The organism is Acidimicrobiales bacterium (assembly GCA_036270875.1).
Taxonomy (GTDB): Bacteria; Actinomycetota; Acidimicrobiia; order Acidimicrobiales; family AC-9; genus AC-9.
On sequence record DATBBR010000074.1, the window covers coordinates 1 to 57,671 of the forward strand.

Genomic DNA, 57,671 nt, shown 5'->3' on the forward strand with positions numbered 1-57,671 from the left:
CACGTCGATACCGGCCTCCCGCACGGCCGGGACGGCCTGGATGTGGTCCCAGTGACCGTGGGTCTCGAGGACCTTGACCACGTTGAGGCGCCGACACAGGTCGAGGAGGCGGTCGTGCTCATTGGCGGCGTCGATCAGCACGGCCTGCCCCGTCTCCTTGCACCGCAGGACGTAGACGTTGTTGTCCATGGGGCCTACCACCACGTGGTGGATCTCGGCCCTGCTGTCTTGGAATTTCATCTTGACCACCCGGTCTAGTAGAACAGGATCATTCTCGCCGCCCGATCATGGGGGAGGCCAGCAGTGAACTTCGCGTTCAGCGAGGAGCAGGAAGAGCTCAGGAGCTCGGTGCGCCGGTTCCTCGACGACAAGTCTCCGATGACCGAGGTACGCCGGCTCATGGAGACCACCGACGGCTACGATCCGGCCGTCTGGGCCCAGATGGGCACCCAACTGGGGCTCCAGGGGCTCGCCATCCCCGAGGAGTACGGCGGGTCGGGCTTCACGTACGTGGAGCTGATCGTCGTGCTCGAGGAGATGGGTCGATCCCTGCTGTGTGCGCCGTACTTCGCCACCATAGCCCTGGCTGCCAACACGATCCTCGCCTCTGGGGACGACGCGGCAAAGAAGGAGCTGCTCCCAGGCATCGCCACCGGGGACACCATCGCCACCCTGGCCTTCACCGAGGACAACGGGCGCTGGGACGAAGGTGGCATCACCACCACTGCGACGAGGGCCGGGGACGGCTGGACCCTCGACGGGCACAAGATGTTCGTGCTCGACGGCCACGTGGCCAACCTCCTGGTCGTGGCGGCCCGTACCCCTGCGGGCCTGAGCCTGTTCGCGGTCGAGGGCGACGCACCAGGCCTGACCCGCACGCCCCTCGCCACCATGGACCAGACCCGCAAGCAGGCTCGTCTCGAGTTGGCGGGCACGCCAGGGCGGCTCATCGGGGCCGATGGCGGGGCCTCGGCCGGCCTCTCGCGGACCCTGGACCTCGCCGCCGTGGCCCTCGCCGCCGAACAGGTCGGTGGCGCCCAACGGTGTCTCGACATGAGCGTCGAGTACGCCAAGGAGCGGGTGCAGTTCGGCCGCCCCATCGGCAGCTTTCAGGCCATCAAGCACAAGTGCGCCGACATGCTTCTCGAGGTCGAGTCGGCCAAGTCAGCGGCCTACTACGCCGGATGGGCCGCGGCCGAGAGCTCTGACGAGCTGCCCGTGGTGGCCAGCCTGGCCAAGGCCTACTGCTCTGACGCCTACTTCCACGCCGCCGCCGAGAACATCCAGATCCACGGCGGCATCGGGTTCACCTGGGAGCACGACGCCCATCTGTACTTCAAGCGGGCCAAGTCCTCCGAGCTGCTCCTCGGCGATCCGACCTACCACCGGGAGCTGCTCGCCCAGCGCATCGGCCTCTGAGCCAGCCTCGCCCGACGCCGGGCGGCGTCGGCGCGTGACTAACCTGGCTCGGTCATGGTCACTGTCGTGCTGGTGATCGTGGCCGCGGTGCTCGTGGCGGCTCTGGTGGCGACGGCGGCCACCGTCACCAGGCAGACCGAGCGGCGACGGCCCTCAACGCGGCGGCGCGCACAAGGGCGGCGGGCCGTCGATCAGGATGTGGTGGCGTCGTGGGTGACGCGTCACCTGCCGTTCGAGGTCAGCGAGCGGCTCAGCCCCCAGGACGTACGCCAGATCATCGACTGGAACCTCGAGTTCTTCCGCTCCCGCACCACCTCGGGTAACGGCCACTCGGCCAGCGCCGAAGCACCGATCGTGGTCGCCGGGGCCGAGACCGTCGACTACGTCCTGGGGCGGGCCGACGCGGTGGGGACCTCGTACACACCCGCCCAGGTGCACGCCGTCCTGGCCGCCCAGATGAGCTACCTGCAGTCCATCGGGGCCATCGGCGAGGATCCGCCGGAGTCTCGTTGAGCGGGCCTGGCGCGATACTGAATCGGTGGCGTCGACACCAGATCGGGGCTCGGGAGAGGGTCGGCTGCGGGCCTCGGACGCCGATCGGGACCGGGTGGCCGCCGTGCTGCGGCAGCACTGCTCCGCCGGACGGCTGACTTTCGAGGAGCTCTCCGAACGGCTGGGGCAGGTCTACCAGGCTCGTACCCTCGACCAGCTGTTCTCCCTCACCAACGACCTGCCAGATCCGGAGCCCCACCCGCACGTGGGTGAGTACCTCCCCCAGCCACGATCGGTCGTTCCGGCGAGACGGCGCGCCGTGGCCGTCGACGCGGTGACGTACGCCGTGATCAGCGCCGTGCTGGTGGCCGTGTGGGCCGTGGCGGGAGGGGGCTACTTCTGGCCGATCTGGCCGATCGTCATCTGGGGGGTAGCCCTCGCCGTGCACGCGGTCAGCGTGTTTCGGCGACCAGGTGGCGACAGCGGCAGCGCGTGACGGATATCGGCGTGGAAATGCCTCCGCTGTGCCCGTCCGTCCGTATAGCCTGTTGCCACCAGAGAAAGGAGGTGGTCCAACTGAACTGTCAAACCGCAGGGACCCTGGAGGTGGCTGGCCGCTAGGGCGGCCGCTGGACCACCTGGTGAATCTCAGCCAGACACCGCTCGGCGAGGCGGTCGGGAGCCGGTCCCACCTGATGTCGTAGGTCCTCGTCGGGTCCTTTCCAGCAGTTTCGTCCCGGGGGGCGCTTCGGCGCCCCCCGGAACTCTGTCCGGGCCAGGTTGGCTCCCGATTGCCAGGGGTAGGTGCGAGTCGTGCAGTTGGACATACGCAGCGGTGGGCTCACGCTGCGTGGGTATCTGGTGCGACCCGACCTCGAGCCGGATCAGTCCTGCGGGTTGCTCGTCGTGTGCCACGGCTTTCCGGCCGGTCCGAAGGGAGCGGCGGGCGCCGGTCACACCTACCCCCAGCTCGCCGACCGGTTGACGGCGGAGGCCGGGTGGGCGGTCCTGACGTTCAACTTCCGGGGTACGGGGGAGTCCGAGGGCGACTTCTCCCTCGGTGGCTGGATGGACGATCTCAGGGCCGTGGTCGACCACGCCCTCGGTCTGGCCCATATCCGTGGCGTGTGGCTGGCCGGGTTCAGCACGGGCGGTTCGCTCGCCCTGTGCGGGGCGGGCGAAGACGAGCGGGTCCGCGGCGTCGCCGCCCTGGCCGCTCCGTCTGACTTCTCGCATTGGGCCGCCGCTCCCGATCGCCTCCTGGCTGAAGCCGGTGACCTCGGGGTGGTGCGTAGCGCTGGTTTCCCCGACGACCCCGATGCCTGGGCGAGAGAGCTCGACGAGCTTCGGCCGCTCGCGCTGGTGGGGAAGGTGCCGCCCCGGCCTCTGCTGATCGTGCACGGCGGGGACGACACGGTCGTTCCCCTGGTGGAGGCGCGGGCCCTCGACGATGCCGCCGACGGTCGGGGAGAGCTGCGGGTGCTCTCCGGAGCGGGTCACCGCCTGCGCCACGATCCTCGGGCCATCGCCGTCCTGCTGGGGTGGCTCGAGCGCCAGGGCGAGGGGGCCTGAGCCTCACCCGTCGTGGCGTCCGACGCCGGCCAGTGCGTCCTCCAGCGCGCCGCGCAGAGCCCGGGCCCGGCCCTCGGGATCGGCGGCCTCGGTCAGGAAGCGAACGACCACGAAGCGGCGACCGCCAGCCTCCACCATTGGCCCCACCGTCTCCGGCGAGACGCCGCCGGTGACGAAGAAGGGTAGGCCGGTGCTGGCCGCCACATGGGACACGTACCCCAGCCCGGTGCCGGCCCGCCCCGGCTTGGTCGGTGTGGGCGTGACGGGCCCGGCCGACAGGTAGTCGACCGGCTCGCGGTCGGCGGCCTCGAGCTGGGCGGGACCGTGCGTCGACAGCCCGACGAGGGCGTCGGGACCCATGATCCGTCGGGCGAGGGTGGGCGGGGCGTCCTCCTGGCCCACGTGGACACCGTCGGCTCCGAGCTCGACGGCGAGGTCCGGCCGGTCGTTGAGCACGAAGGGAACGTTGTGGTCGCGGCACACCTCGAGGGCGAGGCGGGCGCGCGCCATCAGCGGTCGCGCCTCGAGCGACTTCTCCCGCAGCTGGACGAGGTCGACGCCGCCGCGGATGCAGGCGGCCAGGAAGCTGGTGAGGTCTGGGCGATCGGGGCAGCACAGATAGAGGCGGCGTCCGTCGAGGCGTTGGCGCGCCGTTGCGGTGATGACGCCCGTCAGGCGCTGGCCGAGGGCTCGGCCCGCGCCTGCGCCTTCATGGCTCGCTTGTGCTCGCGCACCTTCCCGAGCGCGTCGGGACCATCGATGTCGGCGACCGACATGAAGCTGTCCGGCCGGCCGAAGGGACCCGCCGCTTCTTCCCAGCCCGGTGGCCGCACGTCCATGCGCTTGCCCAGGAGGGCGACGAAGATCTTGGCTTTCCGGTCGCCGAACCCGGGCAAGGACCTGACCGTCTTCAGCAGCTCCTGGCCGCTCGCCGCCGAGCGCCAGATGCCGGATGCGTCCCCGCCGTAGTCGTCGACGACGACCCGGCACAGCTCGTGGACGCGTCGGGCCATGGAGGCGGGGAAGCGGTGCAGGGCAGGCGGGCCGGTGAAGACCTTGACAAGATCCTCGGGGTCCATCGCCGCCATCGCTCCCGGGTCGAGGCGTCCACCCAACCGTTCGCGCAGCTCGAGGGGGCTCCGAAACGCCCATTCCAAAGGGACCTGCTGGTCCAGCACCATGCCGATCAGCAGCGCCAGCGGTTCTCTGCTCAGGAGCTCGTCAGCGGCATCATCGCCCGACAGGGCCAGAGAATGGGCAGCCACGGGCTCGATTCTGTCACGCGTCCCGAGGGTCCGGCCTGTCGGCATCGATGCCGTAGCGGGAGATCGCGTCGGCGACCTCCTCGGCCTTGGCCTCGCCCAGCTCCACGAGGGCGGTGAGCACGGCGACGACCACGTGGGCGGCGTCGGTCTCGAAATGTCGGCGAAGAGCGGCGCGGGTGTCGGAGCGCCCGAAGCCGTCGGTGCCGAGCGCGGTGAAGTGAGCCGGCACCCACCTGGCCACCTGGTCGGGCACGGCCTTCATGAAGTCGGTGACCGCCACCACGGGGCCCTCGTTCTGCGAGAGGACCTCGGTGACGTACGGCGTCCGGGCCTCCTGCCCGGGGTGGAGCCGGTTCCAGCGCTCGGCGGACAGGGCGTCCTCCCGGAGCGCCTTGTAGGAGGTCACCGACCACGCCTCAGCCGCCACGTCCCAGTCGCGGGCCAGCAGCTCCCGCGCCTCCATCGCCGTCTGCCACGCGGGCCCCGAGAAGAAGATGGCGGCCCGACGGCGCTGGGACACCTTGCCCCGTGGCCCCTGGGGTGGGCCCGCGAAGCGGTACATCCCCCGGATGACACCCTCTCTCACCCGGTCGCGGTCCGCGCCTTCGGGCAATGCCGGCATCACGTAGTTCTCGTTGTAGAGCGTGAGGTAGTAGAAGCGATCCTCGGGCTCGTCGCCGTACATGCGGGTGATGCCCTCGGACACGATGACGGCCACCTCGTAGGCGAAGGCGGGGTCGTAGGCCGAGAGATTGGGGAACGTCGACGCCAGCACGTGTGAGTGGCCGTCCTGGTGCTGGAGGCCCTCGCCGTTCAACGCCGTGCGCCCGGCGGTGGCCCCGAGCAGGAAGCCGCGTCCCCTGGAGTCACCGAGCGACCAGGCCAGGTCGCCCACCCGCTGGAACCCGAACATCGAGTAGAAGACGTAGAAGGGGAGCATGGGCTGGCCCCAGGTGGCATACGAGGTGGCGGCGGCCGTGAAGCTGGCCATGGAGCCGGCCTCGGTGATGCCCTCCTCCAGGATCTGGCCCGACTCGCTCTCCGAGTACGACAGCAGCAGGTCGGCATCCACGGGCGTGTACCGTTGCCCGCCGGCGGCGTAGATCTTCACCTCCTTGAACAAGGCGTCAAGGCCGAACGTGCGGGCCTCGTCAGGGATGATCGGCACCACGCGGCTACCGATGGAGTCGTCACGCAGAAGGTTGCGCAAAAGCCTGGCGAACGCCATCGTCGTCGACACCGCCTGGTTCCTGGAGCCGCCCAGGAACTCCGCGAACGCCTTGGGATCCGGTGCCGGCAGCGGCCTCGCCCGCACGACCCGAGTAGGCAATGGACCGTGGAGGGCCTTGCGGCGGGTCATCAGGTAGTCGTGCGCTGGCGAGCCGGGAGCGGGCCGGTAGTAAGGCGGCAGCTCGGCGTCGAGGGCCTGGTCGGGGATCTCGTCCTCGAGGTACAGGCGCTCGCGGAGGCGCAGGAGCTGTGCCTTGCTCATCTTCTTGATCTGGTGGGTGGCGTTGCGGGCCTCGATCTCTGGCCCGAGGGTCCAGCCCTTGATCGTCTTGGCCAGGATGACGGTGGGAGTTCCCTGCTGCTCGGTGGCCGCCTTATAGGCGGCATAGAGCTTGCGGTAGTCGTGACCGCCGCGCGGCAGCGCTTGCAGCTCGGCGTCGGATAGGTGCTCGACCATCCGCCGCAGCCGCGGGTCGGGACCGAAGAAGTGCTCGCGGATGTAGGCCCCCGACTCGGTCGCGTACTTCTGGTACTCGCCATCCACCGTGGTGGTCATCTTGTTGACCAGCGCGCCGTCGACGTCGCGCATCAGCAGCTCGTCCCACTTGGAGCCCCAGATCACCTTGATCACGTTCCAGCCCGCGCCGCGGAACGTCGCCTCCAGCTCCTGGATGATCTTTCCGTTGCCTCGCACCGGCCCGTCGAGGCGCTGGAGGTTGCAGTTGACGACGAAGACGAGGTTGTCGAGCCCTTCGCGGGCCGCCAGCGACAGGCCGCCGAGGGTCTCGGGCTCGTCCACCTCGCCGTCGCCGAGGAAGCACCACACCCGTGCCGCGGTGGTGTCGGCGAGGTGCCGGTGCCGGAGGTAGCGGTTGAAGCGCGCCTGGTACACCGCGTTGATCGGGCTCAGCCCCATCGACACGGTGGGGTACTCCCAGAACTCCGGCATCAGCCGGGGATGGGGATAGCTCGAGAGTCCCTCGCCCCCGATCTCCTGGCGGAAGTTGTCCAGTTGGGTCTCGGTCAGCCGCCCCTCGAGGTAGGCGCGCGCGTAGATGCCCGGGGAGGCGTGACCCTGGAAGAAGACCTGGTCGCCGGCAGTACCGTCGTCCTTGCCCCTGAAGAAGTGGTTGAACCCGACCTCGTAGAGCGACGCCGAGCTGGCGTAGGTGGCCAGGTGCCCCCCGATGCCCTCCGAGCGGGCGTTCGCCCTCGTGACCATCACCGCCGCGTTCCACCGTATGAACGCGCGGATTCGCCGCTCCATGTGCTCGTCGCCGGGGAACCACGGCTCGTCCTCGGGCGGGATCGTGTTGATGTACGGCGTCGAGACCGTGGCTGGAAATCCCACCTGGGCCGCCCGGGCCCGCTCCAGCAGCTTCATGAGCAGAAAGCTGGCCCTGGTCCGGCCCCGGGTCTCCACGATGGAGTCGAACGAGTCGAGCCACTCGAGGGTCTCCTCGGGGTCGATGTCCGGAAGCTGATGGGAAAAACCGTCGAATATCACCAGTCCATCCTCGCGCTTTCGGTCGGTTAGGAGAGGCTCTCGGGGCATGCTGTTGGAGATGGCCACGATCGTGTACACCGACGGCGCCTGCATCGGGAACCCGGGCCCGGGCGGGTGGGCCTGGGCGGTCCCCGGCGGTCGCTTCGCCAGCGGCGCCGAGCCGACGACCACCAACCAGCGCATGGAGATCACGGCGGCCCTCGAGGCCCTCCGGGCGCTGGAGACGCCCGTGGAGGTGGTGAGCGACTCGATCTACGTGGTCAACTGCTTCCGGCAGCGGTGGTGGGAGACCTGGGTACGGAAGGGCTGGCGCAACGCGCGCGGAAAGCCCGTCGCCAACCAGGACCTGTGGAAGCCGCTCGTCGATCTGGTGCGCTCGGAGGCCGGGGTGACCTTCCGGTGGGTGAAGGGGCATTCCACCGATCCCTACAACGACCTCGTCGACGCTCTGGCGGTGGAGGCGGCTCGCACCCAGGTCGGCCGGGAGGGTGACGGCCCTCCGGTCGTTGGCTAGCGAGACGATCGTGTCGGTCGGGGTCGACACCGGGGGCACCTTCACCGACGTGGTCAGCGACGACGGGCGCGTGCTCAAGGCTCCATCGACACCGCAGGACCCGTCGCTGGCTGTTGCCGACGCGCTCCGGCGCGTGGGCCGGCCCGACCTGCTCGCTCACGGCACGACGGTGGCGACCAACGCCCTGCTGGAGCGGCGCGGCGCCCGAGTCGCCCTCGTGACCACCCTGGGCTTCGCCGACGTGATCGAGATCGCCCGCCAGGATCGGCCCGCGCTCTACGACCAGTGGATCGACCGGCCCGAACCCCTCGTTCCCCGGGAGCTGCGACTCGAGGTGGCAGGGCGGCTGGACGCCACCGGCGCACAGCTCGAACCCCTCGCTCGGGAGCTGCCGAGAGTACCGAGAGGGGTCGAGGCGCTCGCCGTCTGCCTGCTGCACTCGGACCTCGACGAGTCCCACGAACGCGAGCTGACCGAGCGTCTGGCCCCGCTGGGGTTGCCCGTGTGGCGCTCGAGTCAGGTGTCGCCGGAGTTCCGGGAGTACGAGCGGACGGTGACCACAGTGGTGAGCGCCCACCTCGGTCCCACTTGCGGCGACTACCTGGCCCGGTTGGCGACCATGGCCGACAGCGTTCTGGTGATGACATCGGCGGGAGGCCTCGTGCCGGTCGACCAGGCGGCGGCGAAGCCGGCGACGCTGCTGCTGTCGGGACCGGCCGGCGGGGTCCAGGCGGGGGCGGCAGCTGCCGCGGCCGCCGGCTACCCCGACGTGATCACCTTCGACATGGGGGGCACCAGCACCGACGTCTGCCTCGTACGTGACGGCGTCCCGGAGCCGGCCGGGCAGCGGACCATCGCCGGTCTGCCGCTGCGGCTACCCGCTCTCGACATCCACAGCATCGGCGCCGGCGGCGGGTCGATGGCGCGCATCGACCCCGGCGGCGCCCTCGTCGTGGGCCCGCAGTCGGCGGGAGCAGACCCCGGACCCGCCTGCTACGGACGCCAGGACACGGCGGCGACGGTGACCGATGCCGACCTGGTAGAGGGGCGCATCGCCGCGGGCACAGCCTTCCCTGGGATTGGCCCCCTTGACGATCGCGCCGCCCGGCGGGCGCTCGATCATGGCGGCATGCACGCCAAGGGCGTGATCGAGGTGGTGGACGCGACCATGGAACAGGCGCTGCGGGTCGTGTCGGTCCAACGCGGCGTCGATCCGCGATCGCTGGCCCTCGTCGCCTTCGGCGGTGCGGGCCCCCTCCACGCCTGTGCCCTCGCGGAAGCCCTCGATATGGCCGCGGTCGTGGTGCCGCCCCGCGCCGGGGTGCTCTCGGCCGTCGGCCTGCTGTGCTCTCCGCGCCAAGCCGACCTTGTCCGGTCGTGGCCGACGCCGGGGTCGGTCGACGGCCTGTCGCAGGCTCTCGCCGAGCTCGCTGGCCGCGCCGCCGAGCAGATGGCAGCCGAGGATCGCGAGGTCGTCGTCGAGACGGCGGTGGACTGCCGCTACGCCGGCCAGAGCCACGAGCTCACCGTGCCGTCGCCCGAAGCGTTCCCGGCGGAGCACCTGCGCCGGAACGGGTTCTCCAGACCCGGCGCGCCGGTGGAGGTCGTCGCCCTGCGGGCCCGGGCGACGGCGCCCGCTCCCCTCACGGCGGAAGACCTCGGCCCCCCGCCCGCCCGTCAGCCAGCCAGCGGACCGTGCGTGGTCTCCGAACCCGACTGCACGCTGTGGATCCCCGACGGCTGGCGGGCGGAGGTCGCTCCCGACGGCGCCTGGGTGCTCAAGAGATGACCCTCGACCCTGCCTCGCTGCAGGTGCTCGTCTCCCGGCTCACGGGTGTGGCCGAGGAGATGGGCGCCGTGCTCCGGCGCTCGGCGTTCAGCCCCAACATCAAGGAGCGGGCTGACTGCTCGGCCGCCCTGTTCACCTCCGGGGGCGAGCTGCTGGTGCAGGCCGAGCACATCCCCGTGCACCTCGGCTCGATGCCGGCGTCGGTCCGGGCCGTCATCGACGGGGCCGGCGAGCTCGATGGGCCGCTGCGGCCCGGCGACCGGCTCGTGCTCAACGACCCGTTCGCCGGCGGCACCCACCTCAACGACCTGACCCTCGTCTCCCCGTGCTTCGTCGGCGATGTCCTGTCGGGTTGGATCGCCAACCGCGCCCACCACTCCGACGTCGGAGGGATGGCGGCCGGCTCGATACCGCCCGACGCCACCGAGATCTATCAGGAAGGCTTGCGCATCCCGCCGCTGCGTCTCGTGCCCGAGATCGAAGCCCTCCTTGTGGCCAACTCGCGCACCCCCGAGGAACGGAGGGGCGACCTTGACGCCCAGATCGGCGCCAACAGCGTCGGGGTCGAGCGGATGGCCGAGATCCTCGCCGCCGGCGCGCCGGTGGACGAGGTGGTCGTCTACGGCGAGCGGCGCATGCGGGCGGCCCTCGCCGCGCTGCCCGACGGGTCCTGGTCGTTCACCGACGTCCTCGACTCGGCTGGGGGGGCGGAGATCAGCGTCCGGCTCACCGTCGCGGGCGACGAAGCGGTGTTCGACTTCACGGGTTCGTCGCCTCAGCAGCGGGGGAACGTCAACGCCGTCGAGGCCGTCACGGTGAGTGCCGTCGCCTTCGCCGTGCGGGCGGCAACGGATCCGACCATCCCCGCCAACGGCGGTGCGCTCCGGCCGGTGCGGGTCGTGGCCCCGCCCGGCACGATCGTGGCCGCCCGACCCCCGGCCGCGGTGGGCGCCGGCAACGTCGAGGTCAGCCAGCGGGTCGCCGACGTGTGCCTGCGGGTCCTCGCCGAGGCCGCCCCCGATCGGGTGGGAGCCGCCGGCCAGGGGACCATGAACAACGTCATGATCGGCGGCCGCGGCTGGGTGTATTACGAGACGATCGGGGGTGGACAGGGCGCGCGCCCGAGCCGGGCCGGCATGAGCGGGGTCCATACGGCCATGACGAACACCCGCAACACGCCGGTGGAGGCCCTCGAGCGGTCCTTCGGCCTCCGGGTGCGCCGGTACCGGCTGCGCCGGGGCAGCGGCGGACGGGGCCGCTGGCCCGGCGGGGAGGGCATCGAGCGCGATCTGGAGGCGCTGGAGCCGGTCACGGTCTCTCTGGTGACCGAGCGTCGGGTCAGTCAGCCGTGGGGATTGGCGGGAGGAGAGCCCGGTGGGCGAGGCGAGAACTGGCTGCTGCCGGCAGGAGAGGAGGGTCGGGCCCGACTGCTCCCCCCCAAGGTGACCCTCGAGCTGAGCCCGGGCGACGTTCTCCGCATGCGGACCCCGGGTGGTGGGGGCTACGGGCCTCCGACGTAGAGTTCCTGACCATGCGCATCGACGGGAGCTCGGCACTGGTCAGCGGAGGGGCGTCCGGACTCGGTGAGGCGACGGCGCGCGTGCTCGTCGGCAACGGAGCGGCGTGCACGATTGTCGACCGCAACGCCGAGCGAGGCGAGGCCCTGGCCAAGGAGCTTGGCGGCGCTACCTCGTTCGTGGCTGCCGACGTCACCGACCCGGCGCAGGTCGGAGCCGCCGTCGACCACGCTGCCCAGTCAGGCCCCCTGCGCATCGCCGTCAACTGCGCCGGCGTCGGCAGTGCGTCGCGACTGGTCGACCGCAGCGGCGCGCCCCACGACCTCGACGCCTTTCGTTTCGTCGTGAGCGTCAACCTGATCGGTACGTTCAACGTGATGCGCCTCGCCGCCGCGGCGATGGTCAAGACCGACGCCCTCGATGATGACGAGCGAGGTGTGATCGTGAACACCGCGTCGATCGCCGCCTTCGAAGGCCAGATCGGCCAGATCGCCTACTCGGCCTCCAAGGGAGGGATCGTGGGCATGACCGTTCCCGCGGCTCGCGATCTGTCGCCATCGGGGATCCGGGTGCTCACGATCGCGCCGGGCGTCATGGACACGCCCCTGCTCGGCCTGCTCCCCGACGAAGGGCGCCAGGCCCTGGCCGCCGGTGTGCCCTTCCCCAAGCGGCTAGGTACGCCCGACGACTTCGCCGCCCTCGTCGTCCATCTCTGCCAGAACCGGTACCTGAACGCCGAGGTCATCCGCCTCGACGGCGGCCTGAGGATGCAGCCCAGATAGCGCAATAAGCTGAGCCGATGCGCTACTTGGAGGTTGGTGGGGTTCGGGTGTCGGCGGTCGGGCTGGGCACCTGGCAGTTCGGATCGAGGGAGTGGGGTTACGGCTCGGCCTATGCGGAGCACGACGCCTTCGACATCGTCAGTCGCGCCCTCGACCTGGGGATCAACCTCATCGACACGGCCGAGAGCTACGCCTTCGGTCGATCGGAGCGCATCGTCGGGCGGGCGATCACCGGCCGCCGGGATGAGGTCTTCCTCGCCACCAAGATCCTTCCCGTGATGCCCATCCCCCCCGTCGTCGAGCAGCGGGCGAGGGGCAGCGTCCGTCGGTTGAACGTCGACTACCTGGACCTGTACCAGCTCCATTGGCCCAACCCCGTCGTCCCCATCGGCCCGACGATGTCGGGTATGCGCCAGCTCCGGCGCTCGGGCCTCGTGCGCCACGTGGGCGTGAGCAACTTCTCCCTCGGCGGCTGGCGAGAGGCCGAGGCCGCCCTCGGCGCACCGGTGCTGAGCAACCAGGTCAAATACAGCCTGGTGGCGCGACGCCCGGAGAAGGAATTGTTGGGGTGGGCGCAGGGGAACGACCGTCTCGTCATTGCCTACAGCCCGCTCGGTCAGGGGTTCCTCTCCGGTCGTTACAGCAGCGAGAACCGCCCCGGTGGGATGCGCGCGTTCTCCAGCCTGTTCCTCCCCGAGAACCTGGAGCGGGGAGCCCCGCTGCTCGCGGCCCTGCGGGACATCGCCAAGGTGCACGACGCCACGGCCTCTCAGGTGGCGCTGGCGTGGGTCCTCCGGCGCCCGAACGTCGTAGCCATCCCCGGCGCGAGCAGTGTCGCCCAGCTCGAGTCCAATGCCGCCGCCGCCGACCTGGAGCTCACCGACGAGGAGGACGCCCGCCTGACCGGCGCGTCGGACGCCTTCGATCCCGTCTCCGGTCCGGCTGCCCTTCCCGGCATCGTGCAGACTCTCATCCGCCGGCCCTAACCGGGGCGCTCGCCCGTACCGGTTGAGGATTCGCCACCGCGTCGTCTTCGGGAGTTGACGGGCCGTGTAGGTCCCATGGCACACCCGCACAACCCGGCCTCGCCCCCGCTCGTACGCGAGCGCGTCGGCGAGGGCTTGGCGTGGGGAGCGAGCCGTGATGCGGCGACCTCGGGCCTCGATGCCCGCCATGATCTGTCCAACCGTCAGCGGGCCGGCGGCGAGGATCAGGATCGCGAGGGCGGCATGACGGAGGCAGCGGCCCCACAGGTCGGCCGACTCAGGCTTGCCATCAGACCGTCTGGTGATCACGAAGCGGACGCTAGCGAGGGGGTGTATCGCCGGGGCGCCCGCCAACGGTCGACGGGGCCGCGGTCCACCTCTTGTCGAAATGTGGCCGGGCGAGCCCGAGCGCTGCGCCCACTCGGGTGCATTGCTCCGGTTCCACCTCTTGTCGAAAGTGGGCAACCAGTGAGGTGACGCTGCGCCCATTTCGCCAAAAGGTGGAACCGAGTAGTTGTCCCCGATGCCGTGGTACGGGTCCGGCGGCGGAGCGGCGGTCCTGCCAGAGTGGGGAGAGTTACTAGGCTGAAGGCAGTCGAGAGGAGGTGGTCAGCACGGCCCGCGAGTTCGATGTCGTGGTCATCGGCGGGGGGCCCGGAGGTTATGCCGCCGCCCTCTACGGCGCCGCCGCCGGGCTGTCGGTGGCAGTGGTCGAGAAGGACAAAGTAGGGGGGACCTGCCTGCACCGGGGGTGCATCCCGGCCAAGGAGTTCCTGGAGACGGCGACCGTGTTCCGGACGGTGGCAGGGGCCAAGGAGTTCGGCATCCAGGCCAGCCAGCCGAGCGTCGACTTCGGTACCAGCCAGGCGCGGAAGCAGAAGGTCGTGGACCAGCTGTGGAAGGGTCTCGCTGGCCTCATGAAGCACCGCAAGATCACGACCGTGATCGGCGCGGGCTCGCTGGCCGCTGATCACCTGGTACGCGTCGACGACGGGTCCGAGCTCGTGGGCCGCCACGTCGTGTTGGCCGCGGGGTCGGTACCGAGGACGATCCCGGGCTTCGAGATCGACGGGCAGCTGGTGATGAGCTCCGACGAGGTCCTCGAGCTGGAGCGCCTGCCGGCGTCCGCTGTGGTCATCGGGGGCGGGGCGATCGGCTGCGAGTTCGCCTCGATGATGGCCGATCTCGGGACCCAGGTGACGGTGCTGGAGGTCCTGCCGTCGCTCATCCCCGGTTGCGACGCGGAAGTCTCCGGCGCCGTGGCCCGGTCGTTCAAGAAGCGCGGCATCGAGGTCCAGACGGGGGTAGAGGTCCACGGCCATCAGCCCAATGGGAAAGGAACGACCGTGTCCTTCGGCGACGGCGGGCAGGTGAGCGTGGACGCGGTGGTCGTGTCCGTGGGGCGGCGGCCCGACAGCCACGGTTTGGCGAACCCGGACGCCGGCGTCGAGCTGGACGAGCGTGGTTTCGTGCGAGTCGACGACCACATGCGCACCACCGCCGACGGCGTCTATGCGGTGGGGGACGTCGTTCCGACGGCGCAGCTGGCCCATGTCGGCTTCGCCGAGGCCATCGTGGCCATCAAGGACATGCTCGGCGAGCCCGTTGTGCCGGTCGACTACGCCACCGTCCCGTGGTGCATCTACACCCACCCCGAGGTGGCGTTCGCCGGCCTGTCCGAGGCGGCGGCACGGGACGCCGGTTACGACGTGGTCGTGAAGAAGGACCCGTACGGCGGCAACAGCCGGGCCAAGATCGTGGGCGAGACGGAGGGCTTGGTCAAGGTGATCGCCGAGCGGGGTACCGATGGTCGTGCCGGACGGCTCCTGGGGGTTCACATGGTCGGGCCCTGGGTCACCGAGCAGCTCGGTCAGGGGTATCTGGCCGTGAACTGGGAGGCGACGGCGGAAGATGCGGCGCACTTCATCCAGCCCCACCCGACGCTGTCCGAGGCGTTCGGCGAGACCGTGCTGGCCATGACGGGGAGGGGACTGCACGTTGGCTGACGTCACCATGCCCCAGCTCGGTGAGACGGTGACCGAGGGGACCATCACGAAATGGCTCAAGCAGGTTGGGGACCAGATCGGCCAGGACGAGGTGCTCTTCGAGGTCTCGACGGACAAGGTCGACTCCGAGGTTCCTTCGCCGTCGGCGGGCTACTTGGCCGAGATCCTGGTCCCCGAGGGCGACACGGTGGACGTTGGGGCGCGGCTGGCCGTGATCACCCCCGAGCCGCCATCGGGGGCGGATGGCAGCGACGGCGCCGCCGCGGCACCCGAGCCGGCCCAGGCCCCGTCGCCGCCGCCCGAGCCTGCGCCATCGGCACCCGAACCCGAACCCGAGCCCGAGCCACCGCCACCCCCACCCGAGCCCGCGCCGGCACAGACACCGGCACCGGCCAGGGCGACCGAGCAAGCCCCCACGGACGGCCAACGCGGCGGGGGACAGGTGCTCTCCCCAGTCGTCCGCCGTCTCCTCGCCGAGCACGACCTCGATCCGTCCGAGATCCGCGGCACCGGGGCCGGTAACCGGATCACCCGGGCCGACGTGCTGGCGGTCATCGACGATCGCAGCGGGGCGGGTGGCGCATCGGCCCGGCAGGCGCCGGCCCGGACTGCCCCGCCGGCTCCAGCGGCGCCTCCGACCCGGCCGCCGGTGGTCGCTGCGCCGGCAGGCGAGCGGGACGAGGTCATCCCGTTTTCCAACATCCGGCGGCGGACGGCCGAGCACATGGTCCGGTCGAAGGCCACCTCGGCCCACACGCTGGTGGCGATAGAGGCGGACTTCGAAGCGGTGGATCGGGTGCGACGGGCCGAGCGCGAGCGGTTCAGGGCCGACGAGGGCTTCTCGCTCACGTACCTGCCCTTTGTCGTCCGGGCGACGATCGAAGCCCTGCGGGCCTTCCCCCACCTGAACGCGTCGGTGGGCGACGACGCCCTCGTCGTCCACCACGACATTCATCTGGGAATCGCCGTGGACCTCGACGCCGAGGGCCTCATCGTGCCTGTCATCCACTCTGCCGACGGCAAGCGGCTCCCGGCCCTGGCGAGAGAGGCGGCCGACCTCGCCAGCCGGGCGCGGGAGCGCAAGCTCAGCGCCGACGACATCACTGGGGGCACGTTCACCATCACCAACCCGGGCCCGTTCGGGACGCTGATCACGATCCCGATCATCAACCAGCCTCAGGTCGGCATCCTGTCGACCGACGGAGTCAAACGGCGTCCAGTGGTGGTGACCCTCCCCGACGGCAGCGAGGGCATTGCCATCCACTCGGTGGGTGTGCTGGCCCTGTCGTTCGACCATCGGGCGGTCGACGGTGCCTATGCGTCCCGGTTCCTGGCCAAGCTCCGTGAGGTCGTCGAGACCCGGGACTGGGCCCAGGAGCTCTAGGCGCGGGAGTTGCGGTCGACGGTGCTACGAGCACGCTGGCTCGGACGGGTCCGCTACCGCGATGCCCACGCGCTCCAGCGGGCGCTCTTCGCCGGCGCCGCTGACAACTACCTGCTCCTCCTCGAGCATCCCCACGTGTACACGCTCGGCGTCAGTGCCCGGCCTGACCACGTGCTGGTACCCCCTGAGTCGGTGGGGGCCGAGCTGGTGCGGGCCGATCGGGGAGGTGATGTCACCTACCACGGGCCGGGCCAGCTGGTCGGCTACCCGATCGTCAGCGTGCCGACCGTTCCGGGAGCAACCCGGTCCTACGTCTGCTCCGTCGAGCAGTTGGTCATCGACGTGCTCGCCGACCTCGGCCTGCCCGGTGCCGGTCGCCTGGGCGGATACCCCGGCGTGTGGGTCGAACCCGACGGCGCTGCGCCCCGCAAGATCGCGGCGATCGGTGTCCGCATCGGCAGGGGACGCTCGATGCACGGCTTCGCCTTCAACGTCGATCCCGACCTGGCCATGTTCGAGCACATCGTTCCCTGCGGCATTTCCGACAAGGCGGTGACGTCACTGGCCGCGGAAGGCATCCACGTCGCCATGTCGACGGTAGTCGACGCCGTGGCGTCCCGAGCCGCTCGTCTGTGGGGTGACGGCGCCGAGCGACTCGAGCGCCAGGACGTTGCCTGGCGGGTGGCGCCCACCGATCTCTCCACGTTCACCAAAGCAGGGAGTCGGCTCGAGGGACGATTGGCGCAAGCGGGGGTGGACCCAGCGGGGGGCGTCGCGCTGGCGGAGCCCAAGCCGCGCTGGATCAGGGCCAAGGCGGTCATGGGTCCCGAGTACCGCGACCTCAAGCGGACGATGCGCAGCCTCGACTTGGTAACGGTGTGCGAGGAGGCGGGGTGCCCCAACATCTTCGAGTGTTGGGCCGAGGGCACCGCCACGTTCATGATCAACGGGGAGCGGTGCACGAGAGCCTGCGGGTTCTGCCTCGTCGACACCCGACACCCCGGGCCGATCGATCTCGGCGAACCCGACCGGGTGGCCGACGCGACGGACCGACTGGGCCTGGCCCACGTCGTGGTGACGGCGGTGGCCCGCGACGATCTGCCCGACGGTGGAGCGAGCGCGTTCGCCGCCACCATCCAGGCCATCCGGCGGCGCTGCCCAGGAGCGGCGGTCGAGGTCCTCATCCCTGACTGCAAGGGAGACGAGGCCGCCTTGAGCACGATCTTCGAGGCGCGCCCCGCGGTGTTGAACCACAACCTGGAGACCGTCGCCCGCCTCCAGCGGGCGGTGCGGCCGTCGGCGTCCTATGCCAGGAGCCTGTCCGTGCTGGCGCGAGCCAAGGAAGCCGGGCTGGTCGCCAAGTCCGGGCTGATCCTCGGGATGGGTGAGACCGAGAGCGAGGTAGTCGGGGCCCTGGCGGATCTGCGGGCGGTCGGCGTCGACATCGTGACGCTCGGCCAGTACCTGCGACCGACAGCTGACCACCTGCCGGTGGCGCGCTGGTGGCGGCCCGAGGAGTTCGAGGAGCTCCGTCGGGCGGGAATGGCGCTCGGGCTGACGCACGTCGAGGCATCGCCGCTGACCAGGTCCAGCTACCACGCGCGGGGCGCAGCGGCTGCTGCCGCTGCACGTTCAGCGGCGGGCTGACCGAGGTGGACCTCGGCCTCGAGGGGCGTGTCGCGCTCGTGACCGCTTCGTCACGCGGGCTCGGTTTCGCCTCGGCCTCGGCGTTGGTCGAAGAGGGCGCGAGCGTTCTGATCTGCGGCCGCGGCCAGGACTCCATCGAGGGCGCGGCATCGGCTCTGCGGTCGCGGGCCGGGCGCGGGGCCGAGGTCGCCGCGGTGGTGGCGGACGTGACCGATCCCGCCGCACCGGCTCGGCTCGTCGAGGAGACGGTCCGGCGTTTCGGCGGCCTCGACGTCCTGGTTGCCAACGCCGGGGGCCCTCCGCTCGGCCGCGCCCTGGAGGTCGACGACGCCGCGCTCGAGGCGGCCATCGGAGCCAACCTGCTCACCTCGGTGCGGTTGGCCCGCGCCGCCGCCTCACCGCTGCGGGCCCGGGAATGGGGACGTATCTGCTTCATCACGTCGTACTCCGTCAAGCAGCCCGTCCCCACGCTGGCGCTCTCCAACACGGCGAGGGTTGGCTTGTGGGCCTGGGCCAAGACGGCAGCCGCCGACCTGGCCGACGATGGCGTCACCTTGAACCTCGCCTGTCCCGGACCGCACGCCACCGACCGGATGGTGCAGTTGGGAGGCGCCAGCGTTCGCATGGGGGATCCCGCCGACTTCGGCAAGGTCGTCGCCTTCCTGTGCTCCGAGCCGGCCGGGTTCGTGAACGGGGCCGCCGTCGTCGTCGATGGAGGTACGACGCTGGCGCTGTAAGCGAGCGTCAGGCCACGAAGTACTTGGCCCGCGGGTGGTGACAGACGATGGCCGAGGTGGTCTGCTCCGGGTGCAGCTGGAACCCCTCGCTCAGCTCCACTCCGATGCGCTCGACCTCGAGGAGCTCGGCCACCTTGGCGTTGTCCTCGAGATTGGGGCACGCGGGATACCCCCACGAGTAGCGCCCGCCGCGGTACTTCTGACGGAAGAGCCCACCCAGACTGGGACCGTCCTCGTCGGCGAACCCCCACTCTTCCCGTATGCGGCGGTGCCAGAGCTCGGCAAGGGCCTCGGCCATCTCCACCCCGAGGCCATGCAGCAGGAGGTATGCCTGGTACTTGTCATCGGCGAACAGGCGGGCGGTCGCTTCCGAGACGGCCTGGCCCATGGTGACGACCTGGAAGGAGGCCCAGTCGCGATCTCCTGACGCCGTGGACCGGAAGAAATCGGCGATGCAGAGCCACGGTGCCTTCTGCTGGCGGGGGAATGTGAACCGGAGCCACTCGGCCTGGCGGGCCTCGTCCTTCCAGATCACGAGGTCGTCGCCGTCGGCGTTGGCGGCGAAGTAGCCCCATGCCACCTGGGGCACGAGGACGCCGCTCGCTCGCGCCTCGGCCAGCTGGTCCCGAAGGACGGCGCGGACTCGGGTCTTGAACTCGGCGTCCGACTCGCCGCCTTCGGGTCGATACCCCCACTGGTTGCGGAACAGCGCTGTCTCGTTCAGGTAGGCGGCGATCTCGTCGATGCCGACGCCCTTGGCGAGCTCCGATCCGACGAACGGCGGGTCGAACACCGGGTTGTCCGCCGGCACCTCGGGCGATCGGGCGGGTACATCGTCGGGGTTGACTTCGGCCGTCCGCTGGCTCTTGCGGGGCGGTAGGTCCCGACCACCCAGCTCGCGGCCGAAGCTCGGGTCGTCGTCGCCCGAGCGCTGGAGCTCCCGCAGGCGGTCCATCGTGCGCAGGCCTTCGAAGGCGTCGCGGCCATAGAACAGGCGCCCCTGGTAGAGCTGGCGCAGGTCCCTCTCGACATACGTGCGGGTGAGGGCGGCTCCCCCCAGCAGCACAGGCAGGCGGGAGAGCCCGCGATCGTTCATTTCCTCGAGGTTCTCCCGCATGATGAGGGTCGACTTCACGAGCAGCCCGCTCATGCCGAGGGCGTGGGCTCCCACCTCCTCGGCCTTGGTCAGCATCTCGCCAATCGAGACCTTGATCCCGAGGTTGTGCACCTCGTAGCCGTTGTTGGTGAGGATGATGTCGACCAGGTTCTTGCCGATGTCATGCACGTCGCCCTTGACCGTGGCCAGCACGACCCGGCCCTTGCCGCCCTGGTCGGCGTGCTCCATGTGCGGCTCCAGGTGGGCAACCGCGGCCTTCATGGTCTCGGCCGACTGAAGGACGAACGGGAGCTGCATCTCGCCCGAGGCGAACAGCTCGCCGACCGTCTTCATCCCGGCAAGTAGCAGGTCGTTGACGATGCCGAGGGCGGACCAGCCGGCGCCCATGGCCTGGTCCAACTCGGGCTCGAGGCCGTTGCGGTCGCCGTCGACGATGCGCTGCTCCAGACGTCGCTCGAGGCTCCAGCCGCTGCGGTCCTCGGCGGTCGACGTGGCGCTCGACGACACGCCTTCGAAGAGCGACAACAGCTCGCCCAGCGGGTCGTAGCCGTCGCCTCTGCGGTCGTAGATGAGATCGAGGCAGACCTGGCGTTGACGCTCGTCGATCCGGTTGAGGGGGAGGATGCGCCCGGCGTGCACGATGGCGGCGTCGAGGCCGGCGTCGACGCACTCGTGGAGGAACACCGAGTTGAGCACGTGGCGCGCGGCGGGAGACAGACCGAAGGACACGTTGGAGAGGCCGATGATCGTGTACACACCGGGCAGCTCGGCCTTGATGCGGCGGATCCCCTCGATGGTCTCGATGCCGTCGCGTCGGCTCTCCTCCATGCCCGTTGACAACGGCAGGGCGAGCGGGTCGAACAGGAGATCGGACGGCTCCAGCCCATAGCGGTCCACGGCGACGTCGTGGATGGCCCGCGCCGCCCGCAGCTTCCAGTCAGCGGTCCGGGCCTGGCCCTCGGTGTCGATGCAGGTGCACACGACGGCAGCCCCGTACTCGCGGGCCAGGGAGAGGAAGCGGTCGAGCCTGGTGCCCGGCGCGTCGCCGTCCTCGAGGTTCACCGAGTTGAGCACGGCCCGCCCGCCGATCCACGAGAGCCCGGTCTCGACCACCTCGGCCTCGGTCGAGTCGAGCACGATGGGCTGGCTGGCCTGGGTGGCCAGGCGGCTGGCCACCTGCTCCATGTCGGCGCGGCCGTCGGCGCCGGTGTAGTCGACACAGACGTCGATGAGGTGGGCGCCCTCCTTCACCTGGTCGCGCGCCATGGCCGTGCAGGTGTCCCAGTCCCCCGCCAGCATCGCCTCACGAAAGCGCTTGGAGCCGTTGGCGTTCGTTCGCTCGCCCACCACCAGGAACGAGGTCTCCTGCGAGAACGGGACGTTGGTGTACAGCGAGGCGGCGCCAGGCTCGGGCTCCGGCGAACGATGGGCCGGCGTCAGCCCGCCACAGCTGTCCACCACCTGGCGGAGGTGCTCGGGCGTCGTGCCGCAGCAGCCTCCGACGACCGACACTCCCATGTCGGTGATGAACCGCCTATGGAACTCGACCAGCTGCTCGGGCGTCAGGTCGTAGTGCATGTGGCCTTCGACGACCGACGGGAGACCCGCGTTCGGCTGGCAGGAGATGGGCATGCGGGAGTGGTGCGAGAGGTGGCGCAGGTGCTCGCCCATCTCGGCCGGCCCGGTGGCGCAGTTGAGACCGATGACGTCGGGCCGCATGGCGTCGAGCGCGCACAATGCGGCTCCGATCTCGGTGCCCGGGAGCATGCGCCCGGTCAGCTCCATGGTGACCTGGACCTGGATCGGGACCTGGCGTCCGATGGCCGCCATCGCCCGACGGGAGGCGATGATGGCCGCCTTGGCCTGGAGCAGGTCGAAGACGGTCTCGATGACCAAGAGATCGACGCCGCCCTCGAGGAGCGCCCGGACCTGCACCTCGTAGGCGTCCCGCAGCTCGGCCAGCCGGATCTGGCCCAGCGACGGGAACCTGGTGCCGGGGCCGATGCTGCCGGCGACCCAGCGGGGTCGGTCGGGCCTGGCGTAGCCGTCGGCCACCTCCCGGGCCAGGCGGGCGGCGGTCAAGTTGAGCTCGTGGGCCCGATCGGCGATGCCATATTCGGTCAGGACGGTGGGGAAGGCGCCGAAGGTGTCGGTCTCGATCACGTCCACGCCGACATCGAGGAACGACCTGTGCACGTCGGCCACCAAGTCGGGCCTGGTGCTGACCAGCACCTCGTTGCAGCCTTCGAGCTGGGCCCCGCCGAAGTCGTCCGGGCCCAGCCCGGCCAGCTGCAGGTTGGTGCCCATGGCGCCGTCGAACACGACGACGCGCTCGGCCAGGGCCTCGAGATAGCTGGTCATTGCCGGTTCAGGTTACCGGGGGCCGTGGCCGACCCTCGCCGCCGCCGGGCGCCCCGCCTGCCCGCCGGTAGATTGATGCTGCCGTGAAGATCTACACCAGGCGTGGCGACGACGGCACCACAGGCCTCCTGTACGGCGGTCGGGTGCGCAAGGACTCCGCCACGATCGACCTCAACGGGGCGGTTGACGAGGCCCAGGCCGCCCTGGGTGTCGCGCGGGCCGAGGCAGAGCGGGGCTCGGAGCTCGACGAGCTGCTCATCGCTCTGGAGCGGGACCTGTGGGTGCTCATGGCCGAGGTGGCGACGGCGCCCGACAACCGGCACAAGCTCTCGCCCGGCGTGAGCCTGGTCACCGCCGAGATGGTGGCTGCCCTGGAGGCCCGGATCGACGACATCGACGAGCGCTTCGAGATGCCGGCCGAGTTCGTGGTACCCGGACAGACGCGAGTGGCAGCTCTCCTGGACACCGCCCGCACGGTGGTGCGGCGCGCCGAGCGGCTGTCCCTGCCAGTCGTCGAGGGGTCACTGGTGGGCCCCTACCTCAACCGGTTGTCCGACCTGTGCTGGACGATGGCCCGGTGGCAGGAGGAGGACCACCTCCCCAGTCGCCAGGGCGGCAAGAGATCCCGGTCACACAAGGAGCCGTGATGCCGATCGCCTTCACCACCGCCCGCGAGGTTCCGGACAATCTGGATGCCCTCGCCGTCCCGGTGTTCGCCGGCCTGGAGCCCATCTCCGGCGCTCCGGTCGAGATCGACCGCCGGTACTGCGAGCAGCTGGGCTTCGAGGCCAAGGTGGGTGAGGCCATTCCGCTCCAGGGCGATGACGGCGTCACCGTGGTGGCTGTGGGCCTGGGCGAGCCGGGTGAGGTGGGGCGTGAGAGCTTGCGGAAGGCGGGGGCGGCTTTCGCCCGGACCTCCGGGCACGCGGAGACTGCGGCGTTCAGCCTCCCGGGACCACGACCGGCGGGGCTCGACCCCGCGGAAGCCGGCGAAGCCGTGGCGGAGGGGATCGCTCTGGCGACGTACCAATTCACGGCGTACAAGGGTCAGTCGAAGCCGAGCCGGCTGGCGCGTCTGTCGGTCGTCGGGGACGATCCGGTGGCACTGGGAGCCGGCGTGGCACGGGGCGCCCGCATCGCCGAGGCGGTCTGCATGGCCCGCGATCTGGTGAACGAGCCCGCCGGGGCGATGACGCCGAGGCGCCTCGCCGACGTCGCCCGGGATCTGGCCGACCGTCATGGCATGTCGGTCACCATCCTCGACGAGGTGGCGATCGCCAGCGAGGGCCTGGGCGGGCTGGCCGGCGTGGCCCAGGGCTCGGACGAGCCCCCTCGCCTGATCGAGCTCGTCCATCAGCCGTCGAACCCGGCGCCTGGCACCGGTGACGGGCACGTTCCGACCGTCGCCCTCGTCGGAAAGGGGATCACGTTCGACTCCGGAGGGCTGTCGATCAAGACCGCCGACGGCATGATGACGATGAAGACGGACATGGGTGGGGGCGCCGCCGTGCTCGCCACCATGTCGGCCCTGGCCGACCTCGACGTCGGGGTCAAGGTGATCGCCATCGTGCCAACCACCGAGAACATGCCCGGCGGGCGAGCCATCAAGCCGGGCGACGTGCTGAAGATCCGCAACGGCAAGACGATCGAGGTGCTCAACACCGATGCCGAGGGGCGGCTCGTGCTGGCCGACGGGCTCTCGCTGGCGGTCGAGGCCGCTCCCGATGCCATCGTCGACGTGGCGACCCTGACCGGCGCCTGCGTCGTCGCGCTCGGCCGCCAGATCGCCGGGCTCATGGGCAACAACGAGGAGCTCGTGAACCAGGTGCGAGCAGCGTCCGAGCGGGCCGGCGAGCTGGTCTGGCCCCTCCCGCTGCCCGAGGAGTACCGGAAGGGCATCGAGTCGGAGGTGGCGGACATGAAGAACATCTCTTCCCCTGCTGGCGCCGCCGGTGCGCTCACGGCGGGGCTCATCCTCGGCGAGTTCGTCGACGGGGTCCCCTGGGCCCACCTGGACATCGCCGGCCCGGCGCGCTCCGATTCCGACGACGGCTACACCCGCAAGGGAGCCACCGGTTACGGCGTGCGCACCCTCATCGAGCTGGTGTCGCGGTTCGAGGCGCCTCGCCGCCAGCCCCCCGCCGCCCGTTGACGGGCGCCGGCTGCGCCCAAGCCCAGGCTGCCGACCCCTTCGCCAGGGCTGGCGGGAACCGCCACCGGCGCAGCTGCCGCTCGACGGCCTCGGGGTCCTCACCGAGCTGGCGCAGGCTGAGGGCCAGCTGGCGCGAGCGGCGAACCTGATGCTCGGCGCCCGGCGGGCCCAGCTGGGCGTCCTGCCAGCGCTGGTGACTCTGTTGCAGTGACCGCGGCAGGTGCAGGACCTGGCGACGGCTGAGCGGGGGGAGGCGACGGCGGACGGCCAGGCTGTCGTAGCTCTCGGGCCTGGCCAGGTCGAAGGCCACGCACCGGCCGAGAGCCCGCACGAAGGGGGAGTGGCGACCGCCCTTGGCCCCCAGACCGAGGCTGCGGGCCGTCTCAGCCAGGTCGAGAGAGAAGCCGCCGGGCTCGGCCTCGAGTCGGAAGGCCAGGCGCCGCAGCAGCCAGGTCGTCGAGGGACCGAGGACGGCCAGCCAGTAGGTCTCGACGTAGCGCGAGCGGGGGTCGTGGCCGAGGGCATCGATGACCACGTCGGGCCAGGGGACGACCGTGAGGGTCAAGGTGGACCCATCCGGGAGAGTTCGGTGCTCTTTCATATACTTTCATTATTCCCCGCCCGCGCTCCTCGGGTCAAGCCGGCTGGTGCTCATCCTCTCGTTGCTCTGACGGATCCCGTGGCAGGGCTTCGCGACGCCGATTTGGCGAGAAGAGGCTCGTGGCGACCTCGCCCGTGTTCTGTATGAACAGCGCGGCATTGCCCCACACGAACGGCAACCAGACCGGGATGCCGAGGAAGTCGCCCGTCGAATACCTCCACGCGCCCGCGTGAATCCCCAGGACCTCGGCCGTGGGACCGAACACGAATCCCACCGCGTAGACGATCAGGCTCGGTCGGGTCGGGCGAAGGAGGAAGATCCCCAGCCCCACCGACAGCACCAGCACGATGAGGGCCAGGGGGTGCCGCCACAACGCCGCCGTCGCCAGCAAGGTCGAGAAAGCGAGGATGGCACTGATCAGGGCGCGGGTGGAGTCGGCCATAGGCAACCCTAGGCCGGCCCGGGCACTACCCCCCGAGGGCGCTCACGAGCGGTCGTCGATGATGTCCAGGTCGTAGAACGTCGGCGGCCCGTCGGCGAACTTCATCATCTCCTGAGAGAAGCGCTGGGTCTCGGCCAGGTCCGAATTCTCCATGGCCGACTCGTGTGAGTCGAAGAAGACCAGGTTGAAGTACCGGTTGGGGTCCTTGCGGTCCCGGCACATGAGCCGCCGGCCAGCTGTCCGCTTCCCCTCGGTCGCCTTCTCCCACTGCTCCTCGATCCCCAGCATGGCGTCGAGGTTGCCGCTCCGAAACTCGATGATCTGGACAAAGCCCATGTGCACCGCCCCCTTTTGCCCCGATGCTCTCACGTTCGGGGTCAGCGACGGCGCTTGCGACGGGTGCCGACCCCCGCCTCGATCTCGGCCACCAGCTCTCCGGTCAGGGAGGTCAGGGCCGATCCGGGGCGGCGGCCGTAGGTCGCGGCGATCGCCTCCCGCTGCGGGAGGGCGGTCTTGGCCAGCCAGACCCGAGCCTCCTCGAGGCTGGCGGTGGCTTCTTCCAATGACCGGGTGCCGGCCCGGACGCGGTTCAGCACCACCATCGCCGGGACGCGGGCCTCACGAGCCAGGTCCAGGGTCCCGTCCAGCCGGTCGAGGTCAGACCAGCTCGTCTGGGAGGGCACCACCACGACGTCGGCCAGGTCAACAGCGGCGGTGACGATGGGTAGCTGGCCGGGAGGCGTGTCGACCACCACCACTGGATAGCCGCCGCCGATCCCGCTCAGGCGACGTCGGAGATCCCGGGTGGGCAGCGCCACCGTGACCGCCCGGAGCCCGGTGCCCTCCTCGGATGCCGTGTCCGACCAGCGCATGGCCGAGGCCTGGGGGTCGGCGTCCACCAGCAGCGACGATCCGTGCTCCAGGGCAGCCGCCTCGGCCAGGCCAACGGCAACGGTCGTCTTCCCAACTCCGCCCTTCAGGGCCGCAACGACGATCAGCACGGGCCGAGCCTACGCGCCCCGGGCCCGGCTCCACCACGACCGGCCTAGTCGGTCCAGGGAACGGCGAGCAGGTGCCGCGGCCGAGAGAGGCCCTTGAGGGTCCGTAGACCCCGGTCTTCCAGCTCGAACCGGCCGTCGAGCCGGTCGGCAACGGCCTCGGTGATCAGCACCTCGGCCGGCTGGGCTTCCGTCGTGACCCGGGCGGCCATGTTGATGACCGTCCCCAGCAGGTCCCCGGTCTCCTCCATGGCCTCGCCCGCATGCACGCCGATGCGCACGCTGGGGGCGAACCCGGTGTCCTCACGCTGGCTCTGGAGCCGCCGCTGGACCTCGATCCCGCAGCGCACGGCGTCGCAGGACGACCCGAACCGGGCCAGAAAGCCGTCGCCCTGGGCGCTGACCTCCTCGCCGCTGTTGATCGCAAAGCAGCTCCGCAGCAGGGTCCGACAGCGCGAGCGGATCCGGCTCCACTCCTCGTCGCCGATCACCTCCGTGAGGCGGGTGGAGTCGACGACGTCGATGAACATAGCGACCACCGGGCGGCGCGCCGATTGGGACGCAGATCCGTTCGGGGGCGGCCGCCCGACCCGGACCGTCGGTGTTGGCCGCTCAAGTTGACGGGGCTCGGCGTGCGCCCGGCGCTCCTGGGCCGAACGGACACAGACGGCATGGAGGCCCAGCGCGACTCCCCAGCCGGCCGCCGGAAAGAAGGGCCAGAAGAAGCCGTGTCCCGTCAGGGCCCAGGTCCCGACCAGAAGGCCGTTGGTCAGCCAGTAGGCGGCGGCATGGAGCCGGAACCCGACGTTCTGCCGAGCGCCCGGGAGCCGGGGATCGCTGCTGGCCACCGGCTCGAGGTCCCAGACCAGCTCGGCCAGCTCGCCGATCGTGCGGGCCCGGATGGCGGCGTCGAGACGCTGCTCGAGCTCCTCCAGTCCCAGCTCGCCGGCAGCGGCGCGCAACTGCTCGATCGCCCGCTCTCGGTCCTCAGCGGAGGCGAGGCGCCCCAGGGCCTCGGTTGCCACGCCCGCCAGTATCGTCCATTTTGTGCCGGTTCAGCCACAGAGCGCCGGCCAACGGCAGGCCGGCGGCCCCGCGGTCCTATCCGGTGTTGGCGCCGAAGAAGGTGCGGATCAGGGGCTCGTAGTGCTCCAGCGGCTCGCTCTTGTAGTCGCTGTCGAAGGCCACCTGGTCGTAGTTGGCGCAGAACTCGGCCGTGTAGTCGAAGAACGGCGACTCCCGGTAGGCGTCCCTGGCGTTCTGGTCGAGCCCGATGTGGTGCCAGAAGTAGTAGCCCTGGAAGATCCCGTGGTGGGCGACCATCCAGTGGTTCGCCTTGGACACGAACGGCTCCAGGATGCCGGCGGCGATGGTGGGGTGGTTGTAGGGGGCCAGGGTGTCGCCGATGTCGTGGAGGAGCGCGCACACCAGGTACTCGTCGTCACGACCGTCTCGCTCGGCTCTGGTGGCCGTCTGCAGCGAGTGCTCGAGGCGGTCGACCGGGAACCCGCCGTAATCGTTGCGCAGGTAGCCCAGCTGCTCGAGGACACGATCGGCGACCATGCTCTGTGTCACCTGGAGCTGGGGCATGATGGCCGCCCAGTCGTCGCTGGTGGACTCCTCGAAGCTCTTGAACGAGGCTCGTACGCCCGTGGTCGTCATCGGTCCTCGGTCCTCCCACGCTGGGGGTCAGTGCTCATCACGACCTTACCCGGCGGGTGAGGGCGACGGGCCAGGCGCGGGGAGCGTGGGTTGTCAGTCATGGTGGAACTGCCTTTACTGGTAGTGGTGGCCGCTGGATACCAAGCTTCCTTCCAGGCTAGAGGTGGCGAGGCGGCGCAGGCCGAGGCACCGAATCGGGGGCGACTGAGGGCGTGAGCGACGACCGGACGGTGAGCCGGATCAGCGTGCAGGTGAACGGCCGGCGACGGGAGCTGTCAATCGACAACCGGACGACCCTTCTCGACGCTCTACGCGAGCACCTCGATCTTGTCGGATCGAAGAAGGGCTGCGATCACGGTCAGTGTGGAGCCTGCACCCTCCTCGTCGACGGTCGCCGGGTCAACAGCTGCCTGATCTTCGCAGTGGCGGTGGAGGACGCCGTCGTCACCACCATCGAGGGCCTCGGCGACGAGGACGACATGCACCCGCTGCAACGCTCGTTCGTGGATCGCGATGCCCTCCAGTGCGGCTACTGCACCCCCGGACAGATCTGCTCGGCGGTGGGGATGCTGGCGGAGGTCGAAGCGGGCTGGCCGAGCGCCGTTACCACCGAGTTGAGCAGCGAGCGGGCGACGCTCGACGCCAGCGAGGTCCGGGAGCGGATGAGCGGCAACCTCTGCCGCTGCGGCGCGTACGCCAACATCGTCCCTGCGATCCTCGACGCGCTCCGATGAGGCGGTTTGCCTACGAGCGGCCAGCCGACACGGCGGGGGCCGTAGCGGCCGTGGCCGGCTCGTCGCCTGCCGCGCCAGCGGCGTTTCTCGCCGGCGGTACCAACCTGGTCGACCTGATGAAGCTCGGTGTCGAGGCCCCCGAGCTCCTCGTCGACATCACCCGGCTGCCGCTCGACCGTATCGAGAGGACCGACAGAGGCGTCCGGATAGGCGCCGGCGTCCGCAACAGTGACCTGGTCGCCGACCTCGTGATCCGACGCCAGCTGCCGGTTCTCGCCAGAGCCGTGCTGAACGGCGCCTCGGGCCAGCTGCGGAACATGGCGACCGTGGGCGGCAATCTCCTCCAGCGCACCCGCTGTCTGTACTTCCAGGACGTCACCAAGCCGTGCAACAAGCGCATTCCCGGATCGGGCTGCCCAGCGCTGGAAGGCGATCACCGAAATCTCGCCATTCTCGGTGCGTCTCCGTCGTGCATCGCCACCCACCCCTCGGACATGGCTGTGGCGCTGGTCGCCCTCGATGCGGTCGTCCATCTCGAGGAGGGTGGTGGACAGCGCGCCATACCCATCACCGAGCTGTACCGCCTACCCGGCGACGAGCCCCATCGGGACACGACGCTGCCCCTCGGCTCGCTGATCACTGCGGTCGAGGTCCCGTCCCTGAGCTTCAGCAGCCGCTCCACCTACCGAAAGGTCCGGGACCGGGCCTCGTATGCATTTGCCGTCGTCTCGGTGGCGGCCGCCCTCGACGTGCAGGACGGCATGGTGCGCGACGTGCGTCTGGCCCTTGGTGCCGTCGCTCCGGTGCCGTGGCGCGCCCACCGGGCGGAGGAGAACCTGCGGGGGCAGCCGGCGACCGAAGGAAGCTTCCGGCTCGCAGCCGAGGCCGAGCTGGCCGAGGCCCGACCACTGCGCGACAACGGATTCAAGGTTCCTCTGATGAGCAACGTGATCACGCGCTCGCTCGCCGAGCTCGCGGGGCTCGGCTCGTGACCGTCATCACCGAGCCGGTCAGGCGATCGACCGGCGCGGCCGTCAGCCGGGTCGAGGGACCGGACAAGGTGACGGGAAAGGCCCGCTACGCGTTCGAGCATCCCCTCGACGACATCGCCTACGCCTGGCCGGTCGCCTCGACGATCGCCAAGGGGGAGATCCGTACCATCAGAGCCGACGCCGCGCTCGCCCTTCCGGGGGTGCTGGCGGTGATCACGCCGGACAACGCGCCACGGCTTGTTGTCACCGAGGACGCCGAGCTGGCGCTGTTCCAGTCGCGCTCGGTCGCCTATCGCGGTCAGCTCGTGGCAGCGGTCGTGGCGACGACCCTCGAGGTCGCGCGTGACGCCGCCGAGCAGATGACGGTCGACTACGCCGCCGCGAGCCATGATGTCACCCTGACGCCGGACCACCCCGGCGTGTACGCGCCGGAACACGTCAATCCGAATTTCGACACCGATTCGATGGTGGGCGACTTCGCCGCCGGGTTCTCGAGCGCGGCGGTGCGAGTCGACCAGACGTACCGGACGCCCGCCGAGCACAACAACCCGATGGAGCCCCACGCCACGGTCGCGGCATGGGACGGTGACCGGCTGACGCTGATCGACTCCAGCCAGGGGCCGCCCCGCGCCAAGCCGACGATCGCCCGCTTGTTCGACCTTGATCCCTCCCAGGTCCGCGTCCTCTCCGAGCACGTCGGCGGGGGGTTCGGGTCGAAGGGCTTCGTCAGGGCCAACGTCGTCCTGGCGGCCATGGCCGCGAGAGTCGTCCAACGTCCCGTGAAGTGCGCCCTCACCCGCCAGCAGATGTTCTCCCTCGTCGGCCACCGGTGCCCCTCGATCCAGCGTGTCCAGCTGGGTGCCGACGGCGATGGTCGCCTCGTTGCCATCGCCCACGACGTCGTGGAGCAGAGCTCGACCCTGAAGGAGTTCGCCGAGCAGACCGCGGTCGCCACTCGCCACATGTACGCCGCTCCGCACCGGCGGACGACGCACCGGCTGGCGCGGCTCGACGTCCCGACGCCATCGTGGATGCGGGCGCCAGGGGAGTGTCCGGGCATGTACGCGCTCGAATCGGCGATGGACGAGCTGGCCCAGGGCTGCGATCTCGATCCGGTCGAGCTCCGCATCCGGAACGAGCCCACCACCGATCCCGAGACTGGCCAACCCTTCTCGAGCCGCAACCTGGTGGCGTGCCTGCGCGAGGGGGCAGCCCGGTTCGGCTGGGAGCGACGGGACCCCAGGCCGGGCGTGCGGCGGGAAGGAGCCTGGCTGGTCGGCACGGGAGTGGCGTCGTCGACCTATCCGGCGCGAGCCCTTCCATCGAGCGCCCGCGTCGACGTCGACGACTCGGGCCGCTTCGAGGTGTCGATCGCGGCCGTCGACATCGGCACGGGGGCGCGGACGGCACTGCTGCTCATCGCGGCCGAGTCGCTCGGGGTCCCGACCGACGCGATCGAGCTGCACATCGGCGACAGCGCGCTACCGGACGCCATGATCGCCGGCGGCTCCATGGGCACCGCGTCGTGGACGTGGGCCATCGTCAAGGCCTGTCGCGCCCTCCGGGAGCGCGTCGAGCGCGACCACGGTGGGACCGTGCCGACGGGCGGGCTGTCGGCAGAGGCGACCACCGAGGCGGACGTTGCCAACCTTCCCAGATCCGCCCGGTATTCGTTCGGGGCGCAGTTCGCCGAGGTGCGGGTGGACAGTGATACGGGTGAGGTTCGCGTCCCTCGCCTGCTCGGCGTGTTCGCGGCGGGACGCATCGTCAACGCCACGACGGCACGTTCGCAGCTCATCGGCGGCATGACGATGGGGCTCTCCATGGCCCTGCACGAGGAGAGCGCCCTCGATCCCGAGTTCGGCGACTTCCCGAACCACGACCTGGCGAGCTACCACGTGGCCGCGTGCGCCGACGTGATGGAGATCGAGGCGATCTGGATCGACGAGGAGGAGCCCGAGCTGGGTCCCATCGGGGCGAAGGGCATCGGCGAGATCGGCATCGTGGGCACGGCCGCCGCCATCGCCAACGCCGCTCATCACGCCACGGGGATCCGCGTGCGCGACCTGCCCCTCCGCCTCGACAGGATGCTGCGCTGAGCGAGAGCGCTAGCGTCCTGTCACGGCTGTACGAGCCACTGGGCAAGCTCGATCGTCACGCCGCCGGGACCCCCCAGGAAGACGAGCCGCCGGTCGTGGAACGTCATGACCTCGTTCCTGGTGCCGAAGCCACCCGACTGCACCCGCTCGATCATGGCGTCGATGTCGTCGACGCGGAAGCACACGTGGTTGAACCCGGTTCGGGCCAGGTTGCCGGTCTCGCCGTCGACCTGGACCGCGGGATTGTGGAACCGCAGCAGCTGCACCTCCTGGTGGGTCTCTGCACCCGTCAGGGCGAGGGTCACGTGGTCGGCCTCCCAGTCAGCGATGCCCATGTACTTCGACAAGGCGTCCCCGCTCACCACGACACTCTTGGACTCCTCGAAGCCGAGCACCTCGAAGAACCGCGTCGCCTCGTCCAGATCGGTCACCACGATGGTCACATGATCAAACCCTGGCTGCATTCGCCGCTCCTGGCCTCGTAGCACCCTTCACTGTACGACGACGCCGCGCTCAGCGGCGGCTGAACGCCGAGCACGAATCCCTTATGACCTAAACGCCCCACCCTGGCGGGCTCAAGGCGTCAGGCGCGGGCTTCGAGGATGAGGTTCAAGGGCGTCTCCGCCGCCCGGCCGAACTTGTTGAAGCCGGCCTGGTCGAACACCTCCCGCATCCTGGCCTCGCCCGCCTGGGCGCCCAGTCCCAGCCCCACTTCCTGGGAGAGCGAGTTCGGTGTGCAGATCGACGCCGACGCCGTATAGATCAGCGCCGCCATGGGGTTCTGGGCGAGGTTGGCAGCCCGACCGTCGAGGGCGAAGGGCTCGACCAGCAGCACGGTGCCGGCGGGCTCGAGGTGCTCGCGTGCGTACCGTGCGATGCCCACCGGATCGCCCATGTCGTGGAGACAGTCGAAGAAGCAGATCAGGTCGAAGGTGCCGTCGTAGCCCTTCGCCGTGGCCACCTCGAACTCGGTGCGATCGCTCACGCCTGCGGCGGAGGCCCGGTGGCGGGCCGTCTCGATCGACGGCTTGTGGAAGTCGAAGCCCCAGAACCGCGACTCGGGATAGGCGTCGGCCATCACCACGACGGACGCGCCGTGGCCGCACCCGACGTCGGCGACCTTGGCCCCGGCGTGCAGCTTTGACTCGACGCCGTCCAGGGCCGGAATCCAGGCGCTGGGCAGATAGGCGCGGTAGCCGGTGCGGAAGAACCACTCGGTACCCGAGAAGAGACAGGGGTGGTGGTCACCCCAGCTCAGGCCGCCGTCGCCGAGAAACGCATTCTTCACCTTGTCGATGTCCATGAACAACGACCCGAGGGTGTTCATGGCTCGGGCCACGAAGACCGGCGCGTCGTCGTCGGCCAGGGCCAGGGCTGCCTCCTCGCTCAGGTCGTACGAGTCGCCGGCCGGGTCGTAGCCGACCAGCCCCGCTGCCGCCTGACCGTCGAGCCACTCCCGCACCAGACGGGGGTTGCACCCCGCCTTGGCTGCCACCTCGTCGGCGGCCATCGAGCCGGATCCGGCCATCGCCCGGTAGAGCCCGAGCTCGTCGCCCACCCACACGCCGAAGCAAATTGCTCCTCCGGTCATGTAGCCGACCATCTGGCCCATCAGCTCTTCGACGCGTGCCTCGTCCATGTCATGCCCCCCGTGCTCTGGGCCGGCCTCCAATGTCGATCGGCGCCGTTGCGGCAAGTGTAGGAACGTTCGCTCAGGAGTGCCGGGTCGAGCGAGGACCGCCTCGACCAGAAAGAAGCACGGGTCAGCCGCTTTCAGCTGCTCACCGGCCGCTGCTCTTCACGGTCGGCCTCGATGAGCCGGTAGGCGAGCTCGACCTGGACCAGGCCGGTGCCGATCGCGACGACGATCGTCACCAGCAGTCGCACACCGATGTCGATCCATAGCGGCTCCCCGTGCACGGCGTCCTGAACTGACGTGCCGATCCAGTCGGCGATCCAGAACGGGACCGTCACCAGGATCAAGGTCAAGCCGAAACGGCCGCGCACGAGCCGAGCAGATCGCCGTATGGCCCGGAGCGCCGACTCTCTCTCGATGTTGATGATCGGGCCCGACAGACACAGCAGCGTGAACACCACCACTCCCGGCACGATCAATGCGAAGAGGCCGGCGATGACGAGGACGGTGAGGAGCACGTCGGCCAGGATCAACCGTCCGTAGGGAAGCGTGCGCAGCACCGTGAGGATCCCCTGCTCCGGGGCTCCGTACCTGGCCTGGCCCACCATGCGCTCGAGCAGCCCGGCGAAGAAGACCTCACCGAAGACATCGATGGCAAACGCCAAGAACCCGACTGGGACGGCCACGGCTGCCGCTGCGTCGGCGCCCCAGGCGTCGATGACCGTCTCGGCCACGGCCGAGATCCCGAAGACGATGATCGCGGCGACGAGGACACGTTTCCAGTGGACGCTCCCGGCATGGGCAGCGCCTGCGACAACCTGGCGGCCACGAATCGCGTGTCGACCTCGGTCGCTACGCCCGCCCAACCTCGACCGCCGTGTCACGCGGTCAGGTACTTGTCGATCACTCGGTGCATATGGAGGACGTTGCTCTCCTGGCGGGGGTTGAGCCGGAGGCCCTGGCAGGCCCGGGACTTCATGCCTGCCTGGATGTGGGCCATGTTGGCGAAGTCCTGATTGGTGATCAGGCCCCAGTCCTTCGCGGTCCAGTCCGGGTAGAACTTTCGCTCGGGCATCTGCCATGGCTCGTCCGGACGGGGCCACTGCAGGGTCCAGAGGTCTTTGATAGCGGAGTCCGGATCGAGCCCGTTGGGACGGATGCGGAACAGGATCGCCGTCCCCGGGTAGGTCGGCCCCACCATGTTGGGAAACCAGTACACGTCGTCGGCGCTCGTCATCTGGTCCGCCTCGAGGCCCGAGACGTCGAGGCCGCGCGATCGCAGAAGCTCCATCCGCCGTTGCTGGTAGGCCTCGAGCAGCGACGTACCCGGGGGGAGCGGAGCTGCCCGCAGCTCGTCGACGATCTCCCGCTCCTCCCGGTAGAACAGCCCGCCCAGGCCGGAGACGAGCGACGAGAGGATCTCGCCCTCGTCGATCTGGTCGTCCCGGAGGCCCAGACGGGGGCTGGGGCGAAGCTCACGACGGGCGTGCGCCAGCCGGCCGTAGTGGGCGTGCGTGTCGAACTGGACGTACTCCATGTTCACGTCGTCGGTCCACGCCAGGAGCTGGGGGTGCGTGCCCTGCACGTGATAACCCTCGTTGAAGGCGTCGACGACAACCTTCCAGTTGGCGGGCAGGATCGTCGTGCGATAGGTGGCGAAGCGCATCTGGTCGAGGTGGAAGGGCCCGAGCAGCTTCGGGATCGGGTCGAGGAAGTCCATGAGGGGTTCGGCCTCTCGGTCCATGTTGACGAACACGAAGCCGCCCCAGCGCTCGGCGCGCACCTCGTGCAGGCGGAGGTCCGAGGGGACGTCGGTGAACTCGTGGCGGTCGACGATCTCGGTCAGCCTCCCGTCGAGTGCGTAGCGCCAGGCGTGGTAGCGGCAGCGAATCTGGCCGTCGGCGAAATTGCCCCTGCCCTCGGCCAGCCTTGTGCCCCGGTGCAGGCAGGTGTTGAAGTACGCCTTGATCGTGTCCGGCTCCGAGCGGACGACCAGGATGGACTGATCACCGATCGTGTACTCGAGGAAGTCGCCCGCTCCGGGCAGCTCCTCCTCCCGGCAGGCCACCTGCCACACCCGGGGCCACAGTCGGTCCATCTCGAGGTCGAGGAACTCTCTCGAGACGTACCGCTCCTTGGGGACGAGCCCGTCGGCTCGCACCAGCATCGCCGTGGTCCCGCCGGTCGACATGGCCTCGCTCGCTCCTTCCTGCCACAATGCGGCCTCTAGCTTCGCACCCGGCCGTTCCGGCTGCTCGTCGGCACCCACGCCACACCGAGCGGCAGGGCCGGTCCCGCCGGCCAGGAAGGTCGACGCCGATGGAGTTCAACCTGGCCGATCTGTTCGAGCGCGTGGCCGACACGGTCGGCCACCGCGAGGCGCTCGTGTCCGGAGATCGACGGCTGACCTACGCCGTCCTCGACGAGCGCAGCACCAGGCTGGCGAGCGGGCTGGCGGGCCTCGGGGTACGGGCGGGTGACCACGTGGGGCTATATCTCTACAACGGCGCCGAGTTCGTGGAGACGATGCTGGCCTGCTTCAAGCTGCGGGCCGTTCCGGTGAACGTCAACTATCGCTACGTCGGTGAGGAGCTCGCCCACCTGTTCTCTGATGCCGATCTCGTCGCCCTCGTCCACGACGCCGAGCTGGCGCCGCGGGTCGCGTCGCTCTCCGGTCGGCCGGGTTCGCTCCGATCGCTCATCGAGGTGGACGACGGTAGCGGCGCCGACGCCGAGGCCTTCGGCGCTCTGCGCTACGAGCAGGTGCTGGCCTCAGGGTCGGCGAGCCGGAGCTTCGGCCCGCGCTCAGCGGACGACCACTACGTGCTCTACACGGGAGGGACCACCGGGCTGCCCAAGGGCGTGGTGTGGCGTCAGGAGGACATCCTCTTCGCCACCCTGGGTGGTGGGAACCCGGGCGGCCCGCCCCTCGAGCGCCCTGAGGAGATCGGCCAGGCGGCGCTGCTCAACCGGTCACATCGGATCGCGCCGTTCCTCCCCCCCGGGGATCCCGGTCCGGACGAGTTCGTGGCCCTGTCCCTCGGTCCGCTCATTCACGCCAGTGGCCAGTGGACGGCCCTCAGCACGCTGCTGGGCGGCGGAAAGCTGGTGCTCTACACGCGTCGGAGCGTGGACATGCGCCGCGTGCTCGGACTGGTCGAGACCGAGCGCGTGACCATGCTGACGATTGTCGGGGACACGAGCGGGCGCCCGCTGGTCGAGGCCCTGGAGGACCGTCCCGGTGCGTTCGACACGTCCTCGCTCCGTCTGCTCGGCTCGGGCGGCAGCATCCTCACGGCCGCCATCAAGGACCGGCTCCTTGTCGCGCTGCCGAGCGTCCTCGCCATCAGCGAGGCCGTGGGCTCCTCGGAGGCACCGGTGCAAGCCACGGCCATCGCCGTCAAGGGCAAGCCGGCGTCGTCGCTCAGCTTCGCGTCGCGCGACGTCACCATGGTGCTCGGCGACGACCTGCGACCCGTGTCCCCGGGGTCCGGGGAGATCGGACGGCTGGCGACGCGGGGCCGGGGGCCGATCGGCTACCACAAGGACCCGGCCAGGACGGCCCGGACCTTCGTCGAGATCGACGGCGTCCGTTGGTCGCTCCCCGGCGACATGGCCACCGTGGAGGCCGACGGCACGATCCGCCTGCTCGGGCGGGGGTCGATGTGCATCAACACCGGCGGCGAGAAGGTCTACCCCGAGGAGGTGGAGGCCGTCATCAAGGCGCATCCCCGAGTGGCCGACGCCGTTGTCGTCGGGGCCGACGACCCCGAGTGGGGCCAGCGCGTCGTGTGCGTCGTCCAGGCGAGCCCCGAGGGCGCCCCTGCCCTCGAGGATCTGCGAACGCACTGCCGGGCCCACCTGGCGGGGTACAAGGCTCCTCGCGCTCTCTACCTGGTGGACGAGGTCCGCCGCTCGCCGGCCGGCAAGCCGGACTACGTCTGGGCAAGCGCCGTGGTGGCTGGGGCGCCGTGACCAGCTGAGGTCGTGGCGTCGGCCGCCCGGATGCCATACTGATCGCCGGGAGGGAGATGTGACCGACGACCTGGCCGCGGGGCGGAAGGCGTACACCGACCACCGATGGGCCGATGCGTACGCGCAGCTGTCGGTCGCCAATCGGTCCTCGCCACTGGAGCCGCAGGACCTCGAACGGCTCGCCGATTCGGCGCGGTGGTCCCGTCACTTCGACGCGCTGCTCGATCTGTTGGAACGGGCCGAGTCGGCGTACGCCGCTGCCGGCGACAACCGGGGCGCGGCGCGCCTGGCGCTCGCCCTCTGTCGCGAGCACTTCCAGCGGGGCGGGAGCGCCGTGGCCAGCGGCTGGCTCGGCCGCGCCTCGACCCTGCTCGGGGACGACATCGACTGCGCCGAGTACGGCCTTCTGCAGTGGATGATGGGTCGGGCGATGTCCGACAGCGGCAACCTCGAGGCGTACCGTGACCTCGCGCTGCGGGTGGCGGAGCACGGGCGCCGCCTGGGTGTTCCCGACCTCGAGGGCCTCGGGCTTCTCGACCAGGGCCACGCCCTCATCGTCGAGGGCCGGCTGGAGGAGGGGATGGCACTCATCGACGAGGCCAACGCCATGGCGGCCAGCGGGTCACTGACGCTGATGGCGGCCGGCACCATCTACTGCTCGACCATCTTCGCCTGTCGCAACCTGGGTGATTGGCGACGTGCGGGCGAGTGGACTGACACCGCGTCGCGCTGGTGCGACCGCGAGTCCGTGAGCGGCTTTCCGGGGCTGTGCCGTTTTCACCGGGCGGAGGTGCGGCGGCTGCGGGGCGCGCTGGACGAGGCGGAACGAGACGCCGTCGAGGCTGCCGACGAGCTCATGGCGTCCGGACCGCGCTTCGCGGCCTGGGCATTCCACGAGGTGGGCGAGATCCGACGCCGGCGCGGCGATGCGGCGGGGGCGACGGAGGCCTTCCGCCGAGCGTCGGAGCTGGGCTTCGATCCCCAGCCCGGGCTCGCTCTTCTCCGCCTGGATCAGGGCCAGCCGGCGATGGCGCTTCAGGCTGTCTCCAATGCGCTCGCCGATGAGTCGGGCTTCGTCCGGGAGCAGCATGCCTTCCTCCTGCCGGCGCAGGTGACCATCGCCGTGGCCGCTGGCGCTCTGGACACCGCCCGCGCCGCGGCGTCGGCGCTGACGATCCTTGCCGAGGCCTCGGCCACTGCTGCTCTGGCCGCCAGCGCCGCCGGCGCCCGCGGGCAGGTGGCTCTGGGTGAGGGCCGCGTCGACGACGCGATCCAGGAGCTCCGGCGGAGTCTCCAGCGGTGGTCCGAGCTCGACGCTCCCTACGAGGCGGCCCAGGGGAAGGTGGAGCTGGCTCGGGCCTATGAGGCCGCCGGCCGCCATGAGGACGGGATCATGGAGCTGGAGTCGGCGCGGGTCGGCTTCGAGCGGATCGGCGCCGCCAAGGCCGCCGGCGACGTGGCGGCCCGCCTTGCGTCGGACGCTCCAGGAGCACATCCCACCCGCACGCTCATGTTTACCGACATCGTCGGATCGACGAGGTTGGTGGAGGCGCTTGGAGACGAGGCCTGGGACGCCCTCTTGACCTGGCACGACCGCACTCTGCGATCGGTCTTCGAGCAGTCCGGCGGCGTCGAGATCAAGCACGAGGGAGACGGCTTCTTCGTCGCCTTCGACGACGCCGCCGGTGGTCTGCGGGCGGCATGCGACATCCAGCGGCGGCTCGCCCAGCACCGGAGAGAGCACGGCTTCGCCGTACAGGTGCGCATCGGCCTCCACACGACGGAAGCAACCGTGCGCGGCGGCGACTACGGCGGAAAAGGCGTGCACGAGACGGCGCGCATCGCCGCCACCGGGGGCCCTGGTGAGATCGTCGCCAGCCGGGAGGCGTTGGCAGCCGCTGGTGACCGCTTCGCCGTCGACGACGAGCGGTCCGTCACGTTGCGGGGACTGTCCGCCCCAGTGACGGTGGCCACTGTCCGCTGGTAGCCCCGGCGAAAGCCGGACACCTCCCGCGGTGGGATGCTGGGTCGGTGCACGACTCTGACCAGATCACGGCGGTCAAGGGATGGATCGACCAGGCTCGGCGGGTAGTCGTCCTTGCTGGCGCCGGGATCTCGACCGACTCGGGCATTCCCGACTTCCGCGGCCCCCAGGGCGTTTGGACCAAGAACCCCGGCGCCGAGCGCCGCGCGTCCATCCACAACTACCTCCAGGACCCGGAGGTGCGGCGCCGGTCGTGGCAGGACCGGCTGTCGTCTCCCGCCTGGGAGGCCGAGCCCAACGCCGGCCATCGGGCACTGGTGGCCCTCGAGCGGCGGGGAAAGCTGGACACGCTCGTCACCCAGAACATCGACGGGCTCCACCAGCGGGCCGGCAACGATCCCGATCGAGTGGTCGAGATCCACGGGACGATCCATTGGGCCGTCTGCATGTCGTGCGGCGACCGGAGACCGATGGCCGAGGTGCTCGAGCGGGTGAAGGCGGGCGAGCCCGACCCTGCCTGCCTGGTCGCCGATGGTTCGGGCACCTGCGGCGGCATCCTCAAGTCGGCGACGATCAGCTTCGGCCAGAGCCTGGTGCCCGAGGACCTCGCCCGGGCCGAGCGGGCCGCGTCATCGTGCGACCTGCTGCTCGCCGTGGGCTCGACCCTCACCGTGTTCCCGGCCGCCGGCCTGGCACCACTCGCCCGTCAGGCCGGCGCCCGACTGGTCATCGTCAACGCCGAGCCCACGCCGTACGACGACGTGGCCGACGCGGTGCTGACCGAGCCCCTCAGCGAGGTGCTGCCCGCCATCGTCTGAGCGTCACCACCGACCCCGGTGCACCACCTCGGGCGTCGGCCGTCGCCCGCGCGCCAGCGAGGGAGACGGGAGGTCCGGCGCCGGGTACCCCATGGCGACCGCTCCGATGGGCCGATAGGCCTCCGGCACCCCCAGGGTGGCCAGCAGCTCGTCCTCCCCCCGAAAGATGCCGAGGAACGCCGCGCCGAGCCCGTGGTCGGATGCGCTGAGGAGCAGGAGCATGGTGGCGAAGGCCGTGTCGATCAACCAGTAGGGCACGGGCCACGCCTCGGGGCGGTCGAGCCCGGCGCCCCGCTTGTCGGGCTCGGCGTAACGGTCGAGGTAGGCCTGTGGATGGGCGAGCGGGAGGACGACGACGGGCGCCCGCATCAGCCCCGCCCGGCGGGTGCTGGCCCGCCAGTCGGGGGTGGTCGTCGTCTGCCAGAAGATCCCGGTCTGATCCGGGCCCTCCAGCACCACGAAGGCCCAGCCCTGGCTGAAGCCGGCCGAGGGCGCCCGCACGGCATGGGCGAGGACGGCGTCGACGACCTCGGGCGGCAGGGGGCGATCCTCGAAGCTTCGGACCATGCGCCGGTGTCGGATGAGCTCGTCCAGCTCCACGCCGGCGACGCTACCGGGCGGGAATGTCGACTCCGCGGGTAGGGTTTGCAAGTACGAAATCAACCGCTCCCAGGAGCGTGATCGACGTGCCCACTTTCAGAGAGCTTCTTTCCCAGGCCAAGGCGGCGATCCACGAGGTGGATGGCGCCGAGGCGGACCGCCGGCGCAGTGACGCGCTGTTCCTCGACGTTCGGGAGCCCGAGGAGTACGAGCAGGGGACCATTCCCGACGCGCTGCACATCCCCCGAGGCAACCTGGAGACCCAGGTCGAGGGCAGGGTCAGCGACCACGACCGCCCGATCGTCGTCTACTGCGCCAGCGGCGTCCGGTCGGCCTTCGCGGCCAAGACGCTGGGCGAGCTGGGCTATACCGACGTCGCCTCCCTGACCGGCGGTTTCAACCGGTGGAAGGACGAGGGCCGGGATTGGCGAGCGCCCCGGACGCTGTCGCCCGAGCAGCGCAACCGCTATCAGCGTCACCTCCTGCTCCCCGAGGTCGGCGAGGCGGGGCAGCAGCGCTTGCTGGACGCCAAGGTCCTCCTCCTCGGCGCTGGCGGCCTCGGCTCCCCGGCCGCCCTCTACCTGGCCGCGGCGGGTGTCGGGACCATCGGGATCATCGACATGGACGAGGTCGACTCGTCCAACCTCCAGCGCCAGATCCTGCACAACGTGGACCGGATCGGCGAGCGCAAGGTGGACTCGGCCAAGAAGACCCTCACCGCCATGAACCCCGACGTCGACGTCGTGACCTACGACGTGCGCCTCGGGGCCGACAACGTCCTCGACATCATCGACGGCTATGACGTCATCGTCGACGGGACCGACAACTTCCCCACCCGCTATCTGGTGAACGACGCCTCGCTGATCAAGCGGATCCCGGTCGTGCACGGCTCGATCTTCCGCTTCGAAGGGCAGGTCACCGTCTTCGACCCCTACAACGGGCCCTGCTACCGGTGCATGATCCCCGAACCGCCGCCGGCCGAGCTGGCCCCGTCCTGCGCCGAGGCGGGGGTGCTCGGCGTGCTCCCGGGGATCATCGGCTCCATCCAGGCCCTCGAGGCCATCAAGCTGATCCTGGGCGTGGGCGAGCCCCTTGTCGGCAGGCTCCTCGCCTACGACTCGCTGGAGGAGAGCTTCCGCACCTTCAACGTGCACCGGGACCCGGCCTGCCCGGCCTGTGGGCCCGATGCCGGCGAGATCGTCATCGCCGAGTACGACGAGCTGTGCATGCCCCACCCCACGCAGGCGCCGGCGGTGGGGACCGAACCAGCGCGGGTCTAACCTCTGGGCCATGGCCCAGCCGTCAGAGCACCGGACCGACTCGGGCATAGAGATCCGGCCCGTCTACACCGGGGAGGACCTCGACGGGTGGGACGCGGAACGCCAGCTGGGGCAGCCGGGCCAGTACCCCTACACCCGTGGCGTGTACGCGGACATGTACCGGGGTCGGCTGTGGACCATGCGCCAGTACGCGGGCTTCGGGACGGCGCAGTCCACCAACGAGCGGTTCAGGTTCCTGCTCGGTGCCGGCCAGACGGGGTTGTCGTGCGCCTTCGACCTGCCCACCCAGATGGGCTACGACTCCGACCATCCTCGGGCCGAGGGCGAGGTGGGCAAGGTCGGCGTCGCCATCGACTCGATCGAGGACATGCGCGCGCTGCTGGCCGACCTCCCGCTCGACCGGGTCACCACGTCGATGACCATCAACGCCACGGCGGCCATCCTCCTGCTGCTGTACCAGCTGGTGGCCGAGGAGGCTGGCGTCGCCCCCGAACGCCTGGGCGGCACCGTCCAGAACGACATCCTCAAGGAGTACGTGGCCCGGGGGACCTACATCTACCCGCCCCGTCCGTCCATGCGGATCATCACCGACACCTTCGCCTACTGCGCCGAGCACCTTCCCGCGTGGAACACGATCTCGATCTCCGGCTACCACATCCGTGAGGCCGGCTCGACGGCGGTCCAGGAGGTTGCCTTCACCCTGGCCAACGGCGTCGCCTACGTGGAGGCGGCGCTGGCCGCGGGCCTCGACGTGGACGATTTTGCGCCCCGCCTGAGCTTCTTCTGGAACGCGCACAACAACCTGTTCGAGGAGGTGGCCAAGTTCCGGGCCGCCCGCCGGATGTGGGCGCGGCTGATGACCGAGCGCTTCCACGCCAAGGACAAGCGGTCGGCCCTCCTGCGTTGTCACACCCAGACGGGGGGCTCGACCCTGACCGCCCAGCAGCCCGAGAACAACATCGTGCGCACCACCGTGCAGGCCCTGGCGGCTGCCCTCGGGGGCACCCAGAGCCTGCACACGAACAGCTTCGACGAGGCCCTCGGGCTTCCGACCGAGCACGCCGTCCGGATCGCCCTGCGAACCCAGCAGATCATCGGAAACGAGTCGGGCTTGGCCGACACCGTTGACCCGCTGGGCGGGTCCTATTTCGTGGAGTCGCTGACCGACTCGGTCGAGGCGGGGGCGTGGGACTACCTCGAGCGGATCGACGCCATGGGCGGGGCGGTGGAAGCCATCGAGGCCGGCTTCATGCAGGACGAGATCGAGCAGGCGGCCTACGCCTACGCCAAGGCCGTCGACGACGGCGAGAAAGTCATCGTAGGAGTCAACCGCCACGTCGAGGAGTCGCCCGACCTGGTCGAGGTCTTCCCGATCGACCCCGCACTCCAGCGCCAGCAGGCCGAGCGCGTGCGTCGGGTGCGAGAGGAGCGGGACCAGCCCAGGGCGGCGGCGGCGCTGGCCGACGTGGCCGCCGCGGCACGGGGCACCCAGAACCTGCTCGTGCCCATGAAGGAGGCCCTGCGCGCCCGGGCCACCCTGGGCGAGGTGAGCGACGTGCTCCGCGAGGCGTTCGGCGTCTACCAGCCCACCCGGTAGAAGGCGTCGCGACCGGTACGGTGGAGGAGTGCCGGTGCGCTTTGTGATCATCGGGGGTGGCCCGGCGGGCATGCAGGCCGCGACCAACGCCGCCCGCCTCGGGGCAGAGGTGACCCTGGTGGAGCGCGACGTCATGGGTGGCTCGGCGAACCTGTGGGACTGCATCCCGTCGAAGGCCATGATCGCCACGGGCGGCGTGATCGGCGTGACCCGGCGGGGCCATGCCCTGGGGCTCACCTGCACGAGCGCAACGCTCGACCTCCCGGCCCTGGCCGAGCGCATCGGGCTCATCAGCGGCTACCTGGAGCGGTCGGTGACCGAGCTGCTCACCAGCCAGGAGGTGCGCGTCATCCGGGGCCGCGCGACCCTCAAAGGTCCCCACGACGTGGTCGTCGAGACGTCCGACGGCCGCATCCTGGAGTTGGACGCCGACGCCATTCTGCTGTCGACCGGCAGCCGCCCACGGGTACCTGACTGGGCCGAGGTCGACGGCAGGCGCGTCATGATCACCCGCCAGGCCTATCCGCCGCCCGAGGTGCCCGAGCACCTCGTCGTCATCGGCTCGGGTGTCACCGGCGTCGAGTTCGTCCACATGTTCCGAGCCTTCGGGTCCAAGGTCAGCCTCATCGTGAGCCGCCAGCAGGTGCTGCCAGGCAAGGACCCCGAGGTGGCGGCGGCCCTGGAGGCGGACTTCCTCAGCACCGGGGTCATCCTCTACAAGGGGGCGCGGGCCACCGGCGTGAAGCTGAAGGATGACGGCCTGGTGGTGCAGTGCAACGACGGCCGCGTGGTCGAAGGATCGCACGCGCTGCTCGCCATCGGCCCGGTGCCCAACTCCGAGGGGCTCGGGCTCGAGGCGGCCGGGGTCGACGTCGACGAGGGCGGCTACGTGCCGGTGAACCAGCACTGCCAGTCGAACGTGGGCCACATCTACGCTGCCGGCGACCTCTCGGGCAAGCTGCCGCTGGCCTCGGTGGCGTCCACCCAGGGGCGCAAGGTGGCGGAGCACGTGATGGGCCTCCACACCCGTGAACACCGCCACCTGGACTACGACAAGGCGGCCAGCGCCATCTTCACCGAGCCCGAGATCGCGGACGTGGGCCTGGCCGAGGCCGATGCCTTCGCCCTGGGCCGCAAGATCAGGGTGACCAAGGTCCCCTTCGCCGCCAACGCCCGGGCCCTCATCGACGGCGACGCCCGGGGGTTCGTGAAGATCGTCTCCGATCCGGCGACGGGCGTGGTGCTGGGAGGCTCGATCGTGGGAGAGCGTGCGGCCGAGCTGATCTCGGTGATCGCCCTCGCCGTCACCGCCCACCTGCGGGTCGCCGACATCGGCGAGAGCCTTCTGGTGCACCCGGCGTTGGCCGAGGCCCTGGCCGAGGCGGCCGAGTAAGCGCGGAGCTCAGCTGGCCGAGCTGGCGAGCTCGGCCCTGAGGTCCTCGTCGCCGGCCAGGTCCACGATGGTCCAGGCCATCGCCAGCGCCCCGTCGTGCAGTGCCCGGTCGGCGGTCGGCGTGATGGCGGCGGCGGCGAACTCGGGCTGGTGGTTCACCGCCGGCAGGGAGTCGATGTCGAGCATCGGGTGGATGGACGGCACCGCGAGTGACACGTTGGCCATGTCGGTCGAGGCCAGCATGACCTCCTTCGGCACCTCGGGGAACGTGCGGCCCAGGGCCTCGGCGTTGGAGCGGTAGCGCGCCTGCATGCCGGCGTGGGGCACGAACTCGGAGTAGCGGGGGCTCTGCTGGACGAACTCGACCTCGGTCCCCGTGGCCAAAGCGCCTCCCTCGAAGCAGCGTCGCACCCTGGCCTCGAGCGTCTCCAGCGCCTCGAGGGTCTCGGCGCGCACGTAGTACTTGGCCGACGTGTGCGCGGGGATGACGTTGGGGGCGTCTCCCCCCTTGGTCACGATGCCGTGCACCTGATCGCGGCTCCGGAACTGCTGACGCAGCAGCCCGATGCTCACCTGGGCGACGGTCAGGGCGTCAGCGGCGTTGATGCCCGCCTCCGGAAACGCCGAGGCGTGTGCCTCCCGTCCCGTGTAGCGGACGTCGAAGTGCGACACGGCCAAGCACGGCATCTGGATCAGCTCGGCCGGGCCCGGGTGGACCATCATCGCCGCGTCGACGCCTGCAAAGGCGCCCCGCTCGAGCATGTAGATCTTGCCCCCACCGCCCTCCTCGGCCGGCGTGCCGATCACCTTGAGCGTGATGCCGAGGTCGTCAGCGATGGGCGCCAGGGCAACTCCGGCTCCGACCGCCGACGCAGCGATGATGTTGTGCCCGCAGGCGTGGCCGATGCCGGGAAGGGCGTCGTACTCCGCGCACACGGCCACGACCATCGGTCCTCGGCCGGCGGTGGCGATCAGGGCGGTGGGTAGGTCGCAGGCGCCGCGCTCGACGTCGAAGCCGGCGGACGCGAGCGACTCAGCCACCCAGCCCGCCGCCCGCTCCTCCTCGAACGCCAACTCGGGATGTCCGTGGATGGTGTGGCTGAGCTCGACGAGGCCAGGGAGGTGGGCGTCCAGCTGGCGCTGCGCGGCGCCCTTTCGATCCGACGTTGCGTTCTCCCCCCTGGCCGGCATGGCGGCCCCCCTTTCGCTCCCTTGGGCCCTATTCGATCACGGCGATCACGTCGCCGGGGCCCACAGCGTCGCCGGCGGCCACCCTGATCTCGCTCACGGTCCCCGCACGGTCCGCGTTGACGTTGTTCTCCATCTTCATGGCTTCGAGCACGCACACCGCCTGCCCGACGTCGACCTCGTCGCCCTCCTTCACCAGGAGCTTGACGATCGTGCCCTGCATGGGCACGGTGATTGTCCCCGTCCCGGCCCCGCCCGTCGCCCCGGCCGGCGGCCGGCGTGCCGGCGTCGACCGCGCCGCCCGGGTCACCGACCCGCCGCCTGGGGATGCGGGGGCCACTGCCCCGGCCAGCTCCGGGACCCACAGCTTCACCTGGTACCGGTGGCCGTTCACCTCGGCGTCCACCTCCCGCAGCACCCGGCCCTCCCTGTCCTGGGTCGGTGCCGAGCCGGCCGCGGGCGCAGCCACGCCGGCCTCGGGCGCGGTGTCTCCGGGCGCGGTGTCCCCGGGCGCCGGGGCGACGGCGGCCGCCTCGGGCGGCGCCGGCTGGGGCGCGGCCGCCACCCGGGACAGGTCGAGGCTCTCCTCCACCCAGCGGGTCGAGTGGCGGGACGCAGCGAAGTCAGGGTGGGTCAGGATCGCCAGGTGGGCGGGGATGTTGGTCGCCACGCCGACGATCTCGGTCTCCTCCAGGGCCCGGATCATCCGCCGCCGAGCCGCGCCCCGATCAGGTCCCCACGTCACGACCTTGGCGACGAGGTTGTCGTAGTACTGGCTCACGGTGTCGCCGTCGCCGTAGCCGGCGTCGGTGCGGACGCCGGGCCCGTCGGCCGGGTGCAGCCGGGTGATCGTTCCCGGCGAGGGGAGGAAGCGCCCCTGGGCGGGGTCCTCGGCATTGATGCGGCACTCGATGGAGTGGCCTCGGCGCTGCACCTGCTGCTGGGTGAAGCCGAGCGCCTCGCCCGCGGCCACCTGCAGCTGGAGGGCGACGAGGTCGACGCCGGTCACCATCTCGGTGACCGGGTGCTCGACCTGGAGGCGGGTGTTCATCTCCAAGAAGTAGAACTCCCGGTCCTGGTAGAGGAACTCGACCGTGCCGGCGTTCACGTAGCCGCAGGCCAGCGCCACCTTGACCGCCGCTTCGCCCATCTCCTGGCGGATGAAGTCGGGGAAGTCCGGCGCCGGGCTCTCCTCGATCAGCTTCTGGTGCCGGCGCTGGCACGAGCAGTCCCGCTCGCCGAGCCACACCGTCTCGCCACCTGCGTCGGCGATGATCTGCATCTCGACGTGACGGGGCCAGCTCAGGTAGCGCTCCAGGTAGATCTCCGACCGTCCGAAGTAGGCCTGGGCCTCTCGCTGGGCGGACTCCATCGCCTCCCGGGCGTCCTCGGCCCGCTCGACGACTTTCATACCTCGCCCGCCGCCGCCGAAGGCGGCCTTGAGGGCCACGGGCCAACCCACCTCCTCGCCGAAGGCCACGATCTCGTCGAGGTCGGTGACGGGGTGGGACTGACCGGGAACCCCAGCCACCCCGGCCTGCTCCGCCGCCCGCCTGGCGCTGATCTTGTCGCCCATCACCTCGATGGCCTCGGGCGGGGGTCCGATGAACGTCACGCCCTGGCCCTCGATGGCCCGCGCGAAGTCGGCGTTCTCCGAGAAGAAGCCGTAGCCGGGATGGACCCCGTCGGCCCCGCTGCTGGCCACGGCGTCGAGAATGGCCTCGGTGTTCAGGTAGCTCTCGGCCGCGGTCTTGCCGCCCAGGGCATGGGCCTCGTCGGCTAGCCGGACGTGCAGCGCGTCACGGTCGAGCTCCGAGTACACCGCGACCGTGGCGATCCCCACCTCCCGACAGGTGCGGATGACCCGGACGGCGATCTCCCCCCGGTTGGCGATCAGGACCTTGGTGAGCACGGGTTACCTTTCGACGCCGTCAACCTATGGGCCATCAACCTATGGTTAGTTCGATGCTCGACGGTGGCGCCAGATCGCAGCTGGCCTCCACCCGGTTCGGCGATGTCCGTTGGTTACCCTCGACCGGCTCGACCAACCGCCATCTCCTCGAGCAGGCCCGGGCCGATGCCCCCGAGGGGACGGTCGTCGTGGCCGACCACCAGGACTCGGGACGGGGTCGTCTCGATCGGGCCTGGGTGGCCCCGCCCGGCTCCTCACTGCTCGTCTCGGTGCTGCTGCGACCCGAGCTGCCCCTCGAGCGCCTGCACCTGCTGACCTCGATCATGGCGCTCGCCGCCGCCGACGCCTGCCGGGGCGAGGCCGGTGTCGAGGCCGGCCTCAAGTGGCCCAACGACCTCGTCGTCGGGCCCCGCAAGCTGGGCGGCATCCTGGCCGAGACCCACCTCGACGGTTCCCGGGCCCGGGCCGTGGTCGTCGGCCTCGGGCTCAACGTCAACTGGGGGCGGCGGATGGAGGAGTGCGGGCTGGCGGGCGAGGCGGTCGCCCTGGATCAGCTGGCCGGCTGCGAGGTGGACCGCGCCCGGTTGCTCGTGGCCCTGCTGACCGAACTGGAGCACCGCTACCGGGCCCTGGCCGATCGGGCCGGGCAGCTGAGCCAGGCCGCGGAGTACCGGCGCCGGTGCACCAGCGTCGGCCGGACCGTGCGCGTCGAGCTGGCCGACGAGACGTTCACCGGGGTCGTGGCCGATGTGACCGACGAGGGACACCTGCTGCTGGACGTCGGCGTGTGCCTGCGGACTGTGACCGTCGGCGACGTGGTTCACCTCCGCTGAACGGCCGGCGGCGGGGCTGGCGTCCCCGCCCGGGGCGGCGAAGCCGCCGGCAAACTAGGGCGATGGACTTCGAGCTGTCGGAAGAGCAAGAGGCCTTCCGCAAGGTCGTGCGGGAATTCGCCGAGGCCGAGATCGCTCCGCACACCGAGGAGTGGGACCGCACCCACCACTTTCCGGTCGACACCGTGCTGGCCATGGGGGAGCTCGGCCTGTTCGGGCTGCCGTTCCCCGTCGAGTACGGCGGATCGGGGGCCGACTTCACGACCTTCTGCCTCGCCGTGGAGGAGCTCGGCCGGATCGACTCGTCGATGGCGATCACGCTCTCGGCTGGGGTCGGCCTCGGGGCCAACCCGATCTTCGCCTTCGGGACCGAAGAGCAGCGCCGCCGCTGGCTGCCGCCGCTGTGCGCGGGCCGGGCCCTGGCCGCCTTCGGGTTGACCGAGCCGGATGCCGGCAGCGACGCCGGCGCCACCCGCACGAGGGGGCGCTTCGACAGCTCGAGCGGGGAGTGGGTCATCGACGGGGCCAAGGCCTTCATCACCAACTCCGGCACCCCGATCACCTCGCTGATCACCGTCACGGCCCGCACCGAGTCGGAGGCACGCCAGGGGATCAGCGCCATCGTCGTGCCGGCGGGAACGCCGGGGCTCTTGGTCGAGCCGCCCTACCGCAAGATGGGCTGGCACGCCTCCGACACCCACGGCCTGGTCCTCGAGGGCTGCCGCGTGCCGTCAGACCACCTGCTCGGGGGACAAGGCCAGGGCCTGGCCCAGTTCCTCGCCATCCTCGACGGCGGGCGCATCGCCATCGCCGCGCTGGCCGTGGGCCTGGCCCAGGCGTGCCTCGAGCAGTCGCTAGCCCACGCCCGCGGCCGAGAGTCGTTCGGCGGTCCCATCGGGCGCCATCAGGCCATCGCCTTCAAGATCGCCGACATGGCCGTTGCCGTCGAGTGCGCCCGAACCCTCACCTACAAGGCGGCCTGGCTCAAAGACCACGGGCGTCCGGTGAAGCAGGCGGCGGCCATGGCCAAGCTCTACGCCACCGAGGCGGCGGTCGCGGCCACCAGGGAGGCCACCCAGATCTTCGGGGGGGCCGGCTTCCTCGACGAGTCGCCCGTGGCCCGCTACTACCGCGACGCCAAGATCCTCGAGATCGGCGAGGGCACGAGCGAGGTCCAGCGCCTCGTCATCGGGCGCAGCCTGGGGTTGCCCGTCGCCTGACCGGCGTGCTGACCAGCGATGTCGCAGCTCGGCCTCGCCCTTCGAGGGGGCGCTTCAGTGCCCGGTCTGGCCGCTGGTACCCTACTTTTCGCTGTGGCCACCGGAGGCGACACGATCGCTCCCGAGCGCCCGGCCACCCGGCCTCGACACATCCGTCCTCGCCGGTGGCCTCGGCGCGTGCTCATCGGCGGCAACCTCGTGGTGGCCGCCATCGTCCTCGCGACCGGGCTCGGATATCTCTACGTCAAGCTCCGCCTGGGGGAGATCAGCTCGGTCAACATCCCCGGCCTGACTGCGGCCACCGGGACCACCAACATTCTCATCGTCGGCTCCGACTCGCGGGCGAACCTCACCGACCCCAACGCCCAGAGCGCCTTCGGCGGCTCCGCCGCCACTGCCGGTCAGCGCAGCGACGTCACCATAGTGCTCCACATCGACCCCGCCTCGAAGAAGGCGTCGGTGCTCTCCATCCCCCGCGACCTGTACGTGCCCATCGCGGGCACGAACCGCTCAGACCGCATCAACTCGAGCTTCGGCAACGGTCCCCAGCAGCTCATCCAGACCATCCAGAGCGACCTCGGAGTCCCGATCAACCACTACGTGTCGATGAACTTCGACGGCTTCCAGGGCCTGGTCAACGCGGTTGGCGGGATCGACGTGAACTTCCCCGACCCCGCCAAGGACGCCTTCTCGGGGCTCAACATCACCAAGACCGGGTGCCAGCACCTCGACGGGGCGGCGGCCCTGTCCCTGGCCCGCAGCCGGGACTACCAGTACTTCGCGGACGGGTCTTGGCATTTCGACGGCAACGGCGACCTGAGCCGCATCCGCCGCCAGCACACCTTCATCCACATTCTCACGGCCAAGGCGTTCTCCACCGGGATCCGCAATCCCATCACCGCCAACTCGCTGATCAGCTCGGCCGTCCACGACGTGACCATCGACAACAAGCTGTCGACGAACGACATCCTCGGACTCGCCATGCGGTTCCGGTCGCTCAGCACGAACGACCTGGTCACTTACACCCTGCCCACCACCCCCGCAGTGATCGGCGGCGCCGACGTGCTCCGCCTGCAGCAGCCGGGGGGCACCCAGGTCGTCAACCAGTTCCTCGGCAAGGGCCAGCCTCCTGCGTCGAGCACTCCAGCGCCGCCCGCGCTGGCTCCGTCGAGCGTCAAGGTGCAGGTCCTGAACGGCTCGGGAACCGCCGGGCAGGCCGCCCAAGCGGCGGGTCAGCTGCGCTCGGCTGGCTTCGTGGTCGCCGGCACGGGGAATGACGCCGGCACGCGCATGGCGACCTCGGAGGTGCTCTACGCGCCGGGCAAGCAGCAGGCTGCCCAGCTCCTGCAAGGGCGGGTCGGCGGGGGTGCCAGCATCCAGCAGGACCCGGCCCTCCAGGGCGCCGACGTCGCCCTGGTGACCGGGACCTCCTTCTCGGGCATCACCCAGGCGGCGGCTCCTGCCCCCGCGGCGCCACCGGCCCCTGCCCCCCCAGTGCTGCCGCCGTTCGATCCCCGCGCCTGCTGACCCCGGTGGGACCGCCCGTCCCGGCCCCCGCGCAACAGGCCAACCGGAGGCGGGCGCCGTAGTGTTCGGTCCGATGTCCGTCCTGATCACCGGTGGAGCCGGCTTCATCGGATCCAACTTCGTTCGCCACCGCGTGGCGAGCCATTCCGACGAGCGCGTGGTCGTGTACGACGCGCTGACCTACGCGGGAAACCGGGCCAGCCTGGCCGACCTGGAGGAGCGCATCTCCTTCGTGCACGGCGACATCTGCGACCAGGCCCGGGTCGAGCAGGTGCTCGCCGAGCATGACATCGAGCTCGTCGTCAACTTCGCAGCCGAGTCGCACAACAGCCTGGCCGTGGTCGACCCGGGCAGGTTCTTTCGCACCAACGTGCTCGGCACCCAGGCCCTGCTCGAAGCGAGCCGGCGGGCCGGCCTGCCTCGGTTCCATCACGTGTCGACCTGCGAGGTCTACGGCGACCTGGCCCTCGACAGCACCGACCAGTTCACCGAGGAGTCCCCCTACCGGCCCCGAACCCCGTACAACGCGTCGAAGGCGGGCGCCGATCACGCCGTGCGCGCCTACGCCGAGACCTATGGGCTGGCGGTCACGATCACCAACTGCTGCAACAACTACGGTCCGTACCAGTTCCCGGAGAAGGTCGTCCCGCTGTTCGCCACCAATGCCATCGATGGCAGCCCCCTCCCGCTGTACGCCTCGACCCTGCACCGGCGCGAGTGGCTGCACGTCGACGACCACTGCCGCGCCATCGACGCCGTGCTCGCGCGGGGCGAGGTGGGCGAGACCTACCACGTGGGATCGGGCCGGGAGGCCAGCATCGAGGAGCTGGCCGACCACATCCTGGCCGCCCTGGGCCAGCCGACCTCGCTCAAGAAGGTCGTGCCCGATCGTCCCGGCCACGACCGTCGCTACCTCCTCGACTCCTCCAAGATCCGGGCCCGGCTGGGCTGGGAGCCGCTCACCTCCTTCGAGCAGGGCCTGGCCGACACCGTGGCGTGGTACGCGGCCAACCGGGCGTGGTGGGAGCCGCTGCGCGACCGGGCTCCGGTGGAGGAGACGGCGTGGGCGTGATGACCCGGGTGCTGCTCACCGGTGCCGGCGGCCAGCTGGGTCGTGATCTCGTGGACGCGTTCGCCGCCAGCGGAGACGGGAAGGCCCACGAGGTGGTGGCCGCCGACCGGGCCCGGCTCGACGTGACCGACCGGGATGCCGTGCTCCAGGCCATGGGATCCTTTCGCCCCGAGGTGGTGGTGCACGCCGCCGCCTGGACCGCCGTGGACGCCTGTGAAGGCGACCCTGACCGGGCCATGGCCGTCAACGCCCTGGGCACCCGCCACGTGGCCGAGGGCGCCCGGCGGGTGGGCGCCCATCTCTGCTACCTCTCCACCGACTACGTGTTCGACGGTCGGGCCACGAGGCCGTACACCGAGTGGGACGAGCCCAACCCTCTCTCGGTCTACGGCCGCTCCAAGCGGGCGGGCGAGGCCGAGCTCGACCGCGGACACGCCGTCGTCCGCACCTCGTGGATCTGCGGCCGCCACGGAACCAACATCGTGCGCACCGTGCTGCGCCTGGCCGCCGAGGGAGGCCCGCTGCGGTTCGTGGACGACCAGCTCGGGTGCCCGACGTTCACCTCGGACCTGGCTCACGTGGTGCGCGCGCTCGCCCTGAGCCGCCGGCCCGGAATTTTCCACGTGACCAACCAGGGACCCACCACGTGGTTCGGCTTCGCCCGGGCCATCATGGCCGCGGCCGGGCTCGATCCCGATCGGGTCGAGGCGGTGACGACCGACGCCCTTCGCCCCCGCCGGCCGGCGCCCAGGCCGGCCAACTCGGTGCTGGACAACGCCGCCCTGCGCCTGTCGGGCCTCCCCCTGCTTCCGGAGTGGCAGGAGCCGCTCCATCGGCTGGTCAAGGAGATCACCGGATGAGCTCGATCACCATCGTGGGCACGGGCTACGTGGGTCTCACCACCGGCGCCTTTCTCGCCCGCCTCGGCCACGAGGTGACCTGTGCCGACGTCGTCCCGGACAAGATCGAGCAGCTCCGCCGGGGCGAGGTCCCGATCGTCGAGGACGGCCTCGACGATCTCGTGAGAGAGGGCCTCGACGGTGGGCGGCTGTCCTTCGTGTTGGGGGCGGCGGCGGCCGCCGCCGACCGGGAGTTCGTCTTCCTGTGCGTGCCGACGCCCCAGCGGGAGGACGGCTCGGCCGACATGGCCTACATCGAGGCCGCCGCCAACGAGATCGGGCCCGTGCTGGCGGCCGAGGCGGTCGTCGTCAACAAGTCGACCGTGCCGGTCGGCTCGACCAGGGTCGTCGAGCGGGCCCTCGGGCGAAGTGACGTCTCGGTGGTGTCCAACCCGGAGTTCCTGCGCGAGGGCTCGGCCGTGCACGACTGCTTCCACCCCGACAGGATCGTCATTGGCAGCGACGACCAGGCCGCCGCCATCCGGGTGGCGTCGCTGTACAAGGCGATCAAGGCGCCCCTGATCGTCACCGATCCCTCATCGGCGGAGACGATCAAGTACGCGTCGAACGCCTTTCTCGCCACCAAGGTCAGCTTCATCAACGCGGTGGCCAACCTCTGCGAGGCTGTGGGCGCCGACGTACGCGAGGTGGTCCTGGGCATGGGCTACGACCGGCGCATCGGTTTCGAGTTCCTGCGTCCGGGGCCGGGGTTCGGCGGTAGCTGCTTCCCGAAGGACACCCGCGCGCTGGTGCGCATCGGGGAGGACGCCGGCTACGACTTCGGGCTGCTTCGAGGCGTCATCGCCGTGAACGAGGAGCAGCACGCCAGGGTCGTGGCCAAGGTCATGGCCCAGGCGGGCGGATCGGTCGACGGCGTGACGGTGGCGGCCTGGGGGCTCACCTTCAAGGCGCGGACCGACGACCAGCGCGACTCCCCGGCCCTCCACGTCATCGACCGTCTGGCCGACCACGGGGCGCGCATCCGGGCTTACGACCCGACGGTGCGCGGTCTCCTTGGCCCCCCCGGTCGCATCGACGTCTGCGACGACCCGTACGCGGCGTGCGAGGGTGCCGAGGTGCTGGCCGTGCTGACCGAGTGGGACGAGTTCCGCTGGCTGGACTTCCGCAAGGTGCGCGACCTGATGGCGCGGGCATCGGTCGTCGACGCCCGCAACCTGTTGGACTCCGCTGCCCTGCGTCGGGCCGGCTTCGCCTACCAGGGGATCGGGCGCCAGTGACCGATCGGATGCACAGTTGGCCGGCCGGACAGGGCCGGGTCGTCGTCACGGGCGGGGCCGGCTTCCTCGGCTCCCACCTGTGTGATCGGTTGGTGGAGCGCGGCCACGAGGTGATCTGCATCGACAACTGCGTCACCGGGTCGACCGCCAACGTCGAGCACCTGATGGGCCGGGGCGACTTCAGGTTCGTCGACCAAGACGTGAGCAGGCCCCTGTCGGTCGAGGGCCCCGTGGACGCCATCCTCCACTTCGCCAGTCCCGCCTCGCCTCGCGACTACCTGGAGCTGCCCATCCAGACCCTCAAGGTCGGCAGCCTGGGCACCCACAACTGTCTGGGGCTGGCCAAGGCCAAGGACGCCCGGTTCCTCCTCGCCTCCACCAGCGAGGTCTACGGAGACCCCGAGGTCCATCCCCAGACCGAGGACTACTGGGGTCACGTGAACCCCATCGGTCCCCGCGGCGTCTATGACGAGGCCAAGCGGTTCGCCGAGGCCATCACCATGGCCTACCACCGCGCCCACGGAGTCGACGTCCGCATCGTCCGCATCTTCAACACCTACGGCCCCAGGATGCGGCCGTCCGACGGTCGGGTGGTGTCCAACTTCCTCGTCCAGGCCCTGCAGGGCAAGCCGCTGACTATCTACGGCGACGGCACCCAGACTCGGAGCTTCTGCCACGTCGACGACGAGGTGGCCGGGATACTCGCCCTGCTGGAGTCGGACCACGTGGGCCCGGTGAACATCGGCAACCCGACGGAGCTCACCGTGTCCGGATTGGCGGAGATGGTCGTCGAGCTCACGGGCTCGTCGTCGGAGATCGTCCACGAGCCTCTTCCGGTGGACGACCCCACCCAGCGCCGTCCCGACATCAGCCTGGCCCGGTCGGTGCTGGGATGGGAGCCCCGCGTCCCGATCCGCGAGGGGTTGGCCCGCACGCTGTCGTACTTCGAGCCCGGGGTGAGCCGCCGTGGCCGATGAGGACGAGACGCGCTACCAGAGGCTGTCGGTCGTGATCCCGATGTTCAACGAGCGCAACACAGTGGCCGAGGTCGTTCGTCGGGTGCGCGCCGTCGACCTCCCGCTGGACCTCGAGGTCATCGTCGTCGACGACGGGTCGACCGACGGCAGCGACAAGATCCTCGCGGCACTCGAGGACTCGACGCTGCGGGTGCTCACCCATGAGTCGAACCGCGGCAAGGGAGCAGCGATCCGAACGGCCCTCGCCTACGCGAGGGGCGACCTGGTGGTCATCCAGGACGCGGACGCAGAGTACGACCCCGACGACTGGCCACGGCTGTTGGATCCCATCCTCAAGGGGAAGGCCCTGGTCGTCTACGGCAGCCGCTTCACCGGCGAGCGCAAGAGCATGCCCCTCGGCAGCTGGCTGGGCAACCGGCTGCTGTCGCTCATGACGAGCCTGGCCTACGCCACGACGCTCTCGGACATGGAGACGGGCTACAAGCTCTTCGACCGCCGGGTCCTCGACGGCATCACCATCGAGTCGGACCGCTTCGACTTCGAGCCCGAGATCACGGCCAAAGTCCTGCGCAGGGGGCACCGCATCTACGAGGTCCCCATCTCGTATGCAGGCCGGGACTCCAGCGAAGGCACCAAGTTCACCTGGCGGGACGGGATGGGCGCCCTGTGGACGCTCGCCCGCTATCGCCTGCGGCCCGATCGGTGAGCCAACCCGGCGCGGAGCGACCTCGCAAGGAGCCCTCGCCCGAGGTCGCCCGGCGGGTCGACGCGGTGGTCGTGAACTACAACGCCCGCGACGAGCTGCTCGCGTGCGTGCGGAGCCTGCGGGCCGACGGCGTCGCCGACGTCGTCGTCGTCGACAACGGCTCCGCGGACGGATCGGGCTCCGCCCTGACTGCAGCCGATCCCGGCGCCAGGCTCGTCGAGACCGGCGCCAACCTCGGCTACGGCGGCGGCGCCAACCGGGGGCTGGCGCAGGGCCATCGCGAGCTGGTGCTCGTGTGCAACGCCGACGTCGTCGTGCACCCCGGCACCATGGCCGCCATCATGGCCGCCCTCGACGCCGACCCTCGTCTGGCGCTGGTCGGACCTCGGCTGATCAATCCCGACGAGACGCTGTACCCCTCGGCGCGCACGTTCCCGTCCCTGGTCGACGCCATCGGCCACGGCTTCCTGGGCTTGGTGGCCCCCCGGAACCGGTTCAGTCGGAGCTACAAGATGCTGGACTGGGACCACCGCGGCAGACGGGGCGTCGACTGGGTGTCGGGGTCGTGCTTCCTCGCCCGGCGCCGGGCGCTCGAGGACCTGGGCGGCTTCGACGTCTCCTACTTCATGTACCTGGAGGACGTCGATCTCTGCTGGCGTCTCCGGCGCGCCGGGTGGGGGGTTGCCTACGAGCCGTCAGCGTGTGTCCTCCATGTCCAGGGAGTCTCGACCGATCTGCACCCGTACCGGATGATCGTCGAGCATCATCGATCGCTGCTGCGATTCGCGTGGCGCACGACGTCGGGCTGGCG

The 57,671-nt window shown here is 70.4% G+C and carries 51 protein-coding genes (1 of these 51 running past the window's edge); 33 read left to right on the forward strand and 18 right to left on the reverse strand.

What is annotated here, in order from left to right; genetic code table 11:
* Positions 1-240 (reverse strand): MBL fold metallo-hydrolase (locus VH112_08445; protein ID HEX4540261.1); only part of this gene is annotated, 240 nt, incomplete at its 3' end.
* A gap of 63 nt (positions 241-303) precedes the next feature.
* Here VH112_08445 and VH112_08450 point away from each other — a divergent pair.
* From VH112_08450 to VH112_08465, 4 genes are all read left to right on the forward strand, one after another.
* Complete coding sequence (locus VH112_08450; GenBank protein HEX4540262.1) at positions 304-1,419, forward strand: acyl-CoA dehydrogenase family protein; 1,116 nt, start codon at positions 304-306, stop codon at positions 1,417-1,419.
* Positions 1,420-1,473: 54 nt separating this feature from the next.
* On the forward strand, positions 1,474-1,932 hold the full coding sequence (locus VH112_08455) for a hypothetical protein (GenBank protein ID HEX4540263.1): 459 nt from the start codon (positions 1,474-1,476) through the stop codon (positions 1,930-1,932).
* Between the two features lie 25 nt (positions 1,933-1,957).
* Positions 1,958-2,407, forward strand: a complete 450-nt coding sequence (locus VH112_08460) for a DUF1707 domain-containing protein (protein HEX4540264.1) — start codon at positions 1,958-1,960, stop codon at positions 2,405-2,407.
* Between the two features lie 317 nt (positions 2,408-2,724).
* Entirely contained in the window at positions 2,725-3,483 is a 759-nt protein-coding gene (locus VH112_08465; protein HEX4540265.1) for an alpha/beta fold hydrolase, read from the forward strand.
* A 3-nt stretch (positions 3,484-3,486) separates the two neighbouring features.
* Here VH112_08465 and thiE read toward each other — a convergent pair whose 3' ends face one another.
* Genes thiE through aceE form a run of 3 tightly spaced genes read right to left on the reverse strand, consistent with a single transcriptional unit; the run spans position 3,487 to position 7,485 of the window.
* Complete coding sequence (gene thiE, locus VH112_08470) at positions 3,487-4,158, reverse strand: thiamine phosphate synthase (protein ID HEX4540266.1); 672 nt, start codon at positions 4,156-4,158, stop codon at positions 3,487-3,489.
* On the reverse strand, positions 4,155-4,748 hold the full coding sequence (locus tag VH112_08475; protein ID HEX4540267.1) for an HhH-GPD-type base excision DNA repair protein: 594 nt from the start codon (positions 4,746-4,748) through the stop codon (positions 4,155-4,157). The genes thiE and VH112_08475 overlap by 4 nt, the downstream gene beginning before the upstream one ends.
* 13 nt (positions 4,749-4,761) lie before the next feature.
* Positions 4,762-7,485: a pyruvate dehydrogenase (acetyl-transferring), homodimeric type gene (gene aceE / locus VH112_08480; protein HEX4540268.1), complete on the reverse strand. Its 2,724-nt coding sequence runs from the start codon at positions 7,483-7,485 to the stop codon at positions 4,762-4,764.
* Between the two features lie 46 nt (positions 7,486-7,531).
* Here aceE and VH112_08485 point away from each other — a divergent pair, with 46 nt between their 5' ends.
* The 9 genes from VH112_08485 (at position 7,532) to VH112_08525 (ending at position 18,847) form a co-directional block, all read left to right on the forward strand.
* Positions 7,532-7,999: a ribonuclease H gene (locus VH112_08485; GenBank protein ID HEX4540269.1), complete on the forward strand. Its 468-nt coding sequence runs from the start codon at positions 7,532-7,534 to the stop codon at positions 7,997-7,999.
* A gap of 10 nt (positions 8,000-8,009) precedes the next feature.
* Positions 8,010-9,788 carry a hydantoinase/oxoprolinase family protein gene (locus VH112_08490; protein HEX4540270.1) on the forward strand — a complete coding sequence of 593 codons (1,779 nt, stop codon included), beginning with the start codon at positions 8,010-8,012 and terminating at the stop codon, positions 9,786-9,788.
* Complete coding sequence (locus tag VH112_08495) at positions 9,785-11,308, forward strand: hydantoinase B/oxoprolinase family protein (GenBank protein HEX4540271.1); 1,524 nt, start codon at positions 9,785-9,787, stop codon at positions 11,306-11,308. The genes VH112_08490 and VH112_08495 overlap by 4 nt, the downstream gene beginning before the upstream one ends.
* Positions 11,309-11,319: 11 nt before the next feature.
* Positions 11,320-12,087, forward strand: a complete 768-nt coding sequence (locus VH112_08500) for an SDR family NAD(P)-dependent oxidoreductase (GenBank protein ID HEX4540272.1) — start codon at positions 11,320-11,322, stop codon at positions 12,085-12,087.
* Between the two features lie 17 nt (positions 12,088-12,104).
* Positions 12,105-13,073, forward strand: a complete 969-nt coding sequence (locus VH112_08505) for an aldo/keto reductase (GenBank protein ID HEX4540273.1) — start codon at positions 12,105-12,107, stop codon at positions 13,071-13,073.
* 605 nt (positions 13,074-13,678) lie between these two features.
* On the forward strand, positions 13,679-15,079 hold the full coding sequence (gene lpdA / locus VH112_08510; protein ID HEX4540274.1) for a dihydrolipoyl dehydrogenase: 1,401 nt from the start codon (positions 13,679-13,681) through the stop codon (positions 15,077-15,079).
* Entirely contained in the window at positions 15,072-16,463 is a 1,392-nt protein-coding gene (locus VH112_08515) for a dihydrolipoamide acetyltransferase family protein (GenBank protein ID HEX4540275.1), read from the forward strand. Before lpdA ends, VH112_08515 begins: the two co-directional genes overlap by 8 nt.
* A 9-nt stretch (positions 16,464-16,472) precedes the next feature.
* Positions 16,473-18,110, forward strand: coding sequence for a lipoyl synthase (lipA, locus tag VH112_08520; GenBank protein ID HEX4540276.1), 1,638 nt, complete (start codon positions 16,473-16,475; stop codon positions 18,108-18,110).
* A 5-nt stretch (positions 18,111-18,115) separates the two neighbouring features.
* The gene (locus tag VH112_08525) at positions 18,116-18,847 is read left to right on the forward strand and encodes an SDR family oxidoreductase (protein ID HEX4540277.1); all 732 of its coding nucleotides are present in this window, start codon (positions 18,116-18,118) and stop codon (positions 18,845-18,847) included.
* Positions 18,848-18,854: 7 nt separating this feature from the next.
* Here VH112_08525 and metH read toward each other — a convergent pair whose 3' ends face one another.
* Positions 18,855-22,325 (reverse strand): methionine synthase, encoded by a 3,471-nt coding sequence (gene metH, locus VH112_08530; protein HEX4540278.1) that lies wholly within the window; start codon positions 22,323-22,325, stop codon positions 18,855-18,857.
* 83 nt (positions 22,326-22,408) lie between these two features.
* On the opposite strand from metH, the gene VH112_08535 reads away from it, so the two are divergent.
* Both VH112_08535 and VH112_08540 read left to right on the forward strand, forming a co-directional pair.
* Entirely contained in the window at positions 22,409-22,972 is a 564-nt protein-coding gene (locus VH112_08535; GenBank protein ID HEX4540279.1) for a cob(I)yrinic acid a,c-diamide adenosyltransferase, read from the forward strand.
* Positions 22,972-24,477 carry a leucyl aminopeptidase gene (locus VH112_08540; protein ID HEX4540280.1) on the forward strand — a complete coding sequence of 502 codons (1,506 nt, stop codon included), beginning with the start codon at positions 22,972-22,974 and terminating at the stop codon, positions 24,475-24,477. Before VH112_08535 ends, VH112_08540 begins: the two co-directional genes overlap by 1 nt.
* Here VH112_08540 and VH112_08545 read toward each other — a convergent pair.
* The 6 genes from VH112_08545 to VH112_08570 all read right to left on the reverse strand — a co-directional run bounded on the left by VH112_08545 (position 24,419) and on the right by VH112_08570 (position 28,180).
* Positions 24,419-25,042 carry a hypothetical protein gene (locus VH112_08545; protein HEX4540281.1) on the reverse strand — a complete coding sequence of 208 codons (624 nt, stop codon included), beginning with the start codon at positions 25,040-25,042 and terminating at the stop codon, positions 24,419-24,421. The genes VH112_08540 and VH112_08545 overlap by 59 nt on opposite strands.
* A 70-nt stretch (positions 25,043-25,112) precedes the next feature.
* Positions 25,113-25,520, reverse strand: a complete 408-nt coding sequence (locus VH112_08550) for a hypothetical protein (protein ID HEX4540282.1) — start codon at positions 25,518-25,520, stop codon at positions 25,113-25,115.
* Between the two features lie 42 nt (positions 25,521-25,562).
* Positions 25,563-25,862 carry a hypothetical protein gene (locus VH112_08555; protein HEX4540283.1) on the reverse strand — a complete coding sequence of 100 codons (300 nt, stop codon included), beginning with the start codon at positions 25,860-25,862 and terminating at the stop codon, positions 25,563-25,565.
* Positions 25,863-25,897: 35 nt separating this feature from the next.
* The gene (locus VH112_08560; protein HEX4540284.1) at positions 25,898-26,521 is read right to left on the reverse strand and encodes a ParA family protein; all 624 of its coding nucleotides are present in this window, start codon (positions 26,519-26,521) and stop codon (positions 25,898-25,900) included.
* A 44-nt stretch (positions 26,522-26,565) separates the two neighbouring features.
* Positions 26,566-27,543: an adenylate/guanylate cyclase domain-containing protein gene (locus VH112_08565; protein ID HEX4540285.1), complete on the reverse strand. Its 978-nt coding sequence runs from the start codon at positions 27,541-27,543 to the stop codon at positions 26,566-26,568.
* Between the two features lie 76 nt (positions 27,544-27,619).
* Entirely contained in the window at positions 27,620-28,180 is a 561-nt protein-coding gene (locus VH112_08570; protein ID HEX4540286.1) for an HD domain-containing protein, read from the reverse strand.
* A gap of 212 nt (positions 28,181-28,392) precedes the next feature.
* Here VH112_08570 and VH112_08575 point away from each other — a divergent pair, with 212 nt between their 5' ends.
* The 3 genes from VH112_08575 to VH112_08585 are packed head-to-tail and all read left to right on the forward strand — an operon-like array spanning position 28,393 to position 32,005.
* Positions 28,393-28,914 carry a 2Fe-2S iron-sulfur cluster-binding protein gene (locus VH112_08575; GenBank protein HEX4540287.1) on the forward strand — a complete coding sequence of 174 codons (522 nt, stop codon included), beginning with the start codon at positions 28,393-28,395 and terminating at the stop codon, positions 28,912-28,914.
* A complete protein-coding gene (locus VH112_08580; GenBank protein ID HEX4540288.1) occupies positions 28,911-29,906 on the forward strand; it encodes a xanthine dehydrogenase family protein subunit M in 996 nt (331 codons plus the stop codon). The genes VH112_08575 and VH112_08580 overlap by 4 nt, the downstream gene beginning before the upstream one ends.
* Positions 29,903-32,005, forward strand: coding sequence for a xanthine dehydrogenase family protein molybdopterin-binding subunit (locus VH112_08585; GenBank protein HEX4540289.1), 2,103 nt, complete (start codon positions 29,903-29,905; stop codon positions 32,003-32,005). The genes VH112_08580 and VH112_08585 overlap by 4 nt, the downstream gene beginning before the upstream one ends.
* Before the next feature lie 20 nt (positions 32,006-32,025).
* Here VH112_08585 and VH112_08590 read toward each other — a convergent pair whose 3' ends face one another.
* From VH112_08590 to VH112_08605, 4 genes are all read right to left on the reverse strand, one after another.
* Complete coding sequence (locus VH112_08590; protein ID HEX4540290.1) at positions 32,026-32,448, reverse strand: VOC family protein; 423 nt, start codon at positions 32,446-32,448, stop codon at positions 32,026-32,028.
* Positions 32,449-32,588: 140 nt separating this feature from the next.
* Complete coding sequence (locus VH112_08595) at positions 32,589-33,644, reverse strand: class I SAM-dependent methyltransferase (protein ID HEX4540291.1); 1,056 nt, start codon at positions 33,642-33,644, stop codon at positions 32,589-32,591.
* Between the two features lie 134 nt (positions 33,645-33,778).
* Positions 33,779-34,375 (reverse strand): hypothetical protein, encoded by a 597-nt coding sequence (locus tag VH112_08600; GenBank protein ID HEX4540292.1) that lies wholly within the window; start codon positions 34,373-34,375, stop codon positions 33,779-33,781.
* Between the two features lie 146 nt (positions 34,376-34,521).
* Positions 34,522-35,832, reverse strand: coding sequence for an aromatic ring-hydroxylating dioxygenase subunit alpha (locus tag VH112_08605; protein ID HEX4540293.1), 1,311 nt, complete (start codon positions 35,830-35,832; stop codon positions 34,522-34,524).
* 128 nt (positions 35,833-35,960) lie between these two features.
* Here VH112_08605 and VH112_08610 point away from each other — a divergent pair, with 128 nt between their 5' ends.
* Genes VH112_08610 through VH112_08620 form a run of 3 tightly spaced genes read left to right on the forward strand, consistent with a single transcriptional unit; the run spans position 35,961 to position 40,418 of the window.
* The gene (locus VH112_08610) at positions 35,961-37,616 is read left to right on the forward strand and encodes an acyl-CoA synthetase (GenBank protein HEX4540294.1); all 1,656 of its coding nucleotides are present in this window, start codon (positions 35,961-35,963) and stop codon (positions 37,614-37,616) included.
* Between the two features lie 58 nt (positions 37,617-37,674).
* Complete coding sequence (locus VH112_08615; GenBank protein HEX4540295.1) at positions 37,675-39,603, forward strand: adenylate/guanylate cyclase domain-containing protein; 1,929 nt, start codon at positions 37,675-37,677, stop codon at positions 39,601-39,603.
* Positions 39,604-39,647: 44 nt separating this feature from the next.
* On the forward strand, positions 39,648-40,418 hold the full coding sequence (locus VH112_08620; GenBank protein HEX4540296.1) for a Sir2 family NAD-dependent protein deacetylase: 771 nt from the start codon (positions 39,648-39,650) through the stop codon (positions 40,416-40,418).
* Between the two features lie 3 nt (positions 40,419-40,421).
* Here the strand turns inward: VH112_08620 and VH112_08625 are convergent, their stop codons facing one another.
* Entirely contained in the window at positions 40,422-41,018 is a 597-nt protein-coding gene (locus tag VH112_08625; GenBank protein HEX4540297.1) for a nitroreductase family protein, read from the reverse strand.
* 86 nt (positions 41,019-41,104) lie between these two features.
* Here VH112_08625 and moeB point away from each other — a divergent pair, with 86 nt between their 5' ends.
* From moeB to VH112_08640, 3 genes are read left to right on the forward strand one after another with little or no spacing between them, the layout of a single operon-like run.
* Positions 41,105-42,298 carry a molybdopterin-synthase adenylyltransferase MoeB gene (gene moeB, locus VH112_08630; protein ID HEX4540298.1) on the forward strand — a complete coding sequence of 398 codons (1,194 nt, stop codon included), beginning with the start codon at positions 41,105-41,107 and terminating at the stop codon, positions 42,296-42,298.
* A gap of 10 nt (positions 42,299-42,308) precedes the next feature.
* Complete coding sequence (locus tag VH112_08635) at positions 42,309-43,895, forward strand: methylmalonyl-CoA mutase family protein (protein HEX4540299.1); 1,587 nt, start codon at positions 42,309-42,311, stop codon at positions 43,893-43,895.
* 28 nt (positions 43,896-43,923) lie between these two features.
* The gene (locus VH112_08640) at positions 43,924-45,288 is read left to right on the forward strand and encodes an FAD-dependent oxidoreductase (GenBank protein ID HEX4540300.1); all 1,365 of its coding nucleotides are present in this window, start codon (positions 43,924-43,926) and stop codon (positions 45,286-45,288) included.
* A gap of 9 nt (positions 45,289-45,297) precedes the next feature.
* Here the strand turns inward: VH112_08640 and VH112_08645 are convergent, their stop codons facing one another.
* Complete coding sequence (locus VH112_08645; protein HEX4540301.1) at positions 45,298-46,479, reverse strand: M20 family metallopeptidase; 1,182 nt, start codon at positions 46,477-46,479, stop codon at positions 45,298-45,300.
* A 28-nt stretch (positions 46,480-46,507) separates the two neighbouring features.
* Positions 46,508-48,388: an acetyl-CoA carboxylase biotin carboxylase subunit gene (locus VH112_08650; GenBank protein HEX4540302.1), complete on the reverse strand. Its 1,881-nt coding sequence runs from the start codon at positions 48,386-48,388 to the stop codon at positions 46,508-46,510.
* A gap of 53 nt (positions 48,389-48,441) precedes the next feature.
* Here VH112_08650 and VH112_08655 point away from each other — a divergent pair, with 53 nt between their 5' ends.
* The 9 genes from VH112_08655 to VH112_08695 all read left to right on the forward strand — a co-directional run.
* Positions 48,442-49,221 carry a biotin--[acetyl-CoA-carboxylase] ligase gene (locus VH112_08655; GenBank protein ID HEX4540303.1) on the forward strand — a complete coding sequence of 260 codons (780 nt, stop codon included), beginning with the start codon at positions 48,442-48,444 and terminating at the stop codon, positions 49,219-49,221.
* A gap of 62 nt (positions 49,222-49,283) precedes the next feature.
* Positions 49,284-50,441, forward strand: a complete 1,158-nt coding sequence (locus tag VH112_08660; protein ID HEX4540304.1) for an acyl-CoA dehydrogenase family protein — start codon at positions 49,284-49,286, stop codon at positions 50,439-50,441.
* Between the two features lie 93 nt (positions 50,442-50,534).
* Entirely contained in the window at positions 50,535-51,968 is a 1,434-nt protein-coding gene (locus tag VH112_08665) for an LCP family protein (GenBank protein HEX4540305.1), read from the forward strand.
* 73 nt (positions 51,969-52,041) lie between these two features.
* Positions 52,042-53,040 (forward strand): dTDP-glucose 4,6-dehydratase, encoded by a 999-nt coding sequence (gene rfbB / locus VH112_08670; protein HEX4540306.1) that lies wholly within the window; start codon positions 52,042-52,044, stop codon positions 53,038-53,040.
* Positions 53,040-53,900: a dTDP-4-dehydrorhamnose reductase gene (gene rfbD, locus VH112_08675; protein ID HEX4540307.1), complete on the forward strand. Its 861-nt coding sequence runs from the start codon at positions 53,040-53,042 to the stop codon at positions 53,898-53,900. Before rfbB ends, rfbD begins: the two co-directional genes overlap by 1 nt.
* On the forward strand, positions 53,897-55,177 hold the full coding sequence (locus VH112_08680; protein ID HEX4540308.1) for a UDP-glucose/GDP-mannose dehydrogenase family protein: 1,281 nt from the start codon (positions 53,897-53,899) through the stop codon (positions 55,175-55,177). The genes rfbD and VH112_08680 overlap by 4 nt, the downstream gene beginning before the upstream one ends.
* Entirely contained in the window at positions 55,174-56,154 is a 981-nt protein-coding gene (locus tag VH112_08685; GenBank protein HEX4540309.1) for a UDP-glucuronic acid decarboxylase family protein, read from the forward strand. Before VH112_08680 ends, VH112_08685 begins: the two co-directional genes overlap by 4 nt.
* Positions 56,144-56,860 (forward strand): glycosyltransferase family 2 protein, encoded by a 717-nt coding sequence (locus VH112_08690; GenBank protein ID HEX4540310.1) that lies wholly within the window; start codon positions 56,144-56,146, stop codon positions 56,858-56,860. The genes VH112_08685 and VH112_08690 overlap by 11 nt, the downstream gene beginning before the upstream one ends.
* Positions 56,857-57,671, forward strand: the 5' portion of a protein-coding gene (locus VH112_08695) for a glycosyltransferase family 2 protein (GenBank protein ID HEX4540311.1). The gene runs 97 nt beyond the window's last position; the window shows 815 of its 912 coding nt (coding positions 1-815); it begins with the start codon at positions 56,857-56,859; its stop codon lies off the right edge, out of view. The genes VH112_08690 and VH112_08695 overlap by 4 nt, the downstream gene beginning before the upstream one ends.

Excerpts from the sequence above, each read along its gene's own strand:
- VH112_08595 (HEX4540291.1), bottom strand. The coding sequence starts at position 33,644 with ATGGACGAGGCACGCGTCGAAGAGCTGATGGGCCAGATGGTCGGCTAC.
- VH112_08570 (HEX4540286.1), bottom strand. The coding sequence starts at position 28,180 with ATGACGACCACGGGCGTACGAGCCTCGTTCAAGAGCTTCGAGGAGTCC.
- VH112_08680 (HEX4540308.1), top strand. The coding sequence starts at position 53,897 with ATGAGCTCGATCACCATCGTGGGCACGGGCTACGTGGGTCTCACCACC.
- VH112_08500 (HEX4540272.1), top strand. The coding sequence starts at position 11,320 with ATGCGCATCGACGGGAGCTCGGCACTGGTCAGCGGAGGGGCGTCCGGA.
- VH112_08485 (HEX4540269.1), top strand. The coding sequence starts at position 7,532 with ATGCTGTTGGAGATGGCCACGATCGTGTACACCGACGGCGCCTGCATC.
- rfbD (HEX4540307.1), top strand. The coding sequence starts at position 53,040 with ATGACCCGGGTGCTGCTCACCGGTGCCGGCGGCCAGCTGGGTCGTGAT.
- VH112_08660 (HEX4540304.1), top strand. The coding sequence starts at position 49,284 with ATGGACTTCGAGCTGTCGGAAGAGCAAGAGGCCTTCCGCAAGGTCGTG.
- VH112_08605 (HEX4540293.1), bottom strand. The coding sequence starts at position 35,832 with ATGTCGACCGGCGGGACCACGGCGATGCTGGTGCGAGCCGACGGGCTC.
- VH112_08635 (HEX4540299.1), top strand. The coding sequence starts at position 42,309 with ATGGCCCAGCCGTCAGAGCACCGGACCGACTCGGGCATAGAGATCCGG.
- VH112_08505 (HEX4540273.1), top strand. The coding sequence starts at position 12,105 with ATGCGCTACTTGGAGGTTGGTGGGGTTCGGGTGTCGGCGGTCGGGCTG.
- VH112_08655 (HEX4540303.1), top strand. The coding sequence starts at position 48,442 with ATGCTCGACGGTGGCGCCAGATCGCAGCTGGCCTCCACCCGGTTCGGC.
- metH (HEX4540278.1), bottom strand. The coding sequence starts at position 22,325 with ATGACCAGCTATCTCGAGGCCCTGGCCGAGCGCGTCGTCGTGTTCGAC.
- VH112_08550 (HEX4540282.1), bottom strand. The coding sequence starts at position 25,520 with ATGGCCGACTCCACCCGCGCCCTGATCAGTGCCATCCTCGCTTTCTCG.
- rfbB (HEX4540306.1), top strand. The coding sequence starts at position 52,042 with ATGTCCGTCCTGATCACCGGTGGAGCCGGCTTCATCGGATCCAACTTC.
- VH112_08540 (HEX4540280.1), top strand. The coding sequence starts at position 22,972 with ATGCCGATCGCCTTCACCACCGCCCGCGAGGTTCCGGACAATCTGGAT.
- VH112_08455 (HEX4540263.1), top strand. The coding sequence starts at position 1,474 with ATGGTCACTGTCGTGCTGGTGATCGTGGCCGCGGTGCTCGTGGCGGCT.
- VH112_08610 (HEX4540294.1), top strand. The coding sequence starts at position 35,961 with ATGGAGTTCAACCTGGCCGATCTGTTCGAGCGCGTGGCCGACACGGTC.
- VH112_08495 (HEX4540271.1), top strand. The coding sequence starts at position 9,785 with ATGACCCTCGACCCTGCCTCGCTGCAGGTGCTCGTCTCCCGGCTCACG.
- VH112_08580 (HEX4540288.1), top strand. The coding sequence starts at position 28,911 with ATGAGGCGGTTTGCCTACGAGCGGCCAGCCGACACGGCGGGGGCCGTA.
- VH112_08645 (HEX4540301.1), bottom strand. The coding sequence starts at position 46,479 with ATGCCGGCCAGGGGGGAGAACGCAACGTCGGATCGAAAGGGCGCCGCG.